Genomic DNA, 57,671 nt, shown 5'->3' with positions numbered 1-57,671 from the left:
TGTTTGTGACAAGGGATGCACAAGTTGGCCGTAGGCAGAAAGGTTCCTCCCATTTCTTTGGGTGTCAGATGATGAACGGTCGTGTCCACAGGTTCTCTTCCGCATAATTCACATTGGTCACTCATGATGATTACCTCCCTTTGTAAATTATATTATGGGCAGACAAGAGTCCTTTCATGTTAAATATAAGGTCAAGGAATGTTACACCTACATGAAAATAAGATTTTGTCACAGGATTCAATTAAGTGATGTGCTTGTTATCTTACCGCATTCGGGCTACACTTTCTTAAAAGATGATATGTCACTAGGAGGTAAGAAAACTTTTGAAACTGAACTCACATTCACATGATATGACAACTGCCAAGTTCAACCGTACAGCTGTACAGGTCCCGGATGCCCAAGCCAAAGTAGCAGCACGAGTTACTTCAGGCTCTATAGAGAAAGTTCACCTTGAGTCTGCCCATGGACGTACTCTTGCAGAGAGCATTCAGGCACCGCATCCGTATCCATTCTTCCGGAGATCGGGTATGGATGGATTCGCGATTATAAGTACAGATACCATAGATGCATCGAGTGATCATCAAGTTTGGTTTCGTGTAATTGATGAAATTCCTTGCGGCTACACCTCGGACCACACTATTGTTTCAGGTACAACGGCTCGCATCATGACGGGTGCACAGGTTCCGGAAGGTGCAGATGCGGTAGTCATGATGGAGATGACGGAGAGCAAGGTAGAGAACGGAGAACAGTGGATTGCATTGAAACGGCACATATTGTCGGGTGCTAACATTACACCAATCGGACTGGAAGTCCAAGAGGGACAGCAATTGCTTGAAGCAGGCACGATCATCAGAGCAGGAGAGCAGTCCGTGTTAGCTACTTTTGGCATAGCAGAAGTTCCCGTATTTCAACGTCCAAAGGTGGCGATATTCGCAACAGGCACGGAATTGCTTGATGTGGATGAGCCATTACAACCAGGTCGGATTCGCAACAGTAACAGTTACATGCTGCGCTCTCTGGTCGTTGAAGCAGGTGGAGAGCCTGTGATGTACGGTTCAATTGCGGACGATGTGAATACAGCCAGGGCCAAATTGGAAGAAGCCATACAAGATAATGATATCGTAGTGACCACAGGTGGTGTATCTGTCGGGGATTATGATATTATGGGCGAACTTGTGCTGGAAGAACATGTGGAGATGTTGTTTAACAAAGTGACGATGCGACCAGGCAGTGTAACCACAGCTGCTGTGTATAAAGATAAATTACTTTTTGCACTTTCGGGTAATCCGGGGGCATGTTTTGTGGGTTTTTGTCTCTTTGTACATCCAACCATTCGTTCTATGCAGGCGGATGCTCATCCTTATTTGGAAGAATGGACTGCAATTTTGGAAGAAGAATACACGAAAGTGAACAATTTTACACGGTTCGTACGTGGACGCACAGAGATCCGCAACGGAATGGTGTACGCTATACCGGCTGCTGCCCGTGTAGATGAATCCAGTGTGATGATCACTATTAAGGACAGTGATTGCCTGATTGTTGTTCCGCCTGAGAAAAAAGGTATTCCTGCGGGTGAGCAGGTACGTATTCTCAAACTGCCCACAGGTCATGTGAGGTAGTTGATAGATGACTACAATGAGTGATACCAAGCCACATATCATACAGATTGTCGGATACAAAAACACGGGCAAGACAACCCTGACAACCGCGTTGATCGGACACTTTTCTTCCATGGGACTTAAGGTAGCAGCGATTAAGCATGATGGACACGATCATTTTGAGATGGATCAACAAGGAACGGATTCGTATCAATTTGGGGAGGCAGGGGCCGCGGCTGTGGTTGTCATGTCAGAGAAACGTACTGCGATTATGGAACGAAAAGCAACCAGGCTGGAGGATATGTTAAGTCATCTGTCCGGGTATGATTGGATTGTTATTGAAGGATTCAAGGATGCTTCTTATTCCAAATTCGTGATGGTTCGAGAAGAGAAGGATCTGACTTTGGTTGATCAGCTTGAAGGGGTAGTGGGGATAATCTCATGGTTATCTTTAGAGCAATTTAAGGAGCGGAGCATCGTAAGCGATATGGCTTGGTACTCCGTTCATGAAACGCAGGAGATAGCCAAATCGTTGTTAGAGATGGTGCAAAGCGAATGAGTAGGCTACGTGGGTAAGGTAAGAGAGATTATAAAACGTAATATTTATTATGTAAACCTAAATTGTTTATAGTGTTACATCGGATCTAGATTATTTTTATATTATCAGGAGAATCCATCAAAAAAGCAGCAGACCTTTCTCGGATCAAAATCCTTGATGCGGTGTGCTGCTTTTATCTTGTTAGAGAGGTTACATCCCGTCGTCAGTACGACGTTCGATGGCTTCGGACATCGTTTTGTCGGTAAGGTGAGCATAGATCTCGGTTGTTTCCGTAGAAGCATGTCCAAGCTGCTCCTTGGTTTTGTAGATATCATTTTGCAAATAATAGTCGGTTGCGAATGAATGTCGTAATTTGTGCACGGTCAAGTATGGTTTGCCAAAACGTTTGGCATATTTCATAATCATGGCCTGGATCGCTCTTTTGGTCATTCGGCTTCCTTCTGAATCTCCGTTACGCAAAGCAATGAACAGACCTTTCTCTCGCTTGGGCGTACGATAACGTGATTGCCGTAAGTTCATATAGGTCGCGAGTTCGTCCTTGGCCTGTTCCCTGAAATAAACGGGTGTTTTGTACGTCTCATCATTATTACCTTTGCGATATACATACAGGAGTTTGTTGTTCAGATCGAGGTCATCGACGTTCAGGTTCACAACTTCCGATACCCGTAAACCTGAATTGAGTATCAGGCTGGCGATGCAGGCGTCCCGTTCTTTGTTCAGCTCATGGGAATACAGTGCCTGTTTGTTCTTCTCCATATCGACAGCGTAACCTTCAAGGATATAGCCGATAAATTCTAGCAGTTCCTCTTCCTCCAGAATTTTACCTTTGAGTTTGGCAGCGGTGTCCTTGGGTTTATGGGTACGTTTGATCTCGATTTTGGCCATAATGTTCCGCTTCAGCAAAGGGTAAAAGTCTTCATCTTCCGCAATCTGGCTCAGGTAATGAAAAAGGGAGCGAAGGGAAGAGAGTTTGCGAGAGACGGTAATTCTGGAATTGGTTCCTTCCCGTTTGGTTGTGAGAAATAACCGATAGGCGGTAACCGAATCCATGCGCAGGACTTCCAGTTCATTCAAAGTTACTTCTTTATTAGAGCTTGCCTCGGACAGCCCTTCTGCTCGCAACCAACCGAAGAAAGCTTCATAATCTCTCAGATATTCGAGCAGGGTTGAAGGGGACAAGTCAGGTAGCTTGTAGTCCATGAATTGCTGAACGAACCAAGGCATGGAAGGTAGTTTTTCATCCAGCTTGCATCGATCAATCTCTTTTTGCACGTTGGTCAAGTTCGACACCTCCATGTGAAAAACATATAAAATTAATATTCAATCTAATCCTATTCTATGCTCTAGTGTACCATAATTTACATGCTCACAGCCTGTTCACCGAAGTAGGCAGTATATTGATGGGATGCTTCCTTGCCCTTCGGCACGTAAACCTTTAAAGTAATCAGTATACGTAGAGCAGAGGAGGTGAACCGGATGAATATGAAAATAGAGCTGGTTCCCCGCGAACGCAGTCAGGTGATTCGGCATTTAATGCAATTTTATCTATATGATTTTACCAAATATCTGAATATTGATGTGGACAGTAACGGTATTTTTCCTGAATATCCCGGTCTGGAGGCATTCTGGACAGAAGAAGACCGCAAGTTTCCTTTTTTGATTTCAAGTGATGGGGCACCTGCAGGGTTTGCTCTGGTGGAGAAATTGGAACCTGGAAGTAAGGATAACGACTACTATTTGACTGAGTTTTTTGTGATGCAAAAATATCGGCGCAGTGGTGTGGGTACTCGGGCAGCCTATGAATTGTTTAGACGTTTCCCAGGGAGATGGAAAGTGACCCAGGTTCGTAACAATGTCATTGCGCAGGCGTTCTGGCGTAAAATTATAGGAGATTATACGGGAGGCCGTTTTCGAGAGAAGTTCCATCCGGAACTGGGCAATCCAAGCCAGTATTTTGTAACCTGATCCCAATCGGGATTTACCTACATATAAAACATTTGCTTAAATGAACAATTTAATGAAGGAGTGAGTGACATGAACGTACCCACATTCCATCTCGATGGACAGACAGCATTGGTGACAGGTGCAGGGAGAGGGATCGGAAAAGCAATTGCGATTGGACTTGCCCAGTCAGGCAGTGACGTTGTACTTGTATCCCGAACAATGAAAGAAATAGAGGAGACAGCTGCTTACATTTATGAACAGACAGGGCGTAAAGCGCTCGCTCTAACTGCGGATGTGACATCAAGAGAACAAATGGAAGAGACGTTTCAAGAGGCGATCTCGGAGATGGGTAGTCTGGACATACTGGTGAATAACGCAGGTATGAACATACGGACACCAGCACTTGAAGTTACGGACGAGCAGTGGGAGACCATCATGCAGACAAACTTAAAATCGGCTTTCTTTGCTTCGCAATTGGCGGGTCAGCATATGAAGGAGCGCGAGGGTGGGAAGATCATCAATATCTCTTCGGTAGGCGGCCACACAGCTCTTCGAACAGGGGTCGTATATGGCGCGACCAAAGCTGCATTGATTCATATGACCAAAGTTCTTGCATTGGAATGGGGGAAATATGGAATCCGTGTTAATTCAGTAGGACCATGGTATTTCCGAACACCGCTGACCGAAAAACTGCTGGATGATCCCCAGTATTTGCAGGAAATTGTAAGTCGTACACCGCTACAGCGAGTGGGAGAACTGGAAGAAGTGGTAGGGCCGGTTGTGTTCCTGGCATCAGATGCAGCGGGATATATAACGGGTCAAACGTTGTTGGTTGACGGTGGAATGTCCATTTATGGTTTCTAAATAAATGAAGTTGGGTGCAGTCTGGAAAAGTGGGTGGCTTAACCAACTCATGGGTAATAACATATGGGAAGTTATCTGTATTTCTATTTATCTGTACCCAATTCACTGAACTTGGAGGACGATAACCATGGAACTACGTAATTACGGAAACACGGGCATGAAGGTAAGTACACTTGGATTTGGCGGAGCGGAAATAGGCAAAAATGTATCCAAAACGGATGTAGCGACATTGTTGAATAGTGCCCTCGATGCCGGATTAAACGTGATTGACACGGCTGAATGTTACGGTGACAGCGAGGAATTAATCGGTGAGGTGCTGTCCCATCGGCGTGACGACTACTATTTGTTCACCAAATGTGGACATGCTGCCGGGATCGAAGGTCCGGATTGGGATGCCAAAGTACTGGAGCAAACGATTGACCGTAGTTTGAAACGGTTGAAAACGGACTATGTGGATGTTATCCATTTGCATAGCTGTTCTGAAGAAGTTCTTCGACAAGGAGCAGTAATTGAAGTACTGCAACGTGCCAAGGAAGCAGGAAAGACCAGATTTATCGGATATAGTGGGGATACAACAGATGCGCTGTATGCGATTCAGACCGGAGTATTTGATAGCCTGGAGACTTCATTAAATATCGCAGATCAGGAAGCAATTGATCTTACGTTGCCTGAGGCAAGAAAACGAAACATGGGTGTAATCGCGAAAAGACCAATTGCCAATGCGGCCTGGACGTATGAAACACTTTCGGAAGAGGCTTATCCATTTATATACTGGAAGCGCTTAAGTGAACTTAACTATGGTTTTCTGGGTGAAGATGCTCAGGCAGCGGTAGAAACAGCACTGCGTTTCACGCTAAGTACCGAAGGCGTAGATACGGCTATTGTAGGAACAGCCAAGCCCAATCGCTGGCAGCAAAATGCCGACCTTGTGGCTAAAGGGCCACTACCACAGAAATTATATGATGAGATTAGAGCACGATGGAAAGAAATCGCCGGAGCAGATTGGACTGGCCGGACTTAATATAATGCATATATTTTAGGGAGTCGCCATTATGGCGGCTCTTTTTATACCCAACATAAAATATTTTCAACATATGAAAAATTCACAACAGCATTCGGAACAGAGGCTGAGAAAAATTTTAGGGAATCATGGCTAAACGTAAGCCAAGTCCGATAACCGATGAAAAAGGAAAAATTCCAGGAAGTAGCCCTTCTTACAAACGACTAAATTTATAAAAAACAACGAAGCTTTTGAGATCATAAGAAAAATAGCAAGTCTTCGTTCGATATGAATGAAACAACGACTTTATTATATTATTTCAACATATGAAAAATTCACAATAGAAAGATCATTCTCTCACTTTAGTTACCATATCACATAAAGTTTCGTTAACGCTCCGACATGTTTAAAAGGAAAACCACTCCAAGCGATAGAAGTCAACAACATTTTTTTTCGGATTTTAAATAGGATTGAGAATATCCTTCGGAATGATGCCTAAAAGTATATAGCTTAAATTCCTCATCAGAATAAATTAAACATATTAAATATTATGTAAACTAATAATAATTCTTTTGGTAATACGGACATAAAACCTCCATGACCTGTAAATCGTAAGGGGAACAGGTTGAAGGAGGAGCTTCATGAAAAGTCAGCAACACCGTAAAAAAGACAACGATAAACTAAGTTGGGTCAGCCTGTCTTTATTTGGCGCGGGTTGCACACTGGGAACTGGATTTTTTCTAGGAACCAGTCTCGCAATTCATTGGGCCGGCATATCCGTGCTTATATTGTTGGTGCTGGCGGCGGCAGGTACTTACTTTGTATTTGGTGCGCTGGCACAGATGACCGCAGATGATCCAAAGGAAGGTGCTTTTCGAACGTATGCAGGCGAAGCATTCGGACCTTGGGCTGGTTTTGGTAGTGGATGGATGTACTGGTTCTCTGAAATGCTCATCATGGGCAGCTCATTAACGGCACTTGGGCTGTTCTCTCAATTCTGGTTTCCCAAGTTTCCGCTTTGGGCATTTGTTGCGATCTATGCCGCTATAGGTCTGTTCATTGCTGCACTGGGAGCGAAGGGATTAACCAAAACGGAGAATATTCTTGCTGTAATCAAACTTGCTGCAACGGTTGCATTTATAGCTATAGCAGGAGCAGCTTGTCTGGGTTGGTTACCTGTAAAAGTGACGCCTGAACAATTAAAGAATGAATGGTTCCCTCATGGAGGTAAAGGAGTATGGACCGGTTTCATCTATGCATTCTTTGCTTTTGCCGGGATCGAGGTCATGGGCTTGATGGCAGCCAACCTTAAAGAGCCAAAAGATGCAGTGAAATCAGGTCGAGTAATGTTATTATCGGTGAGTACACTCTATGTGATTGCCATTGCGTTGATCCTGTTTCTTGTGCCTTCAGCTCAGTTGACCCCGGATGAAAGTCCTTTGGTCAAAGCCATGTCAACCATTGGCTTAACCGTAGTCGTGCACATTCTCAACGGAATTCTGATTATTGCCGGATTCTCGACGATGGTGGCTTCGCTATATGCCATTACGTCCATGTTGGTGAAACTCGCAGAAGATGGAGATGCACCTAAGCTGTTTACGAAGACCTGGGGGAAAAAGGACATGCCACTTCAGGCATTGTGTTGCACAGCGGCCGGATTACTCCTGTCTACGTTGATGGCATTATGGATGCCCAAAAGCCTTTTTGAATATGTGACGACAGCCGGTAGTCTGGTGTTGATGTATACATGGCTACTTATCTGCATCACATACATTAAGAAATTGAAGCCTGTGAAGTGGAATCGCATCAAAGTATGGATTGCCATGGTATTAATTGTGGCCGCTGTGGCCGGAACAGCGATGGAAAAAGCCAGCAGAACGGGTCTGCTGGCAAGCGTGGGACTTGTGGTGTTCCTTGGGATCATCACATATATTGTTCACAAAGTACGTGGCTCCAAATCGGCGCAATCTTCACCCTCCAGACCTTAAGCAACTTTCACGGAGGTTACCCAATATATGAAGAGTACGTAATAAGTGCTTAGGATTATTTCGTCAACTTGCCCAAAGCTTGCTTCATCCGCATGAATGGACATTTGGAAGGTGTCTGCTCATCATCAGGCAAAAAATATTGTTTCCATTCCAGATTATCCTGCTGACCATACCACATCAGTGAAGGGTGAGCAGGTACAGCATCATACGCGGCGAGACGTTTGCGGATTAAGGTTTTCATTTTACGGCCAAGAGGGGTGTTGTCATTAATGGATTCGAATACCCACCGCGGTTGAAAAGCAAACATGAGATAAGGAAAATGTCGGCTGGCTCGGAGTTTATGTGCTGGAGTCGCACAGAAACAAAAATATGGCTCACCCCCAAAGCAAAACTCCCAAGACGAATCATGAGGGTCAGTTGAAATATGTTCCGGCCAAGGCTCGGTATCGTGTGAACTTACCCGATTAAGCATTTGCCAGAATAAGGTCTGATATTGCTCCACCGTTGTGTGATCTTTCAGATCACTTGGCGTCTCACAGATCACGACCATGGAAGCATAATGACCGGTGTCTCTGGAGACAGGACCATATTGTCTAAGCAGATCGGCCATATCTTCAGCAGCATGTTCTGATCGGGGGTCACACGTAAAGCCATATCTCAAATGTCCTGACAGAAATCCCATTCGTCCTGGTACACATGGATACGTATTATTTTCATCGGCAATCATATCTGCAAATTGCGAATAAGCGTCCTGCTGCCAAGATGGAAGACGCTCATATAAACTATTTATTTCGTCGGCACTATACAGCTCCGCCATTGATTCCCAACTCCATTCCACATGATACCGTTACAGTATTAATGTGGGGGAAGTTGGGTGACTGTCCAGCCTGATTTTATTGTCAGAAAAAAATGGAGCGCACAGCTTCGTACCCGAAATACAAACCAAATCCGATCAGGCAAATTCCTGAAATGATGGAGATCCAGCGCAATACATTCTCACTGCTATGTTTGTGGAATCGACTGGCCATGCCAGCCATAATGACATCCCACACCAGGATACCGATGAATATGCCTGAACTGTAGAGCAACAAATGAGCGGTGTCCGTATGCTTGACAGTTGTCGCGAGAATAGAGCCATAGATCCCAAGCCAGAACAAAATATTCAGTGGATTGGACAGAGCCATCAAAAAGCCGGATATAAAGGATTTTCGAACAGTGGCTTCCGCAGTAGATGTACCGTGAATCCCCTGTTTCAGCTTCGAGAGCGTTTCCACTCCCGTGTAAATCAGAATAAAACTGCCAAATGACCAGAGAAAAGAGCGCATGAACGGCGTGTCCAGAAAATGGGCAACTCCAAAATAAATCAGCAGCATATACACCAAGTCTGCAAACATAGCTCCGAGTCCTAGAATCCAGGCATGCATGAATCCATGTCGAGCTCCACGGTCCAGTTGAGCAGCATTAATCGGACCGATTGGAGCGGACAATGATATTCCCAGAATAATATAACTGAACAGTACAGACATAAATACGTTCACTCCTTAACGGGTTCGACGAATTGTACCAGTCGTCACAGAAAATGGGTACAAGTCATCGTATTCCCGCAAGGAGTGAATTAGAACAGCTGCTTTTTATCATAGTGCGTCAAGGCTTGTTATTCTGTTAAAGTTCCACATCCAATTGGATTGGGGTGCAGTTGTAGCCGTTGCATGAGCTTTCTTCACAAGGGCAAGCGGAGAGCCCGATCGTGAGATCCATTAATGCCTCCATCTCGATATAATCACCTGCACGAGAATCGGGAGCTACAACATCAATCTTACCTTCACTGTCTACAACCGACTTCATAAACAGATTAAAGGGATAGTGTTGATCCGGCGGTAAGATTCCGAAGGGTTCCAGTGCCGTGTTCAGATTGTGATAACAACTGGCGTGGTCCTTTTTATCGTATAACACCTCATACATTTCTGGACGACAAGCTGAGTTGAAGAAATCATGAACCCCAACGGTGTCACGGACAATCTTGAGTAATGGTTGATATTGATTGGAATACACAAATTGTCCCGGTTTAATTCGGTAAGTACGTAATACGTCCATGGTCACACCGGGGTCCAAGCGATGGTTAGCATCTGTAGCATCGTATGCCACAAAATCAATAACTTGCTGTCCCTCCAGATCCGTTATGCGTAATAAGGAACCTTTGCTTACTTTCAGAGCATATCCCGTTTTGGCAGGGATACGATAAGACTGTTTATGGCGCTGATTCGTATTCATCCGTCACATTCCTCCGCTACTTTTTGCTTTCAGTATGCGGAACAGATGAAGTTTTCATGCTGGGAATAGTGGATTACCTTTCATCCCGATCCAGAGATCTGATTGTTCAAGCTGTGCAGCCAGATGTAATAACCAATCTTCACGTCCCTTGGTTGCCATCACTTGTACACCCATTGGCAAACCTCCAGGTGTGATATGCAGAGGTATACTTATCGCAGGCTGGCCAGTCAGATTCGCAAGCTGGGTGAAAGGTGTATACGTAAGACTGGGCTCAAACATTTCATAGATGAGTTGTTGCTGCTGGGTCTTGTCCAACTCACTAATCCGCATCAGATTACGGATCTGTTCGTCATGAGGTGTTAGTTCCCCAATCTTAGGCGCAGGAAAAGCATTAACAGGTGTGACGTAGAAGTCATAACGCTCAAACAAGGTGGACATCTGAGCTGCGGCTACATCCCATTCAGCTAAGCTATGTACAAATTCCGCGGCGGACACCTTTTTGCCAGCTTCAGCCAGAACCCAGGATTCAATCTCCATATCATCGGAGGTCAGAGCGCGGCCCATGGATCGTTCCATGGTAGAAATCATCGCGGCCATCTCTCCACTGTTCATCATGTAATAGTTCTCCATCAATCTAACTCCGTTGACTGGACTCAGCTTTTCTTCAACATAATGACCTTGTTCTTCCAACCAGCGAACGAGCTTGAATACAGACTCTTTGGCTTCTGCACTGACGGGTGTACCTACAGGCGAATCCGTTGTGTATGCAATTTTCAGTTTGCGTTGATGTGGATAGCTCATATCTGCCAAGTAACTGCCCGGAAAGAGTGGCGCATGAAACGCAGCTTCAGGCTGTATGACTTGTAAGGTATCAAGCAATGCAGCACTGTCCCGAACCGAGCGAGAGAGGGCGAAATCAATCGATGCGCCTTGCCATTGACGACCAACTCCCGGTCCTACAGGTGTGCGCCCACGAGTTGGCTTCAATCCAAACAGTCCGCTAAAGGAAGCCGGGATACGAATCGAACCGCCTCCGTCACTGGCTCCGGCCAGAGGAACAATACCCGAAGCTACAGCGGCAGCGGCACCACCGCTTGATCCACCTGGAGAGTGATTGATATTCCAGGGATTGCGACTTGGACCATGGAGGCGGGGCTCCGTAATATTTTTCAAGCCAAACTCGGGCGTATTCGTATGTCCTATGATGAGAAAACCCGCATCACGGAGTCTAGTGACAAAGTTGGAATTACGTAATGCCCGATGCTCGCTGAACAGACGGGAGCCTGAAGTGAGAAATTCACCTTCCAAGGATTGAGAGATATCTTTCAGGAGCAGGGGCACACCGGCAAAAGGTTGTTCTCCAGGGCGAACTAAACTGGCTTCCTCCCGTGCGCGATTTTCATATGTACGAATAACTGCATTAAGTTGCGGATTCACTTCTTCAAGGCGTGCAAACGCCGCTTCCAGCAATTCAACCGGGGATACTTCCCGGGATCGAATCAGTTCAGCCAAACCTACGGCGTCGTGTGAGGTATATGAGAATGAAGACATTATGATCGTTCCTCTCTGAATATAATTCATCTGTTTATTCCATATGTCATCGTACCACCGGATTAGACAAAAGACAAAACATAGAAGAGACGTAGTGCGATGATTTGCATATTCGGTATGAGGTCGAATGGAAAAGAGGGAGGAGTTGCGATATCAAAATAAAGCAGAGGGTTAATAGCCATATTACTCATTGAGAAAATGATCGTGTAATATTAATGGAATGGAAATGAAAAAACCATTGCTCATCTAATACGATGTACAATGGTTTTATTTTAAAATTCGATTATTGATTTATATGTGATGCTAGGATATTACCTTACTCTGTTCGCAGCTTTGGTGCCGCATCCGCCGCAGTTGATGATCGTTCCTGCTGTTTGGAAATGGCAAAGAGGGCAACCCAGATTAAGATAAAACCAAGCAGCTGCTCCCATGTAATTAGCGTACGGAAAGCAATCCAGTTCACCAACACACCTGCCATCGGGAAGCTGAGTTCTGCAAGAGTTGCAACAGAAGCTTTGGTTGACGACAGACCTTTGTAATACAACAGAAGACTGAGCAAACCTGGTAACAATGCCTGACCGAGAATGTTGAGGATCACAGCAGTCTGTTCACCCGTTCCGGACGGAAATGTCCATGCCGCACCTTCGTTCCATGTCATAAAGATCAGGAGCGGGAGCGCAACGACAAAGCGAAGGGAGGTGACGGTTTCGTAACGCGCCTGTCCCAGCATCAATCGTCCCATAACGGTTGAACCTCCCCATAAGGCAGCAGCACCAAGGGATAACAAGCTTCCAGCATGAATCCAGTTGTCCCAGTTACCTAATGGCAATGTGAAGCCAAATGTAAGCAGGTACGTTCCTGCTAATGCGATGAAGAACAATCCACCGAAGCGACGTGGCAACGTTTCTTTCAATAACAGTTTAGCCAGCACGATAGCGAAGAGTGGTTGCATTTTTTGCAATAAAAGCACCGTGTTCGGATCATTATGCGTAAGTGCCATGGTGAACAACACCGTTGCGAGTGCTGAACCACCCCATGAGATAAAGATCACGGCAATCCAGTGGCGAGCGCGCAGGTTTTTCAGATCAGCCCGAAATTTCCACAGCACAGGAATGGCAATCAGACTGACAATGATATGTTCCACCAGTACAATCTGCGTGGATGTCATCGTGTTTAGCAAAATAATGCGGAAGAGTGGGTCGACACCCCATAAGGCGGCGCCTAGAACTACAAGCCAGAATCCGGTATTACTTCGCTCCTTGCGGTAAACAGGTGATGCTGCTGATGTCTTTTCCATATTCAGGACTCCTTCGTCAGAACACGGAATCTTCAGTTGGCAAAATCGACAAAAGCCCCCGTTTCGGTATATACCAAATAAACGGGGGCTCATCCAAGGACATGCGTCAGGAAAGAGGCCTTTCCATGAACGGCATGTCAATGTGTTGATCTTCTCTCATCCGGACTGTACCGTCGGCCTTGGATTCACACCAAGTCAGTCGCTAAATGTCCTTCTTTAAGAACAAATAGCGAGTCGCGGGCTGGTTCCGAAGAACATCACCGCCGGTTGGGAATTGCACCCTACCCCGAAGATCCTATTCAATTATATAGTGTGTTGAACAAGCTGTAACATTAATAAGTTCATCTTATTCCTGTAAGCGCTAGCAGTTCAAGCATTTTTTTTAGAAAACGATTTTCCAGCTTCCTTGCTGTCTGCGAAGGAGCACGATCTGACCTGCGTGATAGGCATCGTGAAGGATCCAGCGGGCAAGTTCGTGTGCCCATTTCTCTTTGGAGTCCATATAAGCAGCTTCAAGTTCTGACTCTTCGAGTGCAGCTAATTGATCTCGCAATTGTTGGGCTAATCGAGTTGTACTCTTCATCAGTGTATTCCATCCGTCTTCATCCGTTGCATCTCCAGGATTGCCAAACGTGTATTCATTGGAGTCTACAGCAGGGAGGGTAGGCTCTTTACCTTGCATGCGACATAATAAGCGATGATTGTAATAATACATATGGTTAACCAACTGCCAGATGCTTAATCCTCCTGCGGGTGGAATCCAGGCGGCTTGCTCTGCTGTAAGACCTTCCAAAGACTTCGACAAAGGTACAATCCAATTGCATTGATCCCATGTATCATCCTTTTGAATAAGTAACACATCTAGTGCTGTTGTTTTCGTCATTGTCGTTTCCTCCTTAAGTATCATTGTGATGTATGATGTAACTAGCTAAAACTGATTAATGAGGTTACACTTAATATAACACATCAAAGACAGAATGTAACCATCTTTATTGAATTAAGATAGTTACACTAAACGGAGGTAAACATGGACAGACTTTGGACTGATTTTGTAAACAGCGATTATCACGACTGGCGTGGGGGAGATCGATCGGAGGACAGGCTCGGGAAGGCGAACTGGCAGCAAGACTTTCTGGATCGATGGCAACTTAACGCCTCGGTTCCTGCATCTCCAGAAGATGAGTTCTCGATGAGAAATTTCAGAAATGAATTGATGGCTCTTGGAGCCCGCGTGTCTTCAGGAGCATTATTAACGGATTTAGAAAAACAATGGTTGAACGGTGTTATGGAAAAAGGGCATGTGAGAAGAACATTGACTACAATTGATCAGGAACTGAAACTCCAACTGGTAGCTGTGGAAGCTCATTGGCATCAGGTGATGGCTGAGGTAGCTGCTGACTTTGCTACGACTTTGGTGGAGGGAGAAGCGGGCAGGATTCGAATCTGTGATAATTCGGATTGTCGCTGGATGTTCTATGATGATACCCGAAGCAGAACACAGAAGTACTGTGATGATAAGATGTGTGGCAATCTGATGAAGGTTAGAAGATTTCGGGCAAAACGCAAATTCCAAAATTGATAAATACTAACAATAACTATATAATGTATATATACTAGCGAAAAAATAGTCAGAAGCAGTACAGATTTGTAAGCAGGATGTGATCGTCTTTCAAACCAAAATAGATGGGAGATGTGTCTTGTGCGGACAAGTTATCTGTTGAAAAATGGCTGTGTGTTGTCGATGGATGCTAAAATTGGACAGTATAAGAGGGCGGACGTTCTGATTCAGGATTCACTGATCATGGCAATCCAGCCCGACCTGGATATTCCGGATGCGGAGATCATTGATGCTTCATCGATGATTATTATGCCTGGGCTGGTGGACACGCATCGGCATATGTGGGAATCACTTGTCAAAACAGCGGGAACCAACTGGTCGTTACCAGTTTATTTGCAAAATCTCTATTATGGTGCGATGGGAAGCAAGCTCCGCCCACAAGATAGTTATATTGCCAACCTGCTCGGTTCCTTGGAAGCGCTTAACGCAGGAGTGACGACAGTAATGGATTGGAGCATGCCGTATTCCCCTGACCATACGGATGAACTGATTCGTGGACTTCAGGATGCTGGCATTCGGGCAGTATTTGCTCATGGAGTTCCTGGTGAGACGAACTACTGGAACCGAGATAGTCAACTGACATATTCAAATGATGTGCGAAGAGTCAAAGAACGTTATTTTTCATCACGGGATCAATTGCTTACTTATGGGCTTGCCATTCGTGGTCCGGAGTTCAGTCATTGGGATACAACGGTGAAAGAGATCGAACTAGCACAAGAACTGGATGCGATCTGTTCCATGCATGCCGGATTTGGCAGTTGGGGATCTGTGGATCGGTCTATTAGTCACATGTACGAAGCGGGACTATTAAGTCCACGAGTGAATATCGTTCATGGTAACACCATGGGCATGGATGAATACAAAATGCTGGCAGATAGCGGTGCTTCCTTGTCGGTCACACCTGAAGTTGAAATGATGATGGGGCATGGATATCCGGCCACCGGCTATTTTCTTGAACATGGGGGAACCCCTACACTAGGTGTAGATGTTGTAACGTCTACAGGCGGAGATATGTTCTCACAGATGAAGTTTGCACTTCAGGCTGAACGATCCAGAGCCAACGAACAACTTTTGCAGCAGGGTGAGATGCCAGGTGAATTGAACTTGCAGTCCAGCCAAGTACTGAGATTTGCAACTTCGGCTGGTGCACAAGCATTGGGATTAGAGCAGAAGGTCGGTACATTGACCCCGGGAAAAGAAGCAGATCTGATCATGATTCGTACTACGGATCTGAATCTGTTCCCCGTCCATGATCCAATCGGCGCTGTCGTTCAGTTCGCCAATCCATCCAATGTGGATACCGTGTTTGTGGCAGGTCGCCTTGTGAAGCGAGAGGGTAAGTTGTTGCATGTTGATTTGGACGCTATTCGTCATACAGCGATGCAGAGCCAAGAATATTTGTTATCCCAATACCGGATGTCGGACGCGGAGAGAATTGCTTTTTCCTAATTCGCTTTTTCATAAAAACCAGAAATAGTTACTTCGTATTTTCATATACACCTCTAGCTGTATAAAGAGGAAAGGAAGAGCCATATCATGCGATGTGGCTCTTTTACATGCCTTCATATCGTCGAATTAGACAGGATAAGGGAGGAAGGGACAGCGGAAAAAGACGAAAAAAGCTCTCATTCTCTTGCCTTCATATAACAAGGTAATTTAGTTGTTTTTTATAGAAAATAAGGCTACTAAAAACTGCGCATAATATAAATTATACGCAGTTTAGTTTTAAATCGATTTTCATATTCAACCCCGTGCAACAGTTCATGATAATTTTCGCGAAAAAAGAACAAAATAAGAGATCCTTAAAAATAAATTTAACCAAGCAACGCGATAACGTGTAGAATTCGATAGGTTTTTATAGGTGATCGATAAGATAGAACAAATGACTTTTTCATAGAACAGATGGGAAACCATTTAATCTCTGCTACATCCATAGCACATTCAAGATTCATGACGAGAGGAACATGACTATGCGTGAGAATGAACATCGATCTTCATTATTTCGTAAAAAACCAATTGCGTCGGAGGGCGATAACAGCAGTGCATTAAAACGGGCGCTCGGTCCCTTGGACTTAACCACACTTGGGGTGGGCGCTATTATTGGTACCGGGATTTTTGTGCTGACCGGTGTAGCTGCCGCAACGTATGCTGGCCCGGGTCTTGTACTGTCATTTTTGCTGGCAGGTATCATATGTGCCTTCGCTGCATTGTGTTACTCGGAGTTTGCCTCAAGCATACCGGCATCGGGTAGTGCGTACACGTATAGTTATACGGCTTTTGGCGAAGTGATTGCCTGGATTCTGGGATGGGATCTGATATTGGAATATGGATTCGCGAGTGCGGCGGTAGCCAGCGGATGGTCTGGATATTTCCAAACGTTGTTATCCGGATTCGGTTTGGAGTTACCCCATGCGCTAACGAGTGCGTTCAGCCCGGAAAAGGGAACCTATTTTGACATCACGGCTGCGGTCATTACTCTAATCATCACTTTCTTGCTCACCCGAGGGGTGAAAGAAGCGGCTCGTGCGAACGGTATCATGGTAGCGATTAAAATCATTGTGGTGCTGATCTTCATTGGTGTAGGTGTTTTCTATGTAGAACCGACCAACTGGCAGCCTTTCTTGCCTTTTGGCATCTCCGGTGTAACTGCGGGAGCAGCAACCGTATTCTTTGCTTACATCGGATTTGATGCGGTCTCCACAGCGGCAGAAGAAGTTAAGCGGCCACAACGGGATTTGCCGATTGGAATTATTGCGTCACTGGCGATCTGTACCGTTCTCTACATCGTTGTATCATTGATCCTCACAGGCATCGTGCCGTATAACATGTTGAATGTCAGTGATCCGGTTGCGTTTGCATTTGAATTTGTGCAATTGAAGGGATTGTCCTGGATTGTATCTCTTGGAGCGATTGCCGGCATTACGACCGTATTGCTGGTCATGATGTATGGTCAGACACGTCTGCTCTATTCCATGTCTCGTGACGGACTGCTGTCACCGGTCTTCTCCAAGGTTAGTGGTAAAAGTCAGACACCAGCTGTAGGGACATGGGTTGCAGGCATTATCGTCGCTTTGTTCTCCGGGTTCATCTCGCTGGGACATCTGGCGGAGCTTACGAACATCGGAACGTTGTTTGCTTTTGCAGTCGTAAGTCTGGGCATTATCGTGTTGCGTAAAAATAACCCTGATCTTAAACGCGGCTTTCGCGTTCCACTTGTGCCACTCATTCCGATTCTGAGTGCCTTGGGTTGTGTGTACTTGATGACACGCCTTGCAGCGCTGACATGGATTACGTTTTTTGCGTGGTTGATCATCGGATTGATTATCTACTTTGCGTATGGACGCCATTACAGTCATCTGAATCCGGCACGCCGGATCTCCAGTGCTTTCAGAGCGAAGGATAAATAGATTAGTCGAGAACGTCTTTAACCGAGAACATCTTCATTTTTCCTCATTTCGTATCGCTTAGGCGAAGCGGGATGGGGATTTTTTTTATATAGAAAGATAAAGGGTGATAACAGAAGGGAAAGGTTGGTATTTTCTTCATATATGGGTAAGTAATAAGGGACGTAACCAACATAATCAAGGGGCCGGGGTTGCGGCTAAGCCAAATATGAAATATATTTGGGGATGTGACATGCCATCAGACAGAAGAGAGGGGATGTATCATGAACACACCATTACATACGAATTCAGATCATCAAAATGCAGCTTTTGGATTTGCACTAGCTGACTCAGCCGTACTTGCAGATGCACAATTGCTTGTTTCACATTTAGAGGATTCACAAACCATACAGTTGGATATTGATCCGCAGCGCCTTCTGAAGGATGGACGTAAAGTATCTGTCATTGCACAACAGTTGGATTCACCAGTCAATCGTCAGGATGCCCATATCATCTATGGTCAGGAGCTAGCATATGTGCACTATGCTGTTAACCTGAAAGCAGATAGCACGATCTCGATTGCTTCTATTGAAGGCGTTGAACACCCTGTTAATCTGGGTTGGTCAGCATTTACAGAAGGGGAATACGAACTTCGAATCTCCCTACATATGAAAACACCCCGTATTGCTGAAGGCACGCTCGAACCTGAGCAGATTGCCATGGTTAAGTACGCGCAGGTAATTACCGTATATATATCGCTTTTCCCGGCAGAAGCAGCGTCGTTGAATTCACCATCTCAAGCTGTGTGGAGCAGAAACCATCATGTATTTGACTCCTATGGCAGAGGAGGCTTCATTCTTGCTGACCTGTCTCGGCTCGCTAAGCGTGTAGAAGAACTGATTGGACCGGGTAACCATAATCTAATTGAACAATTTGCGGAAGGGGAACTGTCGGATACGTTGCTGGAAGAGGGGCTGATGGCGATTGCCTGGGGCGTGACTCCGTGGTGTTATTCACTCTATTCTGCACCAGATGAGCAGTCTGCTCGAATACTTGCCGTGGACAAGCTGGGCGATGAACCTGAACGGCAAGGGATCTACCATATTGATCCGTCCATTCAGCAATTAAGTATCGTGCCCGCGAATGAACTGGCTTACTGGCCTGCATGTGTTCGAAAAGATTGGCCTGTTATAGATGTGGATGGTGAAGGTGAGACGTTGAATATAGATCTGTATACTCAGATCTGTGAATCCGTGAATGGGCTGCATGAGAATCCATTGCCATCGTTTGTACTTACGCGCAGTCAAGGCAAACCCGAAGCGATCCTTCCGCTGATTGACGTTGTCATTGTAGATGAAGTATAGAAGCCCTACTTTATAATAAATATATAAATTGTAAATAATCTTAGCCAATTTTAACCGAATCGAGGTGACTTAGACAGATGATGACTGAGGAGATCCAGGAGCAATATGCGGAGGAGCTAGAAGCTTTTCACATATGGATGAAGGACGCCGGATATACAGGCCATACGGTAAAATCATACACGGGTGACGTGGTGGAATTCCTGATCTCCATTCAAGGAAAGTCACTGGAGCAGGTCAAAAAGCTGCATGTGCTGTCTTTTCTGTCCCGTGCCAGGGAGCGTGGGGTTAGTGATGCCACGAGAAATCGCAAACATGCGGCGGTGAACTGTTTTTACAAGTCCCTCATTGAACTCGAATTGTTAACGAATAATCCGGCTTTTGGCATTAAAAAATCCAAAACCGAGAAAAACCGTGCGCCCGTTTTCCTTGATGAAAGTGGTTTGACACGTTTCCTGGAGTCGGTAGAAGGCAAGTATCGCACACGCAATCTGGCTGTTTTTCTGCTGATGGGGTATATGGGATTACGGGTTGGAGAAGTGCATGCTTTGGATTGCAAAGACTATAATGCGGAGCGGCGTACATTGGATGTATTTGGTAAAGGTCGTAAATGGCGCTCGCTACCTGTACCGGAGACCGTGGCAAACGTATTGTCTCAAGCTATGGCTGAGCGTTTGGAACCTTGGCGACCGAAAGAGGAAGCACTGTTTGTCTCGCAAAAAGGAAAGAGACTGTCGATTCGCAGCATTCAGCTCATATCAACGGAAACCTTTGAACGTTTCCAGCAAGAATCACCAGCTAACCAACGTCAAAACTACTCCAGTCATAAGCTGCGTCACTCTTTCGCGACCATGATGTTACGGCGTGGAGCCGACTTGCGTACGGTGCAGGAGCTGCTCGGTCATGCATCGATTCAAACGACAACTGTCTATACACATGTCACCAGTAGGGAGAAAGAAGAGGCTATGGCTCTGCTTGACGTTAAACTTCCGACATATTAAGAAGTAAATAACGCTTATTTAATCTGAAGAGAAGTCTGTCCTAGGGACAGGCTTTTATTTGTTTTCATGTGGAGGGTGTATTTTGAACATAATATATATTATGTAAACCTATTATTTAAACAATCACAATCATAGTTATAATCAAAATCAAACCAAAGGGGACCATCTGAATCTTCTCTGGAAGATACCAATGGTCCCTTTGGGTATGACAGATATGTTAATTTACAACGGTTAACATGCTTAATCGTTCACGATATGAATGACTGCGTGGCTAGATTACTCCAATCCAGCGATCTGTTCTTTTAATTTGTTAGCAGACGCCTGGAAAGCCACTTTCTCGGTTTCATTCAACGGAAGAGGCAGAATCTCGCGCACACCGTTGCGATCGACAACGCATGGAACGCCCAGATAAACATCCGATACGCCATTGTAATCTTCAAGCAACGTGGACACGTTCAGAACGGAGCCTTCGTTGCCGAGAATTGCAGCTACAATGCGGTCCAGAGCAAGGGCGATTGCATAGGAAGTTGCGCCTTTGGCATTAATAATCTCATACGCTGCATTTTTGGTACGGTCGAAGATATCCTGCTGTGTCTCTTCATCCAGTTCCAGATCTGTTCCTGCAACGTTAGCCAGGCTCCATACAGGTACTTCGGAATCCCCATGCTCACCAATAATGTGGGCGTGAATACTACGTGGGTCGATCCCTTTGTTCTTACCAATGAGGTAACGGAAACGTGCGCTATCGAGCAATGTACCTGAACCAATGACACGAGAAGCCGGCCATCCGCTTTGTTTCCATGAAGTATAGGACAGAATATCTACAGGATTCGTTGCGATTAACAAAATACCATGAGAATTCACTTCAGTAATACGCTCAATAATTTCTTTGAAAATGCTTGCATTTTTCTTCAGCAGATCAATCCGGGTCTCGCCTGGTTTCTGGGAAGCACCTGCTGTAATAATAATGATATCTGCATCTTTGCAGTCGGAATAATCGCCAGCCCATACTTTCACGCCACCCGTAAACGGAAGACCGTGGTTCATATCCAGCATTTCGCCGGTTGCCTTATCATGATTCACATCCACAAATACCAACTCGGACGAACGCTGTCTCAACATTAGCGTGTATCCCGTTGTTGTTCCCACCGCACCCATGCCTACAATCACGACACGACTTGGTTTCAGAGCTGCACTATTTGTCATGTTCATATCCTCTCCTTTTTGGGTTATACTCCCATCCATATTAAGGGATTAGAGAATAGAAAGCGAGTGTTGTCTATAAAATAGTTCACATTTCATGTCTTTTTACCAATTATTCCGTCGAAAAACAGTTTAGGATGAAATTAATGGTAATAAATGTGCGACATTTAAGCCGGAGTAGGAGATGGAACAGGGAACGGCATGCCCACGAGTGGGCAATGAGCCTTTTACACAAGGTTTGTGGTAGAATAGGAGCAGTGGATTCTGATGAATCGTAAATAAAATGCCATAGGACAGGCATGCGCGCCTGTATATTGGATGAGAGAGGTGGAACCCACTTGCGTTTGCAATGGATCAAAATCGCGCAGACAGCATTGCTGTCTATAGGTATAGCAGCCTTATTGGCTGCATGCACCGACTCAGATCAACCTCCGGTAGCAGAACCTCCGCAGCAGCAGGAGGACGCCGGGAATACAGGGCAGACATTAACTGTCGTTCCCCCTGTGAACAGTACTGAATCTGCAGATATGGCCAAGTACCAAATACAGACCCGTTTGACCGATTTTCAGTTGCTCAATGACAACGGAGGATTGGCGTGGGGGGTGACGCGGAATGCGTTGCGCCTGTACTATACTCAGGATCAGGGAAAGACCTGGACCAATGTATCACCCTCGGAAAATGTACAATTTCCGGCTAACCCTAAATATGGACAAAGCATTTATTTTGTAGATCGTACACATGGTTGGATTGTTCGTGAAGGTATGGGTGGAACCGATACCATGGTGCTTCGCACCAACAATGGGGGCGTAACTTGGAGTCTGTCTTCTCTGTCCAAGACGGATAAAGTGACAGCGATCTCCTTTGTATCTCCTGAAAAAGGCTGGATACTTACCACGGTGGATACCGCTATTGGTAAACAGGACAAGAAACTGTACTTCACCGAGGACGGTGGAATTACCTGGGATCGGATGTCATCCAGTGATGAAGATAGTAAACAGGAAGCAGAAGAGATCTCCAGACGTGGTTACACCACAGGTATGACTTTCTCGGATCCGAAACATGGTTTCCTGACAGCCATGGAATTCGGTACACCGAAGTTGTATGTTACCTCAGACGGCGGAGAGAACTGGAATGCTGGACCATCTTTCTTTGATCGAAACAAATTCAACGGGTGTGGTAATTTCAGTATCAGTTCACCCCAATTTTTTGGACGTGAAGCACAGTCAGCCTGGATGTCAATGTCCTGCTCTCAAGGCGAGAGCACGAAATTTAATGGTTTTTTCACCACAGATGGTGGAAAGAGCTGGAAGGTGTCCAATTTCACGTTGAATAAACAAACGGGTGCAAATCGTAACCTTTCACCAGTATTCCTGAACGCATTAGAAGGTTGGGCTGTGCAGAAGGGCATAACCTACCACACCAAGGATGCGGGCAAAACATGGAACGCTCTTCCTGCAAGCAGTGTACTGGAGAAAATTTTCGAAGACTATCCTGAGATTGTGAAGATTCAGATGGTTACCTCCAAGCTAGGCTGGATATTAGTTGAAAATACGGATGCAAAAAGATCGTTGTTACTGCAAACGATGGACGGCGGTGTACACTGGAAAGTGCTATAAATGTAGAGTGGTATCGATGTGAATAGATAGGGAAAGTGAGGAGCCGTAGGGTTTCTTTCTTTTTGATTGAGAATGTGAAATAAATCACAATTATAATATCTAAAAGATGATATATTTAACTCAACAAGAGAAGGAGTGATGAAGATGAGAACCAACGGTCAAACTCAATTCACGCAGGCGGAAGAATTAACTAGATATATGCTTCAATTATGCTACACATGTGACGATGCCAATCGTTGTACAACAGAGGAAGCGGTGAAGGCTTGTATGGCAGAACATGCACAGGCAGACCAGCCCGAACCAGCTGAAGGTGGAGATGTAACCCGCGGGTTTATGGATCTAATGTACGCTTAGTAATCGAAACTGATCAAAAAAAGCTGATATATCAACGTTTTGCCCCCAACAGGGGGCTTTCTTTTTTTTAAACTCGAGTAGAAAAATTAGTTTACGTACTTTCCATAATCCGGTACGGCAATGCGGTCAAATTCATTAACCAGTTTTCTCAGGCTTGTTGTTAGTAATTCACCAGACATCGGTATTCCATGGCCAGTTACAGCAACCAATGGCTTTAAACTCTCAAGTTTGACAACAGATTGCTTTGCAGCTTCCCAATCTGTTGTTAAATAGCGAGGCGGTCCACTGATCTCCAATTCTTGATTCAATACTTTATACATATACTCTTGTTTTACAGTAGCGAAAGCGTCACCTGCAATTAACGCTCCGTCACTTTCCCTAAACAACGAAACATGACCGGGAGAATGTCCTGGGGTATGAATCCATTTAAATCCTGGCATATGGGGTACACTTCCGTTCGGGGGTAACGTTTGTACATGACTTCCAAGGTTTATTGGATCATTGGGAAAAGATGGGGAGATTTTCGCTACCAAACCACCTTCAACCGTAGGGTCTGGTTCCGGGTAGTTTTTTACCCCTGTGAGGAAGGGGAGCTCTAACGGATGTGCATAAACCGGAACTCCCCAGTGTTTGACAAGTTCGATCACCCCTCCGACATGATCAAAGTGTCCATGGGTCAAAATAATTGCTTTGGGGCGGCTGTTTGCACCGAAACGTTCCTCAATGACAGAAATTATTTCATTTGCTGACTTTGGCATTCCGGCATCTACTAAAACGAACTCGCCAGATTCGGGGTTACCTACTAAACAGATATTTACAATTTGGATCGTGTAGCAAAATAAATCAGGTAATATTTCAGTCCCTACACCACTTCCCACTGAAGTTACAGGGATAAACTTATAGTCGGTACCGTAATTCAATTCTTCTTTCATTAGCTCATCCTCCTTAACGTTGTTGAATTGACTTGCTGTAGTATACCCAGAAGTTTAAAATTATCCGATTTCCGTACCCTCCGCAAGCGGATTATCAAACAATTAATGGACAAAACTAGCGCATTTTACATGCATGTCGCTGTGCAAAAAAATGAATCCATTATACCATCGGTATTTTTTTACTTATGAATATGTATCTCATGAACATGGAACTATACTTCTGGTGGTAAATTAAAATTTGAAGGAGCTGTTTTGATGGGAATATTAAGTGGCAATCCAAAAAATGAACCTATGCATTACGGTGAAATCTTCAGCGTATGGCAATGTTCAACGGTCGCGAAGGGAGCTCTTTCCTTTTACCAAGCATTTTCTAATCATGCAGGAGATAAAGAATTGAAAAAAATATTGGAAGCTCTAATTGATCAAGCTAAACTTGAGATCAAAGAGTGTGATACTCTCCTAATTGATAACGGAATTGCTACCACACCAGTTTTACCAGAAAGACCTCCAGTAAAACTGGAAGACATTCCTATTGGTGCAAGGATTACAGATCCTGAGATAGCAGCAAGTATTGCTTCTGATACTTCAATGGGATTGGTTGCTTGCAGTCAAGTTATGGGCCAATCCATTAGAGAAGATATCGGAGCCTTATTTGCGAAATATCATGTTACTAAAACCGCTCTAGGCCTTCGTATTCTCCAAATGAGTAAAGAAAAAGGTTGGCTTATTCCCCCGCCTCTTCAAGTGAAAAGACCGGAAGCTGTCGGGGTTTAAAAATTTATAAAAATCCCTGCTGACGATAAAAGTTAGCAGGGATTTTTATATTTTAAAATAAATTATGGTGCTGGATTAATAAGTAACCACTTATTGTTACGGATTAGAAACATAATCAGGCATCCTGCGCCTGACAATGAAATGTATGCGCTTCTAAATGTACTTCGCAAATCGTGCAGCATGGGTTATTATAGAAATAATTAAGGTAATTTTCTCAAAATGTGGAATTGATTTAAGCTACCACTATCGGACCGTAAACTATCAACCTATGTGAATGCGTTGGGCAAAGCGGGATTTGTCATTGAGCAATTCATTGAGGACTCAGATGATGAATTGATGCAATTGCAAAATGACGATTTTGCCACTAAAGCAAAGATGCTCCCTATAACCTTTGTGGTAAAGGCACGAAAACTATAGTAGATAATAAGGGGGCAGCAAATGAAGATTAAACGAAGACATCACGGTCTTATTAAAATGATCGCTTGTATTCTGTCACTACTATTTTTCATTATGACATGTGCGGTACCTGCGCGCGCTGAGGTAGATCGAGTGGAGACAACACCCTCCAGGATTGCGTTGTCTTCGCTAGAGGAAACGATTGATTCATATGTGGCCACGAATCAGAAGAACACCGCTGCCGTTTCAGTTGTGGCTATTAAGAACGGTGTGACTATTGTGAATAAGGCCTATGGTTACGCAGATTTTGAGCAACAGAATAAGGCAGACACCTCTACTGTATTTGAATGGGGTTCTACTTCTAAACTGTTGGTCTGGGCGAGTGTTATGCAACTTGTAGAGCAGGGGAAGCTTGATTTGGATACCGATATTCATGAATATTTACCAGAAGGGTTTCTAAAGAAGCTTGAATACGATGCCCCCATTACCCTAATGAACCTTATGCATCATAACGCAGGATGGGAGGATAGATTGATCGATTTATGGTATTCATCCGAGAGTGATATTGTGGAATTAGGTGAAGCTTTACAAAAATTTGAGCCGAGGCAGATCGATAAACCTGGGAGTGTCGTTGCTTATTCAAACTATGGTACGGCTATGGCTGCTTACATCGTTGAAGTGCAAAGCGGACAACCCTTTTATAAATATGTCAGTGAACATATATTTAACCCGCTGAATATGAAAGACACTTCGATTCACCCGTCACAGTATGATAATCTACACGTCTTGAAAAGGAGAAATGAGATTCAAGGGTACACGACGAGTCTGAAACTCATCCCTAAGAACAGAGCATACATAAGCTTATACCCTGCGGGGGGCGCCATTGGCACAGCAGAGGATGCAGCTAAATTTCTCGCAGCCTTAATGCCGGTGGATCATAGCAATTTATTATTCGCGAACAAGGAAACGTTAGACGAGATGCTGTCACCAAGTCTAAATTATGATGGAACTTCTAATCCTCGAATTGCACATGGCTTTTTTGAAGTAGAGTACTGGGTGCCTGCACTGGAACACGCTGGAAGTACGGCGGGATTTACAAGTAAATTTGTTATTGACCCGGAGTCTAATTTTGGTTTAGTGGTCATGACAAACCAGTCAAATGAAATGGCTTATAGCGTTGGTCTTGTCCAGAAGGTGTTTGGAAGTAGCTTCAGTACAAATTCGGTTACATCTGAGAGAGGAGGATATTATCTGCCTGCGCGACGGGTCGTTTCCGGTTTTACGAAGGCATATTCGATGTTAAGTCTGCAGAAGTATACAACATTTGACCTTAGTAACTTTGCAAATGTTGTTGAGCGTAACGGGACTATTGAGAAGGTCTCCGTTCCTTATAATGACTTTTTGCCCGTATCCAACTTGACGATAAACTTGATCAAAGCATCTTTTATTGCGCTTGCAGTAGCCATCCTACTCAGTTTGAGAGCGATAATTGGCTATTTTATTCGGTTATCCAAATACAAATTAAAAAACTGGGAAAGACCCGGTACAGGATTTGATAAGTATCATATTGCTATTAATATTACCAGTGTAGCATTGATTTTAAATACGATCTTATTGTTCATGCGCGCCTTAGGCTTTTCCCCCTATTCTTCATTACGCATCCATCTCATCTTCAACTTGGTTTATGTGCTTTTAGCAGCGGCGTACCTTGTCTTGTTGTTCTACAAATTGCTGAAGAGAAATTACAGTAAAAAGCAAACGGTAGTTTACATCATGTCTGGCATGTCGGCTTTCCTATTTGCTGCTTTTATTATGGGATGGGATTTGTACTTTTAGAGCGAAATTATCGACGAGAACATGATCAAAAAGGACAATAAATAGCAGAAAGGATGAAACCATGAATATTCAGGATCTCCCCATTGATATAAAAGAACATATAGGGAAAGTTCAGAAAATCACTTTTCCTAAGCAAGGTCATACCTCTACTGTGGCTATTCTGGATACATTCGACCAAAAGTACATCATCAAGAAGACAGAAAACGCTCTTTATAATGAATGGTTATCCGATGAACATAAGGTGCTTCAATACCTTCACCATTCGGGACTCCCTGTTCCAAAGGTATATTCATTTCATACGGAGGACACATCGAGATGGCTCCTGATGGATTATATTGACGGAATAACTTTAAGAGAATTTCTCTCTAAGATGCCTGACCTCCAAAGTAAAGAAAAAGCGATTTTTAACTTTGGGCTTAGTTTAAAGAGAATACATGAAAGCTCTTGTCCCATTGAATTACTCAACAATGACAGTGCCTGGTTAGATACAATACTTAACAAAGCAGAATATAATCTAACTCATTTTGCTGTAGACGGGTCTGCAGAACGACTTCAACAGTTGAAAGAAGCAAGGCCAAAACCAATAGATAACACTTTTATTCATGGAGATTTTACTATAGATAATGTGCTAGTTAATGATTGTAATATTGTTGGAGTTATTGACTGGGCAGGAGCAGCTTATGGCGATCCAAGATATGATGTAGCATTAGCCATTAGACCGAAGCTTAATGCGTTTGATAATGAAAAAGATAGAGAAATATTTTATAAGGGTTATGGAAAGTTAAGAATAACGGATGAAGAGTACAATTATTTTGGAGACGGGATATATAACTTTTTTTAGAATGTTTTTATACTACGTTCTTCAAATGCATATCCAATCTCTTTAGAAGGAGTAAAACAAATGAGCCCTCCAAAACATATCGTATCTGCCGCTGCAATAGTGATAAACGACAAAAATGAATTATTACTTATTAGAGGACCACGAAGAGGATGGGAAATGCCAGGTGGTCAAGTAGAAGAAGGAGAATCTCTTAGTCAAGCTGCAATTAGAGAGACGAAAGAAGAATCTGGCATCGACATTGAAATTATCAAGTTTTGTGGAATATTTCAGAATATCGAAAATTCAATATGTAACACATTATTTCTAGCAAGACCGATTGGTGGGGAATTAACGACATCATCTGAGAGTTTAGACTCTGGTTTCTTTCCAATTGAAGAAGCGATTTTAAAAGTCGAATGGAAAAACTTCAGAGAAAGAATAGAGTATTGCTTGAACCCTGAGATGCAACCTTTTTGCATTGAGTTCAGTGATAAGAATAATATTTAATGTTTCCGGAAATGAGATTACATATTTCAACGAGGGTAACAAGTGTTGTTCTGGACGTAGGCGTATAAAGGAGGCTAACAGATGAACAAGAACAGTGTTTATGAAACAAACAGCTTCTATTGGGATACAAGAGGGAATGACTTTTTGAGAGCAATCGTGCTTCCACATTATGGAGCATTCATATCAGAAGAAAAACACCAACTATTTGGGGATGTCTCAGGATTAAAGATGTTAGAAGTGGGCTGTGGAGATGGTCAATCCTTGCAGTATCATGGGGATCGCAAAGCAGGTGAGCTATGGGGTATGGATATATCCCAGAAACAGATAGAAAAGACACAACAACACTTGAGAACATATGGTATTTCTGCAACATTGATATGTTCACCCATGGAAGAGGAATCTAGTATCCCTATTAATTATTTTGACGCTGTGTATTCGATTTATGCCATAGGTTGGACAACCGATCTTGAAGGTACTTTCAGCCGAATCGCTTATTATTTAAAGAAAGATGGCATTTTTATTTTCAGCTGGTCTCATCCAATAAACAGATGTGTTGTTGAAGAAAACGATAGATTTGTTTTCAATAAGCCATATTCTGATGAATCGTGGTATGCGGTATCTCCAGATTCTTGTCAGGGCGAATTAACCTTGGCTGATCGTCAAATATCAACCTATATCAATGCGTTGGCGAAAGCGGGATTTGTCATTGAACAAATGATCGAGGAATCCGATGAGGATATCATGCAATTACATAATAGTAGCGATAGCCTCCTTAAAAGAGCGAAGATGTTACCTGTAACTTTTGTGATCAAAGCAAGAAAACGATGATTAAATGAAATGAATCGGAGAGTGGACTATGTTTAAATATCAATTGGATACTGCTACCTATGTAACGATATTGGCGATGAAAGATGCACCCCAATTATATAATTTGATAGATAGAAACAGGGATCATATAGGAGCGTGGTTGAAGTTCCCCAGTATGACATTAACAGAAGATGATTCAAGAACCTTCATCAAGGGAACACGTATACGCTATGCTCAAGATGATGGTTATTGGTTAGGAATCTGGTGTGGAGACGAGCTTGCTGGTTCTATTGGATACTTATACATTGATCAAGAAAACAAGAAAACTGAAATAGGATATTGGCTAGGTAAGGAATATGAGGGTAGAGGACTTATTACAAAATCGATTAAAGTGCTAATTGATTACGCATTTGATGAACTTGAATTAAATAAAGTTGAAATTGGCGTAGCAACAGATAATTTCAAAAGCCGCGCAATTCCTGAAAAATTAGGCTTTCAACGTGAAGGTGAATTAAGAGATTACGAATATATTAACGGTGCATATTTAAACAGGATTATTTATGGGTTGAAAGCAGATCAATGGAGAACGTAATAAATCAAATTTTATTTTAACTAAAGGAGCTAGTTATGAGAAGATTACCGCTATTTATAGTGACAGGCGCAAGTGGAACAGGAAAAACAACGATCTCTTCGCTTGTTCGCAAGCAGCTTCCCGAATTTGACGTCTTTGATATGGATATCATCGATAATGTCGATTGGCAGATTGCCAAAGAGAATTGGTTGAGGATTGCGTATAGCATATCCCTAAGTGGACGAGGGACTGTTTTATGTGGAACGATGGTGCCGGAAAACATTGCATCGTCCGATTACATCGATCGATTTGATCGAATTATATATATGAATTTGCATTGTGACGATGTTACTCGCGAGACGCGTTTAAGAGCTCGTGGGTGGGACGAGAACCTGGTTGAAGATCACAAGAATTTTGCCAACTGGTTACTCCAGAATTCGGAAACTGCATTTGACCCGCCAATGCCAACAATTGATACGACAGAACTTACAGCAGTGGGAGTAGCTGAACAAATTAAAGAATGGGTTTTAAAGAACTGGTGTGAGGAATGAACAACTAAAATAACCTCATAGTTAGATTGAGTGGGAGGAACAGGATGCTGCCTTTTCAAGTGAATGAATCTATTGTATTAAAGCTGATCCAATCTCGAGATAGAGATGAGTTGTATGCGTTAATTGATGAGAACAGAAAGTACTTGAGAGCGTGGTTACTCTGGGTTGATAAAAGACAATCGCCCAGTGATTTAGATTCTGTAATAGAAGTATGGACACATAATTATGAAGAGAAGAACGGTTTTGATTCCGGAATATGGTTCAATGAACAATTGGTCGGGATGTTAGGATTGCATTATATTGATTGGAATAATCGAGCAACGAGCATTGGATATTTTTTAGCTGAGTCAGCACAGGGCAAAGGAATCATTACCAAATCAATAGAGCAATTGCTTAAATACCTCTTTAACGAGTTGAAGTTAAATCGTGTCATTATTCAATGTGCAGAAAACAATTTTAAAAGCAGGGTTATACCTGAGAAAATCGGATTTTCAAATGAAGGTACATCCAGAGAAGCTCAATGGGTCTACGATCATTATGAGAATATTGTGACGTATAGTCTGCTGTCTAGTGAATGGCATACTTAAACGGTAGAGTACATCGTCTGATGAGACGAAGGAGGTCACGAATTGTTTCTCAATGTATTACTTTGGTTGATTATTCTCTGGGTGATCTCCCTTTATTTCAGTTTTCCTAAGAAAGATCGCATCTACACAGTCAATGTGCCAAGTACATATTACATTCAATCTTCAAATCGTTTGGATATTCAGAAAAACTACGAATGCGCTGCATTTTCCAGTGCGTTTGTCTTGAGACATTTCGGTTTGGAGTCCAACGGAACAAAGCTTTATGAAACCTATCCTCGCAAATTACTGGATGGGACGGTATATCCCAAAGCGGTCGTTGTTTTTTTCAGGAAGCTAGGATATCAGGCAATGTACTTACGTGGAAATGTGAACACGTTGAAGAAGCAGATCAGCCAAGGGGTGCCTGTTATTTTATTTATTAGAGTACATCCCAAACAACGTTATTTGCATTTTGTTCCCGTCGTTGGTTATGATGAAACGCATTTTTACTTGGTTGAATCGTTAGATCACAAGATTAATTGTGATGAAGAATATTACAATCGAAAAATCAGCATAAGTGAACTCAACACGTTATGGGGCTCATGGTTGCCCTTTTGTCAAAACTCATATATCGTCGTACATCCGACGCAGATTTAAGACGGCCCTCTTTCAAGGGACATGAAATATTAGCTTTAAACCAACTAATCTGCTTTAGTCGGAACGTCTGCGTGGTTAAACCAAGCAACTCATGCCCAAATGGCATGAGTTTTTTTGAACAAATATCGTTACGTAAACCAGCTCGACTCAATTAATGGTTAGAACAAAATAGATCAATCGTATGGGCGGTGTGATATAAATTTTATTGTTTTTCCTGGGAATTAGCTGAGTTTTTTACTAAAATGGTTGTTCGTCCACGCACCTTTTCATCTACATACGTACGTTAAACTATGTCCATAGGGAGGTGTCCACACGGTGAGTCATTCAGAAGTGAAGAAACGAATGAAGAGAAAAAAGGCAACATTACATCCATGTAAAATTAAAAGAAAAGACCGTCGATTGAAAGTGGTTAAAAAGTTCGTTCAAGTAAAATGTCCGCCTCCAGAAGTAAACATCTCTACCCCTACCGTCGTTGGTCCAACAGGACCCCAAGGAATACAAGGCGTACAGGGTATTCCAGGTAAACAAGGGGTTGAAGGGCCACCTGGAGCTCAAGGGCCAGCGGGAGGGCCGCCCGGACCACAAGGACCTCAGGGACAGCCTGGTCCTGCTGGAGCCGTAGGCTCTCAAGGTCCGGTTGGACCTGCTGGACCCATGGGAGCCCAGGGCATTCCGGGAGAAGCAGGGGCTGTAGGGCCGCAGGGTCCGCAAGGTAATCCTGGGCCTGCCGGTGCAATTGGAGCTCAAGGTTTTCCTGGCCCCCCTGGAGCTGTTGGGCCAACCGGTGCGACAGGAGCAGCAGGTCCGGCAGGCACAGCTGGTGCAACAGGAGCGGTAGGTCCCGCTGGAGCAGTAGGCCCGGCAGGACCAGCCGGTGCAACAGGAGCGGTAGGCCCCGCTGGAGCAGTAGGCCCGGCAGGACCAGCTGGTGCAACAGGAGCGGTAGGCCCCGCTGGGGCAGTTGGCCCGACAGGAGCGACAGGAGTAGCTGGTCCCGCTGGGGCAACAGGATCTACAGGTGCGACAGGAGCAGCTGGAAGCGTGCTGGGATTCGCTGACTTTTTCGCACTGATGCCACCTAATAATGCTGCAACGGTTGCTCCCGGTACGGATGTGAGCTTTCCTCAGGATGGGCCGACAAGTGGAACTACTATCGCCCGTACGGGGCCTAGTTCATTCAATCTGGCAGCCATTGGTACGTATCAGATTTTGTTCCAAGTGAGTATCAATGAAGCGGGTCAATTAATCTTAACCCTCAATGGGGCAGATTTGGCCCCTACAGTAGTTGGGCGAGCTACGGGAACGTCTCAGATTGTGGGTATGTCTTTGGTGCAGACAACCGTGATTAATTCTATTCTGACCGTTCGGAACCCGGCTGGTAATTCTACTGCGTTAACAATTACGCCACTTGCGGGTGGAACAAGACCTGTATCGGCACATCTTGTGATCACACAATTAGCATGAGTCCGTTAACAGCCTTGGCTAATTGTCCTTTGCTTGTTTAAATATGCATGCACAATGGTAACACTGGTTTGCTTGAACTGAGATAACAGTGCTTTACTCAAGGCTGTTATCTCAGTTGGAGCTGATGTTGTACATAATCTAATTCGATATGATGACCAAAAATAATATTGGCAATGTTTCGGTAGCGGAGTAGTGGACAAGAGTCAATCAATGAAGCGCACCGTATTCATTCACTCCTTCTTTGATTTAATTGCTCAAATATTTAATCGGGTTAACAAGTTCTGTGTACCTCCGCATATACATTACAGGAGACGGGTCAAGACTCCGGCTGTCCTAAGTTGTATGAACGGAGGGAGAGACATGGGCATTGAATCATCCTGGATGTTTGATTTGTTTGGAACCGTCTTTCCGGTTGTATTTGTTCTGATTATAGGTATAGTCCTTCTGTCGATGGGAAAAGAGGTATGGAGGTGGGGACGCAACAACTCGGAGCCGCTGTTGACCGTGCCTTCACGAATCACCAGCAGACGGATGAAGTTGAGTCAGACGCAATCTGAACCAGGCAGTACAGCACGAACGTTATACTTCGTCACCTTTGAAGTGGAGAGTGGAGATCGACTCGAATTCAAAGTTAATGGCGAAGAGTATGGTTTGTGCGCTGAGGGGGATGAAGGACGGCTCTCATTCAAAGGAACGCGTTATATAGGCTTCGAGCGATATAATCGCGTGTATTCCGAACGCCTACGTGGTTAAACCGAGCAGCTTGCGCCAGGATGGCGTGAGCTTTTTTTGATTATTTGCTGGACAAGCGTTTCTTATTGGCCCTGACGTGTATTTATATAAGAAGAGGCATAATGAGATTAGGATCAAAGGATCATTATCATAGAGGAGGCAATGAATATGTCATTTACAGATCAGGTCGTTGTTGTAACCGGTGCCGCTCAGGGAATCGGACGGAGTGTGGCTGAGGCTTATGCGGTTGCCGGGGCCAAAGTTGTACTTGCTGACTATAAGGAAGCGGAGGGTGCGGCAGCCGCAGCTTCCATTCGTAATGAAGGTGGAGAAGCCATCTTTGTCCAATGTGATGTTCGGAGCGAGCGGGACATTACGAACCTTTTTCGTACGACCGTAGATGAATTCAAACAAATTGATGTTTTGGTGAATAATGCAGGACTCGCCAAATGGAAATCACCCTATGAGCTAACGCTGGAAGAATGGGACGATGTACTCAATACCAATGTGAGAAGTTGCTTTTTAGCGAGTCGGGAAGCAGCCAAACATATGAAAAGCAATGAACACGGGGGGGCCATTATCAACATGGCTTCTACACGTGCACTGATGTCTGAGCCTGATACCGAAGCTTATGCCGCATCCAAAGGAGCGATTGTAGCTCTGACGCATGCGCTGGCGGTCTCACTGGGCAAAGACCAAATTCGGGTCAATTGTATCAGTCCGGGATGGATTGAGACAGGTGACGTGGAGAAATTGAAAAAGGAGGATCATGAGCAGCATCCATCTGGTCGTGTGGGTGTTCCTTCGGATATCTCCCGTGCTTGTCTATATTTATCTGATCCAAGCAATACCTTTGTCACAGGGACCAACCTCGTTATTGATGGAGGCATGACCCGAAAAATGATATATGAGGACTAGAACCGGGATCGATCCGGGCGAGCCCTCCGCTATACCGACTTAAGAGTAATAAGCCCAAGTTAAGCACTTGGGCTTATTTGTTTTTAATAACTCGGTTGCTATAATAAATGTGATTTTACAACAGTAGAGGAATGGAGGGAGTATATGTTCGGGAAACAATCCCGGAAGGTATTTTGGCTGTTACTGCTGATCGGAGGGATGATAATGATAGGGAATGAGTCACCTGCTGAAGCTGACGGCGCGGATATACGGGCGGCCTGGGTATGGCAGGCACAGTCTGTTAGCAACGGAGATGAGCTGTTGGCTAATGCAGCTAAACATAAGATAAACAGGCTGTACGTGAATGTAGACATGACACTGTCCAAGGAGGTATACCAGACGTTTATAGCCAAAGCCAGCCGTGCAGGTATTGCGGTTGAAGCGCTGGGAGGCGATCCATCCTGGGCGGTCAGTGGGCGTGAAGGCCCCATGCTCAGATTAGCGTCATGGGTAAGTGACTACAATCAGGCTGCTGAGCCCAACGAGCAATTTGATGCCATACATCTGGATATCAAGCCCTATGTATTACCAGCTTGGCAAGAAGATGCCAAGCCATTGGTACAATCCTGGGTGGCCAATATGAATCTGTTATTTGAGCAAGTGAGACAGGATGGCGCAGTTGCAGTGAATATTGACCTGCCATTTTGGCTGGACTCCTATACCGTCACAGGGAACAGAGTTTCTGAGGATGCAGATAACGAACCATTGTCACGTTGGTTCATTGAACGAGTGGATCATGTCACTTTACTCGCTTACCGTGATAACGCGCAAGGGAACAATGGTATCATACGTTTAATTGAACAGGAAATGAACTGGGCCGATGCCAGCAATGTGAGCGTCACCGTTGGGTTGAACACCAAGCCAATGCCTGGCGAGGAATTCACGACTTTTGCCGGTAAAGGTGCAGCGCAGCTGGAAAGCGTTATTGAAGAAGTTGCCTCCGCATTCAGTGAGCATACTTCTTACGCCGGTTCTGCTGTACATGACATCGTATACTGGGGACAGCTGGAGCCGTCAGAACTGCCATCACCGGAGAATCCATCCAATCAGCCAGAGATTCGGGGAACGTATATCTGGGAGGCCTCTCAAGTGACGAATGACGGGGGAGAGCACATACTAGAGTTTGCGAGAGAGCAGAATGTTAACTGGTTGTACGTTAGGTTAGATCTGGATCAACCCTATTCCAGTTACCGCAGTTTTGTGAAACGGGCAAAAGCACAGGGCATTGAGATCCATGCGATGGGTGGACACCCCATCTGGGGCAAGAAGGAGAACCGTCCACGCATTCAGCGCTTGATTGATTATGTGAAAAACTATAATGCGGAATCCGAGCCGGATGAACGATTTGAAGGCATCCATCTGGATATTGAGCCTTACACCTTGCCGGATTGGGAGAATAGTCGGGACACCCTGCTGACCGAATGGGCTGCCAACATTACATTTTTCCAGGAAGAAACGAAGAAGGACAGCGATCTCGAAACGAGTGCAGACCTTGCTGTATGGCTGGATACCTTCCCGCTGCCGGGAAAAGACATGTCTGTGACAGAGTTTATGATTGATACACTTGATCATGTGTCTATGATGGCTTTCCGTAACAGCGCCGAAGGTTCCAATGGGATTGCTGCTGTTGTGAGTCAGGAGATGGAGATTGCAGATCGTCTGGGCAAAAGGTTGATGATTTCGGTAGAAATGAAACAGAACCATGAAGGTCCTCATATTTCTTTTTATGAGAAAGGGGCAGCGGAGATGGAACTTCAGCTTGCCAAGCTTCCGGATCTGCTGGCCGAACATCAGGCTTACCAGGGCAACATTGTACATGCCTATGATTATTGGATTGAAGCCAAGCCTTAAACAGGCGAGTATTATAAGAAATAACTTGCTTTGGAACTTCACCGTGGGTGAGGTTCCGGGCTTTTTTTTATGGAAAAAAGATGGAATCGTGTCACCGAATGGGCTCCTGCACAATACGATGTACGGTGATGAACAGCTGAAACAAAGGAGGAAACAGACTATGGCTGTTATTAAAGCCAACTCAGAGGACGTCAAGCTGCTGGCTAGGCTGCTGAGGGCGGAGGCTGAAGGTGACGGCGAACAAGGCATGCTGCTTGTAGGTAATGTAGGTGTGAACCGGGTGTTGGTGGATTGTCTGGACTTTAGAGATATTCGCGACATCAACCGCATGGTATTTCAGAACCCCGGAGGCTTCGAGTCAACACAGAAGGGATACTTCTACCAACGGGCGAGACAATCCGAGATTCGTTTGGCGCAACGTGTAATTAATGGAGAACGTTTTTGGCCAGCCAGCAATTCGTTGTGGTTTTTCCGACCTGTGGGCGACTGTCCGGATACGTGGTATAACCAGCAAAATACAGGACGTTTCAAAGCACATTGTTTCTTCAGTCCGACAGGCGACGACTGTCCGGAAGTCTATTAAATTTGGGGAGGAATCACTATGATTAATCAACCGTATCAACCGACGACTCAAACATTGGGTCAGCAAGCGAATTCCGTATTGGGTCAACAAGCCAATTCTCAGGTTCAAGGTACGTCATACAAAATTGGTAACGGAATGCCTTCCATGTCGCCAACACCAGGGATGGTATCTCCTAGCTCGACTAGTGTACCGCCACTCGTATCCAGCGGAAGTCCAATGACACCTACGGGTGCTGTAGTTACGACAACGGCTCCTCAATTTGAACAGTCATACATTGAAAATATTCTGCGTCTGAATCTTGGGAAGTACGGCACGTTCTACATGACATATGAAGGCAACAAAGAATGGAACGCTCGCATATTCCAAGGTATTATTGAAGCAGCGGGCCGTGACCATATTATTATCAGCGACCCGAAGACAGGAAGACGGATTATGCTGTTGATGGTCAACTTCGACTATGCTACATTTGATGAGCCATTGTTGTATCAATATCCGGGCGTGGTAGGCAACTACCCACAAGCTCCAAGCAGATTCTAATTGGCGCTTCTCGATTTCAATTGATATTTGACAGGTTTAACACATAGTGAATTGCAGGCTGTCCCGAGAATGTGGAGGTTATCCGCAAACGGGGCAGCTTTTTACATAAGCAGTTATTCAAAACGGCTAAATAATTGAGTCATACGTAACCTTTTGATAAAAAGATGGCACTTATATATGAACAGACCAGCAACATGCCTATATGAAGGGAGTCTATAGCATTGAAGTCATGGATTGAAGGAGCAATGAAGGGCGAACCCGAAGCTTACGCACAACTGATGTCGCAATATCGCGGAATGGCTCTTGCTGTAGCCTACCACCGGTTAGGGGAACCATTTTGGGCAGAAGATGTTGTGCAGGAAGCCTTTACGGAAGCCTTTGCCAATCTGTCCAAACTGGAGGACCTAGAGGCTTTTCCGGGGTGGTTCAAGGTGATCGTGGAGAGGCAGTGTTATCGCTGGCTAAGACGCAAGCAACATACGATGATTCCAGTTCAGGAGCTGGAGCATGTATTCCATGAAGAGGATCAGGCGCATAATCCCGAAGAACAAGCGGTGCAAAACGAAATGAATCGTACGCTGCGTGATTGTATTGCAATACTGCCATCATCGATGCGGATAGCTGTTGAACTGTTTTATTTGGAAGGATACTCGCTTAAGGAAATATCGGATTTCCTCGGGGTCAACGTACCTGCATTAAAGAAAAGGCTGTTCGATGCCCGATCCAAACTCAAGCGCTCTATGCCCGTGAGGGATCTGGTCTCTATGTTCAATGACTTATATGAAGGAGGAAAAGGATTGTTACACATTATGAATGGGGATCACGCTGCCAATCGTTTAAGAGAGAGTGGAATCGAGGGAGATATCCTCGTATGGAGAGAATTGTACACATTCGGACCGGTAGCCCAAGATATGGAAGATGCGAAAGAGCGGAAGAATCGGGCCTCCGTATTGGAACGGCAGTTGGGCATTCCACAGACGGAATACTTGCAGATTGAGGAGCTTGAACGCAAGTTGCATTCCTTTCAACAATATAAGGAGATTGTCTTATGGTTCGAATATGATCTCTATGATCAGACGATGTTATCTTACCTGTTACATTATTTCAAAGGACAAGCACTCCAGAATACGAAACTGAATCTGCTCTGTATTGACTCGTATCCAGAGATTGAGCACTTTAGAGGACTGGGACAGCTTACCTCCTCTCAGATCGAACGGCTGTCTGGGAGTTGGCATGTGATTGAGAGAAATGAGTTACAAGCCGGTGCACAGTTCTGGGAAGCCTATACGTCAACGGATTTCCGGCATCATCTGGATTACTTGCAGGCAGACACTTCTGCGCTACCCTTTGCAAAAGCTGCATTTAAGGCACATTTGTCCCGTCTGCCATCTGTATCAAACGGTCTGGGGCTGATTGAGCAGACCACACTGGAGACCATTAGAGCAGGGGTAGAGCATCCGTATCCATTATTTCGCGAGGTAGGGGACAAGCTGCATATTCTCGGGATGGGTGATCTTGAATACTGGGCACATCTGAAGCGGATGACAGAAGGACCTCATGCTCTGCTTCAGATGATTGGAGCAACAACTTTCCCTAATTTCAAGCAACATGATGAAACATTCCGTGACGGAGTCCTGTCGCTTACGGAACTCGGAATTCAGGTGTTGAATGGAGAAGTCGATTGGGCGCTGCTGAAGCAGGATGAATTCTGGATCGGTGGTTTGCATAACGAAAGCGGAAAACAAGCCGGGTGGCGCTGGAATTCCGCTTCTGAGACCGTAGTGGAGGTTGAGTCTACATCGTAATTAGTGGATAAAATCTGAGAAAATAACAGTATTGCAAAAAGAGAGTATCCAGCGATGCGAAAGCATGAGCGAGGATACTCTCTTTGGTTTGGTTAGATGATTGTATGTGAAATCTTAAAAAAACAGAGAAATCGTTACTTTTGTTAAAGAAATAAGGCGTTTGTGCCATTTCGTTGTCATAGGACACGGATTGACTGTGTAGTGTAGAATTATATAATAAAAGAAGCATATCTTTATTATTCGACAGAACACGGTGGAGGTGGAAGCATTGGGAAGTTGAAATTGCATATGAGCGGCAGAATGGCTAATATCCTACATTTTCGAAGGAGGTGGACCTATTTGCCGAAGAATGACGGCGAATAGGATGAAAATTTGAGTGACCCCTTACCGAGTATTTTAAATTTAGTATTAATTGGTTTACTTGTATTGATGAATGGTTTCTTTGTGTCGGCGGAATTCGCGATGGTGAAGGTTCGTGGAAGTCGGATTGAGGCTTTGGTGGAAACAGGCAACAAAAATGCCATCTATGCTTCCAATATCGTACGCAATCTGGATGCATATCTGTCAGCTTGCCAACTAGGTATAACTTTGGCTTCACTGGGACTCGGGTGGTTGGGAGAACCGGCAATTGCACATCTGTTAGAGCCCGTGTTTACCGCATTTGGACTGGGACCAGTCTACGTTCATGGAATCTCTATTGCCATTGCATTTGTGATTATTACGATCTTGCACATTGTACTGGGAGAACTTGCTCCCAAAACGATGGCGATTCGAAAATCTGAGACGATCACGTTGTGGTCTGCGGCTTTGCTAACGTTCTTCTACAAGTTAATGTATCCATTCATATGGGCACTGAACGGTATGGCTAACGGCTTGTTGAGACTGTTCCGAATGGCACCAGCTTCGGAGATGGACTCGGCACATAGCGAAGATGAAATACGCATTCTGATGAAAGAAAGCAATAAGAGCGGTTTAATTGATAACACTGAATTAGCACTTGTTGATAATATATTTGATTTTACGGATACAACCGCCCGTGAAATTATGATTCCGCGGACGGAAATGATCTGTCTGAATGCCAATGAGTCCATGCTGGAAAATCTGGAGATTGCCAGTGAGAGTATGCGAACAAGGTATCCGGTATATAACGGAGACAAGGATCATATTATCGGCTTTATTCACATTAAGGATCTGATGCGATCCCAACTTACGGATACCATTTCCGTAATCCGACCAATCCTGGCTGTACCAGATACCACACTGATCAGTGATCTGCTCAAGCGCATGCAGCGTAGCAAGACACAGATTGCTATTCTGATTGATGAATACGGGGGAACCTCCGGGCTTGTCACGCTTGAAGATATCATGGAAGAGATCGTAGGTGAGATTCAGGATGAATTCGACCAGGAGCGTCCTGCCATTGAGCAAGTGGATGAGATGGAATACTCCATTGATGGATTGATGCTGATTGAAGAAGTCAGTGAACGATTCGGACTGGAGATGGATCGTGCCGATTACGATACCATCGGGGGCTGGTTATACTCCAGAGTAGATACCATTCCACCTGAGGTTGGTCAATCGGTTGAGTATGGGGGGTATGTATTTGTCATTCAAGAGACAGAGCATAAGCGGATTTCCCGAGTGAACGTGATTAAGCTGGAACTGTTGGTTGAAGAAGAAGGCGCATAGCCAGATCGAAATCGGTACAAATGAAGCTGTATGGTGACGTAATGGTCATCGTACAGCTTCTTTGCATGCTCATGATTCTTTGGGTGCGTGAATGACAATATCGGCGTAACGGTTCTCTGTGACCAAGCTATTTTTGATATAAATTCGCTTATAAGTAACATAAACATTCTCTCCAGGAGCGAGATCATGCTGGATATTCAGCTTTTTTCGAGTGGATTTGGTTGTCGTCGGTGTCTTTATCGTGATGATATCGTACATGTCAACGAAAGTAATCTCGTAGGAATTGTAGTCCCCCACCTTAGTGGTGGATAACACCGGATTTTGTTTATACTGGGTTAAGTGATCATTCACCATGCCGAGTGTTGCAGGTAACACGTAAAACAGAAGAGCCAGAGGCAGAAGGCAGAAAGCAACCCCGAAAACACGTAAAAATTTGACGTGGGAAAGGGTTCGGCCACTCTGTCTGAGGAAAAGAAAAGCAAGGATGGGGGATAGTACAAGTCCCCAGATCATAAAGGGCAATACATAGCGGTCAATCCCCATGCTTATCCAGTTTTCCCGGGCTGTAGCCAAGAAATATACTAAGGTCCCGACGGTAAGCGCACTCATTAGAATGACAAGCCAACGTTTGAACGATCGGGATACTTCGATGTGTAACTCATTCGGATTGGAATTGTGACGATGTCTTCTGGATTTGGAATGAAGTTTACTCAAGGGATACACCTCATTTGCAACTCATGTTGGTTACTTTGGTTTCGTGCATACATTACTGAATACATACGGGATGGAATAATTTAGGTTTCACCATGTTGGAAATGTATAAAAAATACAAAAGACGCTGCCGACAGAAACATCGGAGCGTCTAATTTTTTTTGAAACCTGTCACCCGATCCGTCCGTTTATACCCTTACACAAAATGAAGTATAGAAGCGGAGGATGGATCAATATGCGGAAAATGAAAACGAAGAGTGCAGCATCTATTCTAAAAATAACACTTGTTGCCTTGTTCATGGTGCCGACGCTCCTGGCTATACCTACGTCTGAACCAGCCGTTGCAAGCCCGATTATCAAGGTGTCCTCTGCTGGTGCACTTACAGCTCCACCGCCGCCAGAACCATCCATCCATTCGCTCGCTAACACTCGCGAACGTGGACATATCTATCAAGCGGTCGGTGCAGTCATCCCTGGGGGAGGACTGTCGGCTATCGTCAATACCAAGACCACGACCTATACAGCAATGAAGACACTTTCCGTAGATTATCGACTTGAGCGCTGGACAGGAACAGTATGGGTGACTTTCAAAGCCAATTCCAACACTGCAACGAATTCAAACTTACTGAATGCTACATCGGATTGGACCGTTATGCCAGGATATTATTATCGCGTTACCAGTATCCATACAGCGTATGATGGAAGCACCACGGATACAAGCAAACATGTCTCTGGCACCGTGTTGTTTTGATCTTATCGGCTGGTGCTGCCGGGAAACTTCTGCTCTTGAAAATCGTTGGCAATCGCAGTCATCTCTTCTTCCGAAAGGGTGCCAAACAGACTCATATTGTTGGAACCCATCATCCACTGAAAGGAGTTATAGGGTGGGCCGATATACATCAGTGCTTCCGTGCCGTCCGCCAGCTTGACGGTGCTCATATCACGAAGCATGGCCCCTTCAATTTTCTCCCCAGGCATGACATAAACATAATCAAACTGGATAATCTCATCCTCTATGCTCTTGCCTTCACTGGTATATTGAACTCTCATTTGGTTGGACTCATAATAATCGTCTGGATTCACAGGGTTTTCCGTATCAAGCACAAGTTCGAATTTGACCTTATTGAATCGCTCGGGAATGGCCTTGGATAACAGAAAGTCACCCATGAACCCTTCGCGGGCGATTTCTTCCGTAACAAGTACTGGACGAAGCAGGTGGCTCGATAACTCATACGAAGGTGTATTAAGAGCCTCTTCTTCTTGTACTTTAAGAATGTCATCTAAGCTCGTTTCCGGAGGTGGAGGCGTTTTGGCTGTTGACGGATCAGCCCCCAGATGGGTCGTGCGATCCTCGATGACAATGGATTTCATGCCATTGCCCCAATCCTTGATGGATTGTACAAACGGGGATACCGCTTGCGTACCGGACGGCAGGCTGAAAATAACGGCCCCAATGGTCACCGATGCAGCTACGACAACTGAAAGTCGCAAGGTACGTATTCTTTTTTTACGTAAACCGATTTTGTTAATTTCCCTGTGTACCTTCTGCCAAGATTGCTGCATGGATTCGGTATGGGAGGCGGAAGGGGCAGAGACGGCATGATGGAAAGCCTCATCAAAAGCCAGATCAAACGCAGCGTCGAAATATTCGTCTTCCAGCTCTGAATCGAATGGCTCCACGTTCTTATCGGACTTGCCTTTGCTCAATGCTTCCACCCCATTCCTTATGTAATTTCTTCTTGATACTGCCGCGGGCTCTGAACAAGCGTTGCTTCACAATGTCTTCGGAGGTATCCAGCAGTTCGGCCATCTCTCGGTAGGAGAGACCTTTTTTCCACCGTAACTCCACCAGTACACGATATTCCGGTTTGAGCTGTCCAAGATAATATTCAATAGACTCTTCCATCATCTGCGTTTCTACCATGCTTTCCACGGAAGCTGCTGTCTGATTCATCGTCTCCATATCTATAAAAACACTATCCGTATCCACTTGGTTACGGTTATTTTTATTTTTTCTCAGATAATTAATAGCTGTGTTCCGTGTGACGACCTTGAGCCAGGCTTTCAGTTTGACCTCGTCTTCGAAAATGGGTTTGTTTTTAATGATTTTGATAAAAGCTTCCTGAATAATATCTTCTGCTGCAGCACGCTCCTTGATGATATAAACGATAAGACCATGTACCATATTATAATATTCATAATACACTTCTTCCTGAAGTGCAGAGCCTAAATTATGGAAATCTGAGGCGAGTAGTAACTGGAGCCGATTGGCCATGATGTTCTCCTTTCTGGTGAACAATCCACAAACATTGGTATCATTACATTTTACAACATAATATGGAAACGATACAATGGGAGGTTGGTCCGGGAAAAACCAGATGAGGGAAGTGGGTATAGCCTATGGAACAGTTTGCTGAAAACTAATAAAAGGCCGTCTCGCCAACCATAAACACATGGTTGCAAGACAGCCTTTTCGACTGTTCAGTGAAAATACATTACGGGAGATAACTCTCCGTAATCTGTTAGAATGCCCAGTCTCCCTTAAGGAAGATGGCTTCACGTTCACCGTTTGCCGTAATACCGTAGATGTCCGTCTCGGGCGAGCCCATCATGAAGTCCACATGGGTGATACTGCTGTTCATGCCACGAGCTGCAAGCTCTTCAGGAGACATCGATTTGCCACCTTCGATATTAAATGCGTAGGAACTGCCAATCGCGAGATGGCACGATGCATTTTCATCATACAATGTCGTGTAATACAAGATACCGCTTTCTGAAATCGGGGAATGGAAGGGAACTAGAGCCACTTCGCCGAGGTAATGCGAACCTTCATCCATGGAGATGAGTCTTTCCAGCGTATCCTGACCTTCTTCGGCATGAAAATCAATGATACGTCCATTCTCGAATGTGAGTGAAAAACGATCAATGATACTGCCGCCATAGCTGAGTGGTTTGGTGCTGGACACCTTGCCGTTAACACCGTGCTTGGCTGGAGCAGTGAATACTTCCTCTGTCGGGATATTTGCTACAAAAGGGGTGCCTTGCTCATTCACGCTACCTGCCTGCGCCCAGATATGACCTTCTGGAAGCTCGACAGTAAGATCCGTCCCCTGGGAGAGGAAATGCAATGCTTGATACTTCTTGTTGTTCAGTGCAACCGCTTTGGTTTCCAGTCGTTCAATATGCTGTTCCCAGGCCGCTACAGGGTCCTCCAGATCAGCTCTTACCGCAGCAAAAATGGCTTCCCACAGCTGGTTAACCTGCTCCGTTGCCGGGAGATCCGGGAATACTTTGGCAGCCCAATCGGGGGAAGGACAAGCCACACCCGTCCAGCTCATTTTATCCGCCTGTTGATACTGACGGTACTTGGCCATCGCCTGACCAAATGTACGCTGATGGGTCGAGATCCGCTCAGGATCAATACCTTTCATCAGGTCTGGGCTGGATGACAATACCGTCAGGAAGGCCGCATTATTGGCAGCCAGTTCTTCAAGCTCCGCTGCATGCCATTTCGGCGGCTCTTGGAAGGATTCCTCAGGGGCCATCTCAAACCGCAATCGATTCACCGTTTCATCACCGTATTTTACAATCACCTGCTTGGCACCAGCCTCGTATCCCTTACGCACCAACAAGCGTACGAATTCAGCGGTATCAATCATGGCACTAATGACAAATACTTGCCCGGGCTGCACGTTTGCGCCTACTCTTACAGCCAGTTCAGCGTAACGATCCAGTTTTTGTTCGAAACTTAACATATGAGTTCCCTCCAATTGTTGAATTTTTGACCTGTTGACGCAGGAAAAGAGAGGAGTGATCTCCTCTCTCATAATCCATCAAAGGGGATTAAAATGCCCAGTTTCCTTGCAGGAAGATAGGCTCTTCTGTACCTTCGGAGGTTACACCGTGGATGTTCATTTCTCCAGATCCAATCATGAAGTCTACATGAGTGAGACTGGAGTTCATGCCACGTTCAATCAACTCTTCTTTGGACATCGATTTACCACCTTCCAGACAGAAGGCATAGGCATTACCAATCGCCAAGTGGTTGGAAGCATTTTCGTCAAAGAGTGTATTGTAGAACAAAATATTCGTATCAGAAATCGGTGACTGATGTGGAACAAGGGCTACTTCACCCAGATAGTGTGCACCTTCATCCATCTTGATCAGGTTTTTGAGTGCGTCCAGTCCCTGCTCAGCGGTATAATCTACAATTCGACCGTTCTCGAATGTCAGGGAGAATCCGTCAATCAGGTTGCCGCCGTAGCTCAGTGGTTTCGTGCTGCGAACGGTACCGTTAACACCCGTTTTCAGCGGAGCTGTGAATACTTCTTCGGTAGGCATATTGGCAATAAAGACATGTCCTTGCTCATTCACACTTCCACCGGATACCCAGATATGTCCTTCTGGGAGTTCGATGGTCAAGTCTGTGCCTGGAGCTGTATAGTGAAGCTTCTTGTATTTTTTGTTGTTCAACAGATCAGCGCGGGAATCGAGATTTTGTAAATGGGTTTTCCATTCGGCAACAGCATCCTGTTCACCGATCCGTACGGTTTTGAAAATAACATCCCACAAGCGGTCCACTTGTTGTGCTTCCGGCAGGTCCGGGAATACTTTAGCTGCCCATTCCGGAGAAGGAACGGCTACAATAGACCAGCTGAATTTGTCAGCCATCTGATACGAACGATATTTTTCAAGCGCTTTGCCGCGCACTTTTTGGCTAGTAATAATGCGTTCCTGAGCTACACCGTTCAGCAGATCCGGATTCTCAGCGATGACGTGCAGTACAGCGGCGCCTTCTTCAACGAGTTCAGTCATTTCAGCTGCAAACCATTTCGGTTCAATGGAGAAGGCTTCATCTGGTGCAAGATCGTAATGAAGACGTGTAACGGTTTCATCGCTCCAGTTAACTTTGACCAATTTGGCACCTTTACCGTAAGCTGCTTTGACAATCAGTCGTACAAAATGCGCTGCCGAGATTGGCGCGTTAACCACAAGCGTCTGTCCAGGGTGGATATTGACACCGACTTGTACAGCCAGTTCAGCATATTGCTGCAGATTCGTTTCGAAAGTATTCATGCTATTTTTTCCTCCAATGTGATAATAATATCGTAGCTTGTTGGCTATTATAGATGTTGGTCAAACACGTATTTATAATCCTCATTACAACTATGTAAGGACTCCAATGGTTCCTTCATTGAATAAGGTATACGTTGCTACGTTATATATTGTACAATTAACCAATAATAATTACCAAACTAGGTTTACCAGAAATGTTGGAGACCGCCTGTAGATGAAAGATTAAAGGAGAGAATGATTGTGAATATTGAAATTATAAGTGCTGAAATGCGCCGTGAAGGTGAAAAAGGATACGTGGGAAATACCGTTTACCGCACAGAAGGAGAAAAGTCAGTATATGAGATTACCTTCATGAGCAAGAACGGAAAAGATTGGGACTATAGCTTGCATTTCACGGAGCAATCCGGTGATGAAGAAGAGTTACTGCGTATGGACGAGTTGCTTGAAAATGATGACGATCTGTACAATCAATTGCTCGATGCTGCTTTGGAGGCATTTCCGGCTTAACTGACCGAGATGTTCTTGTTCTATTGTGTTGTGTCGATGACTATACTAGACGGTGTATGCCCGAAACAGGGTGTATACCGTCTATTTTATTGGAAATGTTGAATAGATGATCCAGAAAAGGGAAGTCTACGAGATGAATGGAACCAGAGAGACAATCCGCCTAATGGGAGGTAACCGTGAATGGCATCTGACAATCTGATTACAGAAGGGTTGACGGGACTTGAAGAAGTCGCGCCCGATATTCTCAGTCTACGTACACTATTCGTTAATGTCGTGTTCATCGGAGAGCCAGGAAGCAGGAACTGGGTCCTCGTGGACACCGGAATGGCGAGGTTCACAGATCATATTGTTCAGGTTGCAACAGAACGATTTCAAGGTCCGCCGTCTGCGATCATATTGACGCATGGTCACTTCGACCATGTAGGAACCGTTATTGAGCTGGAACAATTCTGGGGTGTGCCCGTGTATGCTCATCCGCTTGAAATTCCGTATTTAACGGGATTGAAAGATTACCCGCCAGCGGACCCTTCTGTAGGTGGAGGTTTAATGTCCAGGTTGTCATTCGCATATCCCAATGAGGCAATCAATCTGGATGATCGGATATTCAGTTTACCCAAAGATCATTCCGTTCCAGGCGTTTCAGGCTGGAAGTGGGTGCATACACCAGGTCATACCCCTGGACATGTGTCGCTGTTTCGAGAAGCAGACCGTTTGTTAATTGCGGGTGACGCGATCATCACGGTGAAGCAGGAATCACTATGGAGTGTGTTGCTTCAGGACAAACAGTTGCATGGCCCGCCGTCCTATTTCACAACGGATTGGCAGGCTGCTCATCAATCTGTTCAGCATATCAGGCATCTGGAGCCGAAACTTGCGATTACCGGGCATGGGCATGCATTGAGCGGAGATATGCTTAGCGAATCCCTGAAGCGGCTTGATCTGGATTTTGAAGAAAGTACAGTGCCGGATCACGGCAAATATGTGGATTAATTCAACCAACATAAGAAGTATGCAGAGACAGCCGCAGGGGATTGCAGCTGTCTTTTTCCTGTCTTTTTTGTTTTTCTATCATCAATTTGTTCTCTATCATAGATTGGTATTTTGTGCTCGGGCATGATATAGTCGAGCCGTATAATATAACCTTAGTATGCAGGAGGTACATATAACGATGACACAGCAAAATGCAGCATTTGAAGAACAATTTGGAGGGATACCGGCCGTCTGGCTTCGTTTCAATCAGTTTGAAGCGGCAGTTATTCCAAGCGTGGGTGCCAACCTCGTTGCTTTCCGTGATACGGAAAAAGGATTCCGTTACTTGAGAGAGCCGAATCAGGATCAGATGGATGAGTTTATGGCTGCACCTGCGGTCTATGGAATTCCGATTCTATCTCCACCAAACCGTTATGAGGATGGACGTTTCCCGTGGAATGGTAAAGTCTATCAGTTGCCTGTGAACGAACCGGCTACAGGTAACCATCTGCACGGATTTTTGCATGATGCCGAGTGGAAGGTCGAGGGATATGGTTCTGATCAGCTGGAGAGCTATGTGTTGCTTAGCCAGGACGTGAAAGAAGGGCATACATTCCATCAATACCTGCCGTTTACGTTCACGGTGACGCTTCGTTACTCTTTGAGTAGCCAAGGACTTCAGCAGCAATTGATCGTCCGCAACACCGGAAAGGAAACCATGCCGAATTTGTTTGCATTCCATACGGCAATCGCAGTACCTTTTGCACCGGACAGTCAATCCTCGGATTACACGGCCAAAGTTACGATTGGACAACGACGTGAATTGAATGAGCGTTCTCTGCCAACAGGACAATTTCAACCGCTTACACCTGAGGAAGAACTATTGAAGAAAGACGGAGTTAGCCCGTTCTTCGCTGCCATGGATAATCATTACACTGCAGAACCGCAGAATGGTCGTAACTATATGGAACTTACGGATCACCGTACTGGAGACAAACTGGTATATGATGTAGGTACTTCCTACAAGCACTGGATGATCTGGAATAATAACATGGGTGGCGAATTCTTCTGCCCTGAACCACAGATGAACCTGGTTAACGCTCCTAATGTTGAAGGCATCCCTGCAGAAGAAATCGGATTGGTCGGTCTGGCACCAGGTGAACTATTCGAACAGAGCAGCCGATTGTATCCAATTGCGTCACAAAAATAATTCACGCTCGTTTTGCGCTACGCTTACAATTTTGTCGAAAAGGTGAAAACCTGCTCGTAAATCATGTATAATATGACGAGATACACAAGCTTTGTAGAGACCCAAACCATCTTTTTGGAGGAGGACAAGCAAGTGGAATACCGCATTGAGAGAGATACGTTAGGCGAAATGAAAGTACCAGCCGACAGGCTGTGGGGAGCTCAGACGCAGCGCAGCAAGGAGAACTTCCCGATTGGCAGTGAACATATGCCGATGGAAGTGATCCGTGCCCTTGCCATTTTGAAAAAAAGTGCTGCGGCCAGTAACCATAAATTAGGTAAATTATCTGCGGCTAAGTCCGATGCTATCGCTTATGCAGCAGACGAGATTATTGCAGGCCGAATTGATGACCATTTCCCACTGGTCGTGTGGCAGACTGGTAGCGGAACGCAATCCAATATGAACGTGAACGAAGTGATTGCCAATCTGGGGAACCAACTGCTGGAGCAAAAGGGAAAAGAAGAGCGTCTGCATCCAAATGATGACGTGAATATGTCCCAGAGCTCCAACGATACATTCCCAACGGCGCTGCATGTCGCAGGTGTTCTGGCTGTTGAGGATCAACTCTTGCCGGCCATTGCGGTATTAAAAGCTACTTTTGCAGACAAGTCGGAGGCATTCAAGGATATTATCAAGATTGGACGTACTCACCTTCAGGATGCAACACCAATTACGCTTGGCCAGGAGATCAGTGGTTGGGAAGCCATGCTGGGCAAGAGTGAGCGTATGATTCGTGAAAGTGTACAATACCTGAAGGAGCTTGCGATCGGCGGTACAGCTGTCGGAACGGGCATTAATGCGCATCCGGACTTTGGGGACTTCACTGCCAAGGAGATTGGCAAACATACGGGGAAAGATTTTGTATCTGCACCAAACAAATTCCACGCACTTACAAGTCATGATGAAGTTGTATATGCGCACGGTGCGGTTAAAGCGCTTGCAGCTGATTTGATGAAAATTGCCAATGATGTCCGCTGGTTGGCCAGTGGCCCTCGCAGTGGATTGGGCGAGATCCGTATTCCGGAGAATGAGCCAGGCAGCTCCATTATGCCAGGTAAAGTCAACCCAACTCAGAGCGAGGCCATTACGATGGTGGTTACGCAGGTCATGGGTAATGATGCAGCGATTGGTTTCGCGGCAAGTCAGGGTAATTTTGAACTGAATGTATTCAAACCGGTTATCATCTATAACTTCTTGCAATCCGTGCAACTGCTGGCGGACTCCATTATTGCGTTTAATGACAAGTGTGCCGTAGGCATTGAGCCTAACCTGGATCAGATTGAACATAATCTGAACAATTCGCTCATGCTGGTTACGGCGCTCAACCCTCATATTGGTTATGAAAATGCAGCCAAAATTGCGAAGCTTGCGCATAAAGAAGGCTTGTCTTTGAAACAGGCGACGTTACAAACGGGCCTGCTTACCGAAGAGCAATTTGATCAATATGTTGATCCAGCCAAAATGATCGCTCCAAAGGCCTAAAATCAGCCCAAATGAGCAATATAGATCAATGAAGAGGACGACCTGCACAAGTAGGTCGTTTTTCTTATGCTTACCGATGAACTTAAAGCTTGTCAGACTATACGTATACATATAAACTACATATGCACCAGTTTTAATTTAATAGAATGGGATTCGTATATATTTGGAGGTTTCCGCGTTGTCAAAAACGAGAAGATTTACGATACGCTCCAAAATTTTATTGGGCTATCTTGTGGTTGTGCTTTTGTTTGGAGCTGTTCTGCTAGTACTTACGGCCCAAATTAATGTGTTACAGAAGGAAAATGATTTTATCTCTCATCATGATCTGGAAGTACATAATCTGACCAACGCGATTGAAAAAAATGTCTTGAACATGGAGACAGGACAGCGTGGATTCATGATTACAGGCAATGAGAGTTACTTGGAACCTTATTCTCAAGGTCTATCCCAGTGGAGTTCCAACTATGATCAGTTGAATGCTCTCATTAGTGACAATCCTTCGCAGCAGCAGAGTCTGCAAAGCATCAAAACTCATATTACGCGCTGGATTGAGATTGCTGGGGAGCCGTTGGTAAAGTTGAAAAAGCAAGAGGATCAAGCCAAAGTTGTTGCATTCTTTCAAACTGATCCGGGTAAAACTGAAATGGATCTACTACGCTCCCAACTTACTACCTTCCGTAACACAGAGATCGCATTGACTGAGGCAAGGGTAACCGATCTAGCCACACGGAGCTCCACATTGTTGACCATTATGTATACGCTGTGGGGAATTATTGCAGCATTATCGATTGCAGCGGCTCTTGTGATATCCGGAAATATCGTCAAAACGTTGCGAGATGTTATGCAGACCATCAGTGATATCTCCAAAGGTGGGAACCTGAAGCAGCGAATTCAGGTGCGGACACATGATGAAGTGGGGGACCTGGGCCACGAAACCAACAAATTACTGGATGAAGTACAGGAACAGAATCGGGTCAAGGACCAGATCACAGGCATTGCTACACTTTTACAGAACCCGACCAACCTGGAGGGATTGTCCCGCTTGTTCCTGAACGAGATTGCCATGTTGTTTGAAGTTCCCTATAGCGTCTTGTATTACTGGAAAGACAATCGACTGCTGCGCGTGGCTGCGTATGCTGCAGATGGAGAGAAAGAACGTTCGCTCGGTAAAGTATCGCTCGCCCCGGGTGAGGGGCTTGTGGGTCAAAGTGCTGTGGAGAAGCGAGTCTTGCGCATGAATGATCTGCCCCAGAACTATATCCGAATCTCTTCGGGTCTCGGGTATACATCTGCCACCTCTCTTACCGTAGTACCAGTCCTCTTCGAAGGCAGAACGATTGCGGTCATCGAGCTTGCTTCAATGAAGCCATTGCAAGAGAATGATATGAAGCTGATGCAAGAACTGACGGACATTTTTGGTGTTTCTTTACACTCGACCGTCACTCGCATGGAATTACAGCAATTATATGATGAGTCACAAGTTCTGAATGAAGAGTTACAGGCACAATCGGAGAAACTTCAGTCTCAGACCGAAGAAATGCTGTCTCAGACAGAGGAACTGCAAATGCAGACCGAAGAGCTTCATATACTTAATGAACGTCTGGAAATACAAAAAAGCGCTGCTGAGACATCAGCCAATGAACTTGCAGTTGTGGCGGATCAGTTACGAACAAGCTCGGGGTACAAATCCGAATTCCTGGCGAACATGTCCCATGAATTACGGACACCGCTTAACAGCATGTTGATCCTGTCCGAAATATTGTCTGAGAATAAAAACCAACACTTGAATAGTGAAGAACAGAACTATGCTTCGGTCATTCACAAGTCAGGCAAGGACCTGCTGAATCTGATCAATGATATTCTGGATCTATCCAAGGTAGAGGCCGGGCAGATGGAAGTGGATTTTGATGATGTCTATCTGAGCAGTCTGCCCGAAGTCATGAATCAGTATTTCCTGAAAACAGCGGAGCAGAAAAGAATAGATTTCCGAATTCAGCTCCAGAGTCCTTTACCGGAAACCATCGTGACTGACGAGATGAGAATGCATCAGATTCTCCGAAATCTGCTCTCAAACGCATTCAAGTTCACCAGTGAGGGTGAAGTTGCCTTAACCATCTCGAAAATGAGTCTGGTGAACCCGGAAGCGGATGGCCAAGAGACCGACGTGATTGCTTTCTCTGTCAGTGATACAGGGATTGGCATTGCGGAAAACAAACTTTTGCAGATCTTTGATGCATTCAAACAGGCGGATGGGGCTACGGCACGTAAATATGGCGGGACAGGACTTGGCCTGTCTATCTCTCAATCGCTTGCAACTTTGCTAGGGGGTTCAATCTCGGCAACAAGTCGTGAAGGACATGGCAGTGTGTTCACGTTGTTCCTGCCACTGCGAAGAGATGAACCTGAGAGCATGAATGCATCGCGGTTGTTCCTGAATGAGGTGGCTAGCACTACACCTGAGATTCATAAGCTTCCTTCAATAACTTCTGAACAATCTGATGTTTTATTGACACCCCTGGAAGAAGCGTTGCTCAGTGGTCGTCAAGTGCTTGTCGTTGATGATGATATTCGAAATGTATATGCGCTAGCTAACGCTCTCGAACAATACGGCATGAATGTCATTTCAGCTCAAAATGGGTACGAATGTCTGGAATTGTTGGAGCGTGGAGGCGTCAAGCCTGATATTATCATGATGGATATTATGATGCCGGAACTGGATGGTTATGAGACGACTCGCCAGATCCGTGAACGGCTTGGCATGACGCAGCTTCCGATTATTGCACTCACAGCCAAGGCCATGAAAGAGGATCGGGAGAAATGTATTGCAGCAGGTGCTTCGGACTATCTCAGCAAACCGCTTAATATTAAAGATGTGTTATCCCGTATGAAATTATGGATGAATCACGAAACCATGGAAATCTGATCTAAAAACCTATGCCGATTACAGGAAAGTGCGCTGTAATTAGGTCATAGGTTTTATTTTTTTGCCATGTAAGCTTTATTCAGAAAATTGATGTTATAATACTTAACAACAAACGAGATTAAATGGATGAATATAGATTTAATTAGGAATGTAATCCAGAAATAATTCTGCTTAAACGAAAATAACATGATTATGTGTTATATATATGGGAGGTAGTGTCCATGCAACTTACGGTTAAAGAGGCTTTACAGGTATACCCGTTGTCCGAGGCCAAACTGGTTGCGGGTGGAGAAGGGACTTCACGGATGATGAAATCCGTTAATGTCATGGACGCTCCTGATATCGCGGATTGGATCAAATCCGGAGAAATGTTGTTCACCACTGCTTTTATTATGAAAGACAGTGAAACAGATGCACTGCGTTTGATGCGGCGCTTGAATGAACGCGGCTGTGCAGGGCTGGGCATCAAGCTGGGACGCTTCTGGCAGTCCATTCCCCAAGGCATTGTCGAGGAAGCCGATCGGCTTCGTTTGCCGCTGCTTGAGCTTCCTTTTCAATTCACCTTCTCGGACCAGATGAATGCTTTGTTCAAGGCTGAACATGAACGCAGTAACCGATTGCTGCATGAGGTTGTGCAGAAGCAAAAGAAATTAATGCAGTTTGCACTGCAACAGCAGCCACACCGGAATGTGTTTGCCGAACTTGCCACGGTGTTGAACTATCCACTTGCCGTCATTGGTTCACGTGGGCATGTGCTCTATGGCAGTGAAGGCATTGCAGGGGATGCTGTAACCCAGGGCTGGCCATGGAAATCGGTCATGCACCGAGTGAAATGGAATCAGGGAAGTTGTCATCGCGTACCGATCAAGCAGAATGATGAAGAATACGGATCATTGCTGGTGTTTACCGATTCAGCCTTATCGCTTCGGGCAGAGGAGGAGCTGTTCCAACAGGCTGCCGATGTATTGGCATTCTATATGGATATGACTTATCGCGAGCATATTAATCCAACCGTTCAAGATGAGATGCGTACGCTGCTTTCACAGTATCTGGATAACAAAATGACCATTCAGGAATTGACCACCATGAGTGAGAACAAAGGTGTACATCTGTTCCAGGGAACTTATCAGTGTGTACTCATTACGCTTGAGCCGACGCTGTTTGCCGAGGGAAAACTGCTTAAACAGATTCATCGCGAATTGCAGTACAACCCGCTGATGCAATTCACGGCCTCACAGCATTTTCAGATCGAAGATGGCATTCTGTCCATCTATACCTGTCCAACAGGGCGAGATTATGGAGAGGAGCTGTCAAGTTTTCTGTTAAGTCGTTTCGGTGATGTTCTGGCAGCGCAAGAAGCAAAAGGGGCACCGGCTCCACGCTTCTGGATCAGCAAAATGAAACATGAGCCCAAGTCGCTCCGTGAAGCGTACCAGGAGTGCCTGGATACACGACAACTGGCTCGCCGGTTCGGCATGAAAGACCGTGCGTTGCAATTTGAAATGCTTGAATTTGCCTATGTGTTCCAACATGTACCGGATAACATCATGGAGAACTACTGTAATAAAGTACTCGAACCACTCCTTGCTAGGGACGGTGATCCCAATCAGGTGCTGATGAATACATTGGAGTCCTTTATCGAGAATGATGGATTGATCAATGAAGCTGCCAAGCAGCTGTTTGTGCATCGCAACACGGTCACTTATCGTATGGAGAAAGTCGGCAGCTTGCTGCAAATGGACTTTAAGAAAACGAATGATCTGCTGAAATTAAAGCTGGTATTCACCTTCCGCAAGTTTGTGCGGGACAAAGCAGCTACAAGACCGCACAATGTGCAACTCTAAACCGCGCATTGTGCAAGATGACAATGCTACTGGGTCTCAGACCCATGAACCGCATTCCCTTGATGGAGTGCGGTTTTTTCATGTTTAAGGACAATAAAAGCTGAACTTCCCGTGCATAGCAAACAAATCACAACTCTGATGTTATGTTATATTACAAAATTGCGTAAATATTGTTGTCGCGACATTGAACGACACTTAGAATGAAGATCAATAATCCACAACAGACCGGAGGTTCTAACATGAGCGACTTAATTAAACTTGTTAACAACTGGTCTATCACGCAGTTCGTGCATACGTTTGGCGGCTTATTTGAGGAATCACCATGGGTGGCTGAGCGTTCCGGGCTTTTACGACCTTTCGATTCATTTGAACAGATGATGAAAGTGATGAAGAATGTGGTTCAGGCATCGGATGACCAGGTGAAGTTGCAGTTGCTTCGAAATCACCCGGATCTTGGAGCACGAATCAGCATGAGCAGCAACTCCGTTCAGGAGCAGGCTGGGGCAGGCCTTGATTCACTCTCACAAGAGCAGTACAACGAACTTCAACAATTAAACAAAGCATATACAAGCCAGTTTGGCTTTCCTTTTATATTGGCTGTAAAAGGCCATACCGCGAGCTCCATCCTCGAATCCATGAGGCAACGTCATCGCCGAGGAAGGGAAGAAGAATTCGAGACTGCATTGAAGGAAGTATTCAAGATTGCAGGCATTCGCTTGGAGCAATGGCTTGCACAGATCGGTCATGAACATGAGTTCGTGAGCAAGCCAGCCGCAGTGCAGCAGCGGACTATGTATTACGGAAAAGGGGATGTGTGGATGTACCGTTCCTACGCCAAACCGTTGACGGGTATACAGTCCATTCCGGAATCTCCTTTTATGGGACGCAGCAATATTCTGTTTGGATTAAACATTAAGGTCGCTGTGCAGGGCGATGAATTCTTGCCTTCTTTTGCAGAAGGGGATAATTCGCTGGTGGTCGCTACCGATTCGATGAAAAATTTTATTCTCAAACACGCAGCGGATTACACAGGGGCAACGGTGGAAGGATTTCTTGCACTGGTAAGTCGTCGTTTCCTGGAGACGTATCCGCAGATGAGCAAGGTTCAGATGACAGCGGACCAGATTCCTTTTGAAGATATACCCATTGGATTAGAAGGAAGCTATCGACCGAGTGCGCTCGTATTTCGTTATTCGCAGAATGATCGTGCGACGGCTGCCGTGGAAGCAGAACGAACAGGAGACTCGATTGAACTCAGCAACCATTT

Annotated in this window: 53 protein-coding genes, 1 pseudogene and 1 riboswitch (2 of these 55 only partly in view); of the genes and pseudogenes, 39 read left to right on the top strand and 15 right to left on the bottom strand. The window is 45.0% G+C overall.

The annotated features are described in order from the left end of the window. On the bottom strand, positions 1–125 hold the 5' end (the start) of the coding sequence (locus tag NKT06_RS17450; protein WP_253437102.1) for an HNH endonuclease. It extends 166 nt beyond the left edge of the window; only the first 125 of its 291 coding nucleotides appear in the window; its start codon is at positions 123–125; the stop codon falls past the left edge of the window. Positions 126–350: 225 nt separating this feature from the next. Here NKT06_RS17450 and NKT06_RS17445 point away from each other — a divergent pair, with 225 nt between their 5' ends. Together NKT06_RS17445 and mobB are read left to right on the top strand one after the other, a co-directional pair. Further along, complete coding sequence (locus tag NKT06_RS17445) at positions 351–1,619, top strand: molybdopterin molybdotransferase MoeA (protein WP_253442631.1); 1,269 nt, start codon at positions 351–353, stop codon at positions 1,617–1,619. Between the two features lie 7 nt (positions 1,620–1,626). Beyond that, positions 1,627–2,157, top strand: a complete 531-nt coding sequence (gene mobB, locus NKT06_RS17440; protein WP_253437099.1) for a molybdopterin-guanine dinucleotide biosynthesis protein B — start codon at positions 1,627–1,629, stop codon at positions 2,155–2,157. Positions 2,158–2,346: 189 nt separating this feature from the next. On the opposite strand, the gene xerS is transcribed toward mobB, so the two are convergent. Then, positions 2,347–3,453 (bottom strand): tyrosine recombinase XerS, encoded by a 1,107-nt coding sequence (gene xerS / locus NKT06_RS17435; protein ID WP_253437095.1) that lies wholly within the window; start codon positions 3,451–3,453, stop codon positions 2,347–2,349. A 180-nt stretch (positions 3,454–3,633) separates the two neighbouring features. Between xerS and NKT06_RS17430 the strand changes: the two genes are divergently transcribed. From NKT06_RS17430 to NKT06_RS17415, 4 genes are all read left to right on the top strand, one after another. Continuing rightward, entirely contained in the window at positions 3,634–4,122 is a 489-nt protein-coding gene (locus NKT06_RS17430; RefSeq protein WP_253437092.1) for a GNAT family N-acetyltransferase, read from the top strand. 69 nt (positions 4,123–4,191) lie between these two features. Next, the gene (locus NKT06_RS17425) at positions 4,192–4,965 is read left to right on the top strand and encodes an SDR family NAD(P)-dependent oxidoreductase (protein ID WP_253437089.1); all 774 of its coding nucleotides are present in this window, start codon (positions 4,192–4,194) and stop codon (positions 4,963–4,965) included. A gap of 127 nt (positions 4,966–5,092) precedes the next feature. Then, entirely contained in the window at positions 5,093–5,986 is an 894-nt protein-coding gene (locus NKT06_RS17420) for an aldo/keto reductase (protein WP_253437086.1), read from the top strand. A gap of 620 nt (positions 5,987–6,606) precedes the next feature. Then, positions 6,607–7,953 carry an amino acid permease gene (locus NKT06_RS17415; protein WP_253437083.1) on the top strand — a complete coding sequence of 449 codons (1,347 nt, stop codon included), beginning with the start codon at positions 6,607–6,609 and terminating at the stop codon, positions 7,951–7,953. 55 nt (positions 7,954–8,008) lie between these two features. Here NKT06_RS17415 and NKT06_RS17410 read toward each other — a convergent pair whose 3' ends face one another. The 6 genes from NKT06_RS17410 to NKT06_RS17385 form a co-directional block, all read right to left on the bottom strand. Beyond that, the gene (locus tag NKT06_RS17410; RefSeq protein WP_253437081.1) at positions 8,009–8,770 is read right to left on the bottom strand and encodes a YqcI/YcgG family protein; all 762 of its coding nucleotides are present in this window, start codon (positions 8,768–8,770) and stop codon (positions 8,009–8,011) included. Positions 8,771–8,852: 82 nt separating this feature from the next. Then, positions 8,853–9,479, bottom strand: a complete 627-nt coding sequence (locus tag NKT06_RS17405; protein WP_253437078.1) for a LysE family translocator — start codon at positions 9,477–9,479, stop codon at positions 8,853–8,855. Between the two features lie 136 nt (positions 9,480–9,615). Continuing rightward, positions 9,616–10,224, bottom strand: coding sequence for a DUF1989 domain-containing protein (locus NKT06_RS17400; protein ID WP_076250280.1), 609 nt, complete (start codon positions 10,222–10,224; stop codon positions 9,616–9,618). Positions 10,225–10,278: 54 nt separating this feature from the next. After that, positions 10,279–11,775: an amidase gene (locus NKT06_RS17395; protein ID WP_253437076.1), complete on the bottom strand. Its 1,497-nt coding sequence runs from the start codon at positions 11,773–11,775 to the stop codon at positions 10,279–10,281. A gap of 316 nt (positions 11,776–12,091) precedes the next feature. After that, the gene (locus NKT06_RS17390) at positions 12,092–13,072 is read right to left on the bottom strand and encodes a DMT family transporter (RefSeq protein WP_253437073.1); all 981 of its coding nucleotides are present in this window, start codon (positions 13,070–13,072) and stop codon (positions 12,092–12,094) included. Between the two features lie 144 nt (positions 13,073–13,216). After that, positions 13,217–13,370, bottom strand: a riboswitch (FMN riboswitch). An 84-nt stretch (positions 13,371–13,454) separates the two neighbouring features. Next, complete coding sequence (locus NKT06_RS17385; protein WP_253437070.1) at positions 13,455–13,955, bottom strand: DinB family protein; 501 nt, start codon at positions 13,953–13,955, stop codon at positions 13,455–13,457. A gap of 144 nt (positions 13,956–14,099) precedes the next feature. Here NKT06_RS17385 and NKT06_RS17380 point away from each other — a divergent pair, with 144 nt between their 5' ends. The 5 genes from NKT06_RS17380 to NKT06_RS17360 all read left to right on the top strand — a co-directional run bounded on the left by NKT06_RS17380 (position 14,100) and on the right by NKT06_RS17360 (position 20,435). Continuing rightward, positions 14,100–14,651: a CGNR zinc finger domain-containing protein gene (locus tag NKT06_RS17380; protein ID WP_253437067.1), complete on the top strand. Its 552-nt coding sequence runs from the start codon at positions 14,100–14,102 to the stop codon at positions 14,649–14,651. Positions 14,652–14,771: 120 nt separating this feature from the next. Further along, complete coding sequence (locus NKT06_RS17375; RefSeq protein WP_367399864.1) at positions 14,772–16,139, top strand: amidohydrolase family protein; 1,368 nt, start codon at positions 14,772–14,774, stop codon at positions 16,137–16,139. 521 nt (positions 16,140–16,660) lie between these two features. Continuing rightward, positions 16,661–18,097, top strand: a complete 1,437-nt coding sequence (gene bcaP / locus NKT06_RS17370) for a branched-chain amino acid transporter BcaP (protein ID WP_253437064.1) — start codon at positions 16,661–16,663, stop codon at positions 18,095–18,097. Positions 18,098–18,357: 260 nt separating this feature from the next. After that, the gene (locus tag NKT06_RS17365; protein WP_253437060.1) at positions 18,358–19,437 is read left to right on the top strand and encodes a hypothetical protein; all 1,080 of its coding nucleotides are present in this window, start codon (positions 18,358–18,360) and stop codon (positions 19,435–19,437) included. A gap of 77 nt (positions 19,438–19,514) precedes the next feature. Further along, positions 19,515–20,435 (top strand): tyrosine-type recombinase/integrase, encoded by a 921-nt coding sequence (locus NKT06_RS17360; protein WP_253437057.1) that lies wholly within the window; start codon positions 19,515–19,517, stop codon positions 20,433–20,435. 276 nt (positions 20,436–20,711) lie between these two features. Here NKT06_RS17360 and NKT06_RS17355 read toward each other — a convergent pair whose 3' ends face one another. Continuing rightward, a complete protein-coding gene (locus tag NKT06_RS17355; RefSeq protein ID WP_253437053.1) occupies positions 20,712–21,641 on the bottom strand; it encodes an L-lactate dehydrogenase in 930 nt (309 codons plus the stop codon). A gap of 335 nt (positions 21,642–21,976) precedes the next feature. Here NKT06_RS17355 and NKT06_RS17350 point away from each other — a divergent pair, with 335 nt between their 5' ends. Both NKT06_RS17350 and NKT06_RS17345 read left to right on the top strand, forming a co-directional pair. Then, entirely contained in the window at positions 21,977–23,254 is a 1,278-nt protein-coding gene (locus NKT06_RS17350) for a WD40/YVTN/BNR-like repeat-containing protein (protein WP_253437050.1), read from the top strand. A 144-nt stretch (positions 23,255–23,398) separates the two neighbouring features. Then, positions 23,399–23,608, top strand: a complete 210-nt coding sequence (locus NKT06_RS17345) for a hypothetical protein (RefSeq protein WP_253437047.1) — start codon at positions 23,399–23,401, stop codon at positions 23,606–23,608. An 86-nt stretch (positions 23,609–23,694) separates the two neighbouring features. On the opposite strand, the gene NKT06_RS17340 is transcribed toward NKT06_RS17345, so the two are convergent. Continuing rightward, positions 23,695–24,540 carry an MBL fold metallo-hydrolase gene (locus NKT06_RS17340; protein ID WP_253437044.1) on the bottom strand — a complete coding sequence of 282 codons (846 nt, stop codon included), beginning with the start codon at positions 24,538–24,540 and terminating at the stop codon, positions 23,695–23,697. Between the two features lie 255 nt (positions 24,541–24,795). Here NKT06_RS17340 and NKT06_RS17335 point away from each other — a divergent pair, with 255 nt between their 5' ends. The 18 genes and pseudogenes from NKT06_RS17335 to NKT06_RS17250 all read left to right on the top strand — a co-directional run bounded on the left by NKT06_RS17335 (position 24,796) and on the right by NKT06_RS17250 (position 41,643). Beyond that, a complete protein-coding gene (locus NKT06_RS17335) occupies positions 24,796–25,314 on the top strand; it encodes a DUF3231 family protein (RefSeq protein ID WP_253437041.1) in 519 nt (172 codons plus the stop codon). Between the two features lie 237 nt (positions 25,315–25,551). Continuing rightward, positions 25,552–25,731, top strand: a pseudogene (locus NKT06_RS17330) (class I SAM-dependent methyltransferase); the annotation flags it as partial. 21 nt (positions 25,732–25,752) lie between these two features. Continuing rightward, entirely contained in the window at positions 25,753–27,546 is a 1,794-nt protein-coding gene (locus tag NKT06_RS17325; RefSeq protein ID WP_253437038.1) for a serine hydrolase domain-containing protein, read from the top strand. Between the two features lie 61 nt (positions 27,547–27,607). Next, positions 27,608–28,387 carry a phosphotransferase family protein gene (locus NKT06_RS17320; protein WP_253437035.1) on the top strand — a complete coding sequence of 260 codons (780 nt, stop codon included), beginning with the start codon at positions 27,608–27,610 and terminating at the stop codon, positions 28,385–28,387. Positions 28,388–28,447: 60 nt separating this feature from the next. Beyond that, a complete protein-coding gene (locus tag NKT06_RS17315; RefSeq protein ID WP_253437031.1) occupies positions 28,448–28,873 on the top strand; it encodes an NUDIX hydrolase in 426 nt (141 codons plus the stop codon). 81 nt (positions 28,874–28,954) lie between these two features. Next, positions 28,955–29,701 (top strand): class I SAM-dependent methyltransferase, encoded by a 747-nt coding sequence (locus NKT06_RS17310; RefSeq protein WP_253437027.1) that lies wholly within the window; start codon positions 28,955–28,957, stop codon positions 29,699–29,701. A 28-nt stretch (positions 29,702–29,729) separates the two neighbouring features. Further along, entirely contained in the window at positions 29,730–30,272 is a 543-nt protein-coding gene (locus NKT06_RS17305) for a GNAT family N-acetyltransferase (protein WP_253437024.1), read from the top strand. Positions 30,273–30,307: 35 nt separating this feature from the next. Beyond that, the gene (locus NKT06_RS17300; protein WP_253437021.1) at positions 30,308–30,802 is read left to right on the top strand and encodes an AAA family ATPase; all 495 of its coding nucleotides are present in this window, start codon (positions 30,308–30,310) and stop codon (positions 30,800–30,802) included. 44 nt (positions 30,803–30,846) lie between these two features. After that, positions 30,847–31,389, top strand: coding sequence for a GNAT family N-acetyltransferase (locus tag NKT06_RS17295; RefSeq protein ID WP_253437016.1), 543 nt, complete (start codon positions 30,847–30,849; stop codon positions 31,387–31,389). Positions 31,390–31,431: 42 nt separating this feature from the next. Next, positions 31,432–32,025, top strand: coding sequence for a C39 family peptidase (locus NKT06_RS17290; protein ID WP_253437013.1), 594 nt, complete (start codon positions 31,432–31,434; stop codon positions 32,023–32,025). A 315-nt stretch (positions 32,026–32,340) separates the two neighbouring features. Beyond that, positions 32,341–33,489, top strand: a complete 1,149-nt coding sequence (locus tag NKT06_RS17285; protein ID WP_253437009.1) for a collagen-like domain-containing protein — start codon at positions 32,341–32,343, stop codon at positions 33,487–33,489. A gap of 360 nt (positions 33,490–33,849) precedes the next feature. Beyond that, a complete protein-coding gene (locus NKT06_RS17280; protein WP_253437006.1) occupies positions 33,850–34,242 on the top strand; it encodes a DUF2500 domain-containing protein in 393 nt (130 codons plus the stop codon). A gap of 147 nt (positions 34,243–34,389) precedes the next feature. Beyond that, positions 34,390–35,139 carry a glucose 1-dehydrogenase gene (locus tag NKT06_RS17275; RefSeq protein ID WP_253437002.1) on the top strand — a complete coding sequence of 250 codons (750 nt, stop codon included), beginning with the start codon at positions 34,390–34,392 and terminating at the stop codon, positions 35,137–35,139. A gap of 204 nt (positions 35,140–35,343) precedes the next feature. Further along, positions 35,344–37,029, top strand: coding sequence for a hypothetical protein (locus tag NKT06_RS17270; protein ID WP_253436999.1), 1,686 nt, complete (start codon positions 35,344–35,346; stop codon positions 37,027–37,029). A gap of 160 nt (positions 37,030–37,189) precedes the next feature. Beyond that, entirely contained in the window at positions 37,190–37,612 is a 423-nt protein-coding gene (locus NKT06_RS17265) for a cell wall hydrolase (protein WP_253436995.1), read from the top strand. An 18-nt stretch (positions 37,613–37,630) separates the two neighbouring features. Then, positions 37,631–38,149 carry a spore coat protein GerQ gene (gene gerQ / locus NKT06_RS17260; RefSeq protein ID WP_483311578.1) on the top strand — a complete coding sequence of 173 codons (519 nt, stop codon included), beginning with the start codon at positions 37,631–37,633 and terminating at the stop codon, positions 38,147–38,149. A gap of 221 nt (positions 38,150–38,370) precedes the next feature. Beyond that, a complete protein-coding gene (locus tag NKT06_RS17255; RefSeq protein ID WP_253436991.1) occupies positions 38,371–39,954 on the top strand; it encodes a sigma-70 family RNA polymerase sigma factor in 1,584 nt (527 codons plus the stop codon). 372 nt (positions 39,955–40,326) lie between these two features. Further along, on the top strand, positions 40,327–41,643 hold the full coding sequence (locus tag NKT06_RS17250; RefSeq protein ID WP_301289968.1) for a hemolysin family protein: 1,317 nt from the start codon (positions 40,327–40,329) through the stop codon (positions 41,641–41,643). A gap of 69 nt (positions 41,644–41,712) precedes the next feature. Here NKT06_RS17250 and NKT06_RS17245 read toward each other — a convergent pair whose 3' ends face one another. After that, positions 41,713–42,357 (bottom strand): chloride channel protein, encoded by a 645-nt coding sequence (locus tag NKT06_RS17245; RefSeq protein ID WP_253436988.1) that lies wholly within the window; start codon positions 42,355–42,357, stop codon positions 41,713–41,715. A 232-nt stretch (positions 42,358–42,589) separates the two neighbouring features. Between NKT06_RS17245 and NKT06_RS17240 the strand changes: the two genes are divergently transcribed. Beyond that, positions 42,590–43,105 carry a hypothetical protein gene (locus NKT06_RS17240; protein ID WP_253436985.1) on the top strand — a complete coding sequence of 172 codons (516 nt, stop codon included), beginning with the start codon at positions 42,590–42,592 and terminating at the stop codon, positions 43,103–43,105. A gap of 2 nt (positions 43,106–43,107) precedes the next feature. Here the strand turns inward: NKT06_RS17240 and NKT06_RS17235 are convergent, their stop codons facing one another. The 4 genes from NKT06_RS17235 to NKT06_RS17220 all read right to left on the bottom strand — a co-directional run bounded on the left by NKT06_RS17235 (position 43,108) and on the right by NKT06_RS17220 (position 47,430). Beyond that, positions 43,108–44,061 (bottom strand): hypothetical protein, encoded by a 954-nt coding sequence (locus NKT06_RS17235; protein ID WP_253436982.1) that lies wholly within the window; start codon positions 44,059–44,061, stop codon positions 43,108–43,110. Then, positions 44,039–44,629 (bottom strand): RNA polymerase sigma factor, encoded by a 591-nt coding sequence (locus NKT06_RS17230; RefSeq protein ID WP_215077671.1) that lies wholly within the window; start codon positions 44,627–44,629, stop codon positions 44,039–44,041. Before NKT06_RS17230 ends, NKT06_RS17235 begins: the two co-directional genes overlap by 23 nt. A 247-nt stretch (positions 44,630–44,876) precedes the next feature. After that, positions 44,877–46,109, bottom strand: coding sequence for an aminopeptidase (locus NKT06_RS17225; RefSeq protein WP_253436979.1), 1,233 nt, complete (start codon positions 46,107–46,109; stop codon positions 44,877–44,879). Between the two features lie 88 nt (positions 46,110–46,197). Next, positions 46,198–47,430 (bottom strand): aminopeptidase, encoded by a 1,233-nt coding sequence (locus NKT06_RS17220; RefSeq protein ID WP_253436976.1) that lies wholly within the window; start codon positions 47,428–47,430, stop codon positions 46,198–46,200. A 234-nt stretch (positions 47,431–47,664) separates the two neighbouring features. On the opposite strand from NKT06_RS17220, the gene NKT06_RS17215 reads away from it, so the two are divergent. The 7 genes from NKT06_RS17215 to pucL all read left to right on the top strand — a co-directional run. Next, on the top strand, positions 47,665–47,937 hold the full coding sequence (locus NKT06_RS17215; RefSeq protein WP_047843332.1) for a hypothetical protein: 273 nt from the start codon (positions 47,665–47,667) through the stop codon (positions 47,935–47,937). Positions 47,938–48,117: 180 nt separating this feature from the next. Beyond that, positions 48,118–48,927 (top strand): MBL fold metallo-hydrolase, encoded by an 810-nt coding sequence (locus NKT06_RS17210; RefSeq protein ID WP_253436973.1) that lies wholly within the window; start codon positions 48,118–48,120, stop codon positions 48,925–48,927. A 178-nt stretch (positions 48,928–49,105) separates the two neighbouring features. Further along, positions 49,106–50,116 (top strand): aldose 1-epimerase, encoded by a 1,011-nt coding sequence (locus NKT06_RS17205; protein WP_253436969.1) that lies wholly within the window; start codon positions 49,106–49,108, stop codon positions 50,114–50,116. Between the two features lie 132 nt (positions 50,117–50,248). After that, positions 50,249–51,637 (top strand): class II fumarate hydratase, encoded by a 1,389-nt coding sequence (fumC, locus tag NKT06_RS17200; protein ID WP_074095411.1) that lies wholly within the window; start codon positions 50,249–50,251, stop codon positions 51,635–51,637. 178 nt (positions 51,638–51,815) lie between these two features. Further along, positions 51,816–54,560 (top strand): CHASE3 domain-containing protein, encoded by a 2,745-nt coding sequence (locus tag NKT06_RS17195; RefSeq protein ID WP_253436966.1) that lies wholly within the window; start codon positions 51,816–51,818, stop codon positions 54,558–54,560. Positions 54,561–54,781: 221 nt separating this feature from the next. Continuing rightward, complete coding sequence (locus NKT06_RS17190; RefSeq protein ID WP_253436963.1) at positions 54,782–56,404, top strand: PucR family transcriptional regulator; 1,623 nt, start codon at positions 54,782–54,784, stop codon at positions 56,402–56,404. A 239-nt stretch (positions 56,405–56,643) separates the two neighbouring features. After that, a protein-coding gene (gene pucL / locus NKT06_RS17185; protein WP_253436960.1) for a factor-independent urate hydroxylase crosses the window boundary here: on the top strand, positions 56,644–57,671 show its 5' portion. It continues 478 nt past the right edge of the window; only the first 1,028 of its 1,506 coding nucleotides appear in the window; the start codon lies at positions 56,644–56,646; its stop codon lies off the right edge, out of view.

The sequence above is a fragment of the Paenibacillus sp. 1781tsa1 genome, from assembly GCF_024159265.1.
In the GTDB taxonomy this organism is placed as follows: domain Bacteria; phylum Bacillota; class Bacilli; order Paenibacillales; family Paenibacillaceae; genus Paenibacillus.
This window is presented reverse-complemented; position numbering and strand designations above follow the sequence as displayed.

Excerpts from the sequence above, each read along its gene's own strand:
- NKT06_RS17355 (WP_253437053.1), bottom strand. The coding sequence starts at position 21,641 with ATGACAAATAGTGCAGCTCTGAAACCAAGTCGTGTCGTGATTGTAGGC.
- xerS (WP_253437095.1), bottom strand. The coding sequence starts at position 3,453 with ATGGAGGTGTCGAACTTGACCAACGTGCAAAAAGAGATTGATCGATGC.
- NKT06_RS17190 (WP_253436963.1), top strand. The coding sequence starts at position 54,782 with ATGCAACTTACGGTTAAAGAGGCTTTACAGGTATACCCGTTGTCCGAG.
- NKT06_RS17280 (WP_253437006.1), top strand. The coding sequence starts at position 33,850 with ATGGGCATTGAATCATCCTGGATGTTTGATTTGTTTGGAACCGTCTTT.
- NKT06_RS17215 (WP_047843332.1), top strand. The coding sequence starts at position 47,665 with ATGATTGTGAATATTGAAATTATAAGTGCTGAAATGCGCCGTGAAGGT.
- NKT06_RS17430 (WP_253437092.1), top strand. The coding sequence starts at position 3,634 with ATGAATATGAAAATAGAGCTGGTTCCCCGCGAACGCAGTCAGGTGATT.
- NKT06_RS17230 (WP_215077671.1), bottom strand. The coding sequence starts at position 44,629 with ATGGCCAATCGGCTCCAGTTACTACTCGCCTCAGATTTCCATAATTTA.
- NKT06_RS17395 (WP_253437076.1), bottom strand. The coding sequence starts at position 11,775 with ATGTCTTCATTCTCATATACCTCACACGACGCCGTAGGTTTGGCTGAA.
- NKT06_RS17360 (WP_253437057.1), top strand. The coding sequence starts at position 19,515 with ATGATGACTGAGGAGATCCAGGAGCAATATGCGGAGGAGCTAGAAGCT.
- NKT06_RS17300 (WP_253437021.1), top strand. The coding sequence starts at position 30,308 with ATGAGAAGATTACCGCTATTTATAGTGACAGGCGCAAGTGGAACAGGA.
- NKT06_RS17325 (WP_253437038.1), top strand. The coding sequence starts at position 25,753 with ATGAAGATTAAACGAAGACATCACGGTCTTATTAAAATGATCGCTTGT.
- NKT06_RS17275 (WP_253437002.1), top strand. The coding sequence starts at position 34,390 with ATGTCATTTACAGATCAGGTCGTTGTTGTAACCGGTGCCGCTCAGGGA.
- NKT06_RS17270 (WP_253436999.1), top strand. The coding sequence starts at position 35,344 with ATGATAGGGAATGAGTCACCTGCTGAAGCTGACGGCGCGGATATACGG.
- mobB (WP_253437099.1), top strand. The coding sequence starts at position 1,627 with ATGACTACAATGAGTGATACCAAGCCACATATCATACAGATTGTCGGA.
- NKT06_RS17320 (WP_253437035.1), top strand. The coding sequence starts at position 27,608 with ATGAATATTCAGGATCTCCCCATTGATATAAAAGAACATATAGGGAAA.
- NKT06_RS17425 (WP_253437089.1), top strand. The coding sequence starts at position 4,192 with ATGAACGTACCCACATTCCATCTCGATGGACAGACAGCATTGGTGACA.
- NKT06_RS17405 (WP_253437078.1), bottom strand. The coding sequence starts at position 9,479 with ATGTCTGTACTGTTCAGTTATATTATTCTGGGAATATCATTGTCCGCT.
- NKT06_RS17410 (WP_253437081.1), bottom strand. The coding sequence starts at position 8,770 with ATGGCGGAGCTGTATAGTGCCGACGAAATAAATAGTTTATATGAGCGT.
- NKT06_RS17305 (WP_253437024.1), top strand. The coding sequence starts at position 29,730 with ATGTTTAAATATCAATTGGATACTGCTACCTATGTAACGATATTGGCG.
- NKT06_RS17210 (WP_253436973.1), top strand. The coding sequence starts at position 48,118 with ATGGCATCTGACAATCTGATTACAGAAGGGTTGACGGGACTTGAAGAA.
- NKT06_RS17390 (WP_253437073.1), bottom strand. The coding sequence starts at position 13,072 with ATGGAAAAGACATCAGCAGCATCACCTGTTTACCGCAAGGAGCGAAGT.
- NKT06_RS17385 (WP_253437070.1), bottom strand. The coding sequence starts at position 13,955 with ATGACGAAAACAACAGCACTAGATGTGTTACTTATTCAAAAGGATGAT.
- NKT06_RS17265 (WP_253436995.1), top strand. The coding sequence starts at position 37,190 with ATGGCTGTTATTAAAGCCAACTCAGAGGACGTCAAGCTGCTGGCTAGG.
- NKT06_RS17240 (WP_253436985.1), top strand. The coding sequence starts at position 42,590 with ATGCGGAAAATGAAAACGAAGAGTGCAGCATCTATTCTAAAAATAACA.
- NKT06_RS17220 (WP_253436976.1), bottom strand. The coding sequence starts at position 47,430 with ATGAATACTTTCGAAACGAATCTGCAGCAATATGCTGAACTGGCTGTA.
- NKT06_RS17205 (WP_253436969.1), top strand. The coding sequence starts at position 49,106 with ATGACACAGCAAAATGCAGCATTTGAAGAACAATTTGGAGGGATACCG.
- NKT06_RS17335 (WP_253437041.1), top strand. The coding sequence starts at position 24,796 with ATGGGAATATTAAGTGGCAATCCAAAAAATGAACCTATGCATTACGGT.
- NKT06_RS17400 (WP_076250280.1), bottom strand. The coding sequence starts at position 10,224 with ATGAATACGAATCAGCGCCATAAACAGTCTTATCGTATCCCTGCCAAA.
- NKT06_RS17315 (WP_253437031.1), top strand. The coding sequence starts at position 28,448 with ATGAGCCCTCCAAAACATATCGTATCTGCCGCTGCAATAGTGATAAAC.
- NKT06_RS17445 (WP_253442631.1), top strand. The coding sequence starts at position 351 with ATGACAACTGCCAAGTTCAACCGTACAGCTGTACAGGTCCCGGATGCC.
- NKT06_RS17225 (WP_253436979.1), bottom strand. The coding sequence starts at position 46,109 with ATGTTAAGTTTCGAACAAAAACTGGATCGTTACGCTGAACTGGCTGTA.
- NKT06_RS17310 (WP_253437027.1), top strand. The coding sequence starts at position 28,955 with ATGAACAAGAACAGTGTTTATGAAACAAACAGCTTCTATTGGGATACA.
- NKT06_RS17415 (WP_253437083.1), top strand. The coding sequence starts at position 6,607 with ATGAAAAGTCAGCAACACCGTAAAAAAGACAACGATAAACTAAGTTGG.
- NKT06_RS17340 (WP_253437044.1), bottom strand. The coding sequence starts at position 24,540 with ATGAAAGAAGAATTGAATTACGGTACCGACTATAAGTTTATCCCTGTA.
- NKT06_RS17380 (WP_253437067.1), top strand. The coding sequence starts at position 14,100 with ATGGACAGACTTTGGACTGATTTTGTAAACAGCGATTATCACGACTGG.
- gerQ (WP_483311578.1), top strand. The coding sequence starts at position 37,631 with ATGATTAATCAACCGTATCAACCGACGACTCAAACATTGGGTCAGCAA.
- bcaP (WP_253437064.1), top strand. The coding sequence starts at position 16,661 with ATGCGTGAGAATGAACATCGATCTTCATTATTTCGTAAAAAACCAATT.
- NKT06_RS17420 (WP_253437086.1), top strand. The coding sequence starts at position 5,093 with ATGGAACTACGTAATTACGGAAACACGGGCATGAAGGTAAGTACACTT.
- NKT06_RS17295 (WP_253437016.1), top strand. The coding sequence starts at position 30,847 with ATGCTGCCTTTTCAAGTGAATGAATCTATTGTATTAAAGCTGATCCAA.
- NKT06_RS17365 (WP_253437060.1), top strand. The coding sequence starts at position 18,358 with ATGAACACACCATTACATACGAATTCAGATCATCAAAATGCAGCTTTT.
- NKT06_RS17345 (WP_253437047.1), top strand. The coding sequence starts at position 23,399 with ATGAGAACCAACGGTCAAACTCAATTCACGCAGGCGGAAGAATTAACT.